Origin of the sequence: Citrobacter sp. wls706 (assembly GCF_005281305.1) — a bacterium.
GTDB lineage: Bacteria > Pseudomonadota > Gammaproteobacteria > Enterobacterales > Enterobacteriaceae > Citrobacter > Citrobacter werkmanii.
This window is the reverse complement of record NZ_SZXG01000042.1, coordinates 1-57,671: the sequence shown is the minus strand read 5'-3', so window position 1 is coordinate 57,671 and position 57,671 is coordinate 1. Positions and strand designations below refer to the sequence as shown.

The following is a 57,671-nucleotide window of genomic DNA, read 5'->3' as shown; positions in this document are numbered from 1 at the left end:
CGGACATTTTTCGTTGCCGATCTTCTTCCAGTACCACTCCCACGCTTCCGGGTTGATTGGCTCGCCAACGGAACCCAGGATGCGCAGCGACGAACGGTCAGTACCTTCAATCGCTTTATCGCCTTCGGCCATCAGAGCGCGGATGGCGGTCGGCGCGGTATACAGAATATTGACCTGGTGCTTGTCTACAACCTGCGACATACGTGCCGGGGTAGGCCAGTTGGGCACGCCTTCGAACATCAGCGTGGTTGCGCCGCAGGCCAGCGGACCGTACAGCAGGTAGCTGTGCCCGGTTACCCAACCCACGTCAGCGGTACACCAATAGATATCGCCCTGATGGTAGTCAAACACGTACTTAAAGGTGGTTGCGGCGTAGACCAGATATCCGCCGGTGGTGTGCAGCACGCCCTTCGGCTTGCCGGTTGACCCGGAGGTGTACAGGATAAACAGCGGATCTTCGGCATTCATCTCTTCCGGCTGATGTTCCGGGCTGGCTTTCTCGATAAGATCGGACCACCACAGGTCACGACCTTCCTGCCATTCTGTTTTTCCACCGGTACGTTTGAGAACGATAACGTGTTCGACGCTTTTCACGTTCGGGTTTTTCAACGCATCATCGACGTTCTTTTTCAACGGGATAGCGCGTCCGGCGCGTACGCCTTCATCGGCGGTGATCACCAAGCGAGAATTAGAGTCGATGATACGTCCGGCGACGGCTTCCGGTGAGAAACCACCGAAGATGACCGAATGCACCGCGCCAATACGGGCACAGGCCAGCATGGCGACCGCCGCTTCCGGCACCATCGGCATATATATGGCCACCACATCACCTTTTTTAATGCCTAAATCCAGTAACGTATTGGCAAAACGACAGACATCGCGATGCAGCTCGCGGTAGGTAATATGTTTGCTTTGGCTGGCGTCGTCGCCTTCCCAGATGATGGCGGTACGATCGCCATTTGCCTGCAGGTGACGGTCAAGGCAGTTCGCTGCCAGGTTTAACGTGCCATCTTCATACCATTTAATAGAGACGTTGCCTGGCGCAAACGAGGTGTTCTTCACCTGGCTGTACGGCTTGATCCAATCAAGAATTTTTCCCTGCTCGCCCCAAAATGTGTCGGGTTCGTTAACAGACTGCTGGTACTTCGCTTCGTACTGCTCCGGATTTATCAGGCAACGATCCGCAATGTTTGCGGGAATAGCGTGTTTATGTATTTGGCTCATGGCTTTTGTTCTCCTTGTAGGATGTTAATAATATGTCGCATAAACGTTAAATGTAGGGGCTTTGCGAGTTTTGTTTAGTATTTGGGCGGCAGATCACGCAATAAACGAATTGTGCAAATTAGCGACAAACTGAATTTTGAAGAGAACTAGCAAAAATTGATTAATTCTCGCGATAACATGAGGTTATCTGAGAATTGTTGAAAAGGTGATCTGCCTCAGAATTAAACAAAAGAGTGAGGGGTTTGAGGGGGTAACTAACTCTAAAGTGGTATTTTACATACACTTACAATTGATTAAAGACAACATTTTCAGTGTGGTTTCTTGTTACAAATTGGGGGGAGCAATGTCATGACAGTATTCGTGTGGTTGCTGTTATGGAAAACAATAAAAGAACCGCCATTGCAGATAATGGCGTCATCTGGATGAGACCCCTATGGCAAGGACAAAATCACGCGTACGCCGTTTCTTCAGCCTGTTATTACCTTTATTATTTATCTCTGCTGTTCACGCTGAACAAACTCCTGTACCCGCAAAGACCGTCACCGTTGAAGCGAAGAATGAAACCTTCGCCCCTCAGCATCCCGATCAATATCTCTCCTGGAAAGCCACGTCTGAGCAATCAGCCCGTGAAGATGCGCTGGCAGAAGATCCGCGTCTGGTGATCCTGTGGGCGGGATATCCATTCTCGCGCGATTACAACAAACCGCGCGGGCACGCGTATGCGGTGACCGATGTACGTGAAACTTTACGTACCGGCGCACCAAAAACGGCCGAAGACGGCCCGCTGCCGATGGCCTGCTGGAGCTGCAAAAGCCCGGATGTGGCGCGTCTGATCCAGAAAGACGGTGAAGATGGTTACTTCCACGGTAAATGGGCGCGCGGCGGTCCGGAAATTGTTAACAACCTCGGTTGTGCCGATTGCCATAACACCGCGTCGCCGGACTTCGCCAAAGGCAAGCCAGAACTGACACTGTCGCGTCCTTACGCTGAGCGCGCGATGGAAGCCATCGGCAAACCATTTGAGAAAGCTGGTCGCTTTGATCAGCAATCCATGGTCTGCGGCCAGTGCCACGTGGAGTACTACTTCGACGGTAAGAACAAAGCCGTTAAGTTCCCGTGGGATGAGGGCATGAAAGTCGAGAACATGGAGAAATACTACGACACCATCGCCTTCTCTGACTGGACTAACTCTCTGTCCAAAACCCCGATGCTGAAAGCGCAGCACCCGGAATATGAGACCTGGAGCGCGGGCATTCACGGTAAGAACAACGTGACCTGTATTGACTGCCACATGCCGAAAGTGCAAAACGCGGAAGGTAAGATCTATACCGATCACAAGATTGGCAACCCGTTCGATAACTTCGCCCAAACCTGTGCGAACTGCCACACCCAGGACAAAGCGTCCCTGCAAAAAGTGGTCGCCGAGCGTAAACAGGCCATTCATGACCTGAAAATCAAGGTTGAAGATCAACTGGTACATGCGCATTTCGAAGCGAAAGCCGCATGGGATGCGGGTGCGACCGAAGCGGAAATGAAGCCGATTCTGGAAGATATCCGTCACGCGCAATGGCGCTGGGATCTGTCTATCGCCTCACACGGCATCCATATGCACGCGCCGGAAGAAGGTCTGCGGATGCTGGGTAGCGCAATGGATAAAGCCGCCGACGCACGTACCAAACTGGTTCGTCTGCTGGCGACCAAAGGTATCACGCATGAAATCCCGTTACCGGATATCTCTACCAAAGAGAAAGCCCAGGCGGCGATTGGTCTGAACATGCAGCAAATTAATGCTGAGAAGCAGGACTTCATCAAAACGGTGATTCCGCAGTGGGAAGAGCAGGCGCGTAAAAACGGTCTGTTAAGCCAATAACCCCATTCCGCCCCGTAAGGGGCGGATAACTCAACGGAGTGAATATGAGCGTATTACGTTCGTTATTAACTGCTGGGGTGCTGGCGTCAGGCCTGTTCTGGAGCCTGAGTGGAATCACTGCCACGCCAACGCCGCAGGAGTCGGATCAACGCTGGACGGTTACTCAGCAGCGTAATCCGGATGCTGCCTGTCTGGATTGTCACAAGCCGGATACCGAAGGTATGCATGGTAAACATGCGGAAGTCATTAACCCGAACAACAAACTGCCGGTCACCTGCACTAACTGTCACGGCCAGCCGTCACCGAACCACCGCGAAGGGGTGAAGGATGTGATGCGCTTTAATGAGCCAATGTACAACGTGGAGCAGCAGAACAGCGTCTGTATGTCCTGTCACCTGCCTGAGCAGTTGCAAAAAGCGTTCTGGCCGCACGATGTCCACGTCACAAAAGTAGCGTGCGCCAGCTGTCACTCACTGCATCCGAAGCAAGACACGATGCAGACGCTAAGCGATAAAGGACGGATCAAGATTTGCGTCGATTGCCACAGCGATCAGCGTAACAATCCGAACTTTAACCCGGCGTCGGTTCCGTTGCTTAAGGAGCATCCATGAGTTGCTCTCGTCGCCAGTTTATCACCGGCGTCGGCGCGCTGGTGGCAGTGAGCGGGACGGCGGGACGCGTTGTGGCAAAGACGTTGAACATCAACGGCGTGCGTTACGGTATGGTACACGATGAGTCATTATGCATCGGCTGTACGGCCTGCATGGATGCTTGTCGGGAAGTCAACAGCGTGCCGGACGGCGTATCGCGCCTGACGATTATTCGCAGCGAGCCGCATGGGACGTTTCCTGATGTGAAGTATCGCTTTTTCCGCCACTCGTGCCAGCAGTGCGACCATGCCCCCTGCGTTGACGTCTGCCCGACAGGGGCATCGTATCGCGATGCCGCCAACGGTATTGTGGATGTGAACCCTGACCTTTGCGTTGGCTGTCAGTACTGCATCGCCGCGTGTCCTTATCGCGTGCGCTTTATCCATCCGGTGAGCAAAACGGCGGATAAATGCGATTTCTGCCGGAAAACTAACCTGAAAGCGGGCAAACAGCCCGCCTGCGTTGAGTCATGTCCGACGAAGGCGCTGACGTTTGGTAATCTGGACGATCCCAACAGCGATATCTCCCGTTTGTTGCAGCAGAAAACCACCTACCGTTACAAGCTGGCGCTGGGCACAAAGCCGAAGGTCTACCGCGTTCCCTTTAAATATGGGGAGGTGAGCCAATGACACCCGCTTCTGCATTTCATTTTGAATCACTGGTGTGGGACTGGCCCATCGCCATCTATCTGTTCCTGATTGGCATCTCCGCCGGACTGGTGACGTTGGCGATTCTGCTGCGCCGCTTCCATCCGGAGACGGGCGGTTCGGACAGCACGCTGCTGCGCACTACGCTGGTGTTAGGGCCGGGGGCGATTATCTTCGGTTTGCTGATTCTGGTATTCCACCTGACGCGGCCGTGGACCTTCTGGAAACTGATGTTCCACTACAGCTTCACTTCGGTGATGTCGATGGGGGTCATGCTGTTCCAGTTGTATATGGTGGTACTGGTGCTGTGGCTGGCAAAAATCTTTGAAAAAGAGGTGATTGCCCTGCAACAACGCTGGCTGCCGCGGTTAGGGATCGTGCAGAAAGCGCTGACGCTGATAACGCCGTTTCATCGTGCGCTGGAGACGTTAATGCTGGTGCTGGCGGTTCTGCTCGGGGCGTACACCGGGTTTCTGCTGTCGGCGCTGAAGTCCTACCCGTTCCTGAATAACCCGATTCTGCCGGTACTATTCCTGTTCTCCGGGATTTCCTCCGGCGCGGCGGTGGCGCTGATCGCCATGGCGTTACGCCATCGTAGCAACCCGCACAGCACTGAAGCGCACTTTGTGCATCGCGTGGAGGTCCCGGTGGTATGGCTGGAGATCTTCCTGCTGGCGGCGTTCTTCGTCGGCCTGGCGCTGGGCGATGACGGCAAAATGCGCGCGCTGGCGGCGGCGCTGGGCGGCGGATTCTGGACCTGGTGGTTCTGGCTTGGCGTGGCTGGGCTTGGGCTGATACTGCCGATGTTGCTAAAACCCTGGGCCAACCGCAGTTCGACGTTTCATGGCGTGCTGGCAGTATGCGGCGCCAGCCTGACCGGCGTACTGCTGCTGCGCTTTTTCATTCTCTATGCGGGTCAGCTAACCGTTGCGTAAGGTGATATCTGGACGTTCTCCTTCCTGAAGCCGGTTTTCTGGCACTGTTATTAAGCCTCGGGGTCAACGTGTTGACCCCACTTGCCGTGTTGGTGGGTGTCCGCCAGCGCTGGCAGGGCGTGATGCGCCTGGCAAGCGTCGGCGTATGGACGCAGTTTGCGCTGCTGCTGCTGGCTTTTGCCATTCTGGTATTCTGTTTTCTGACCAGCGACTTTTCGGTGGTCTATGTTGCTCAGCACAGCTACAGCCTGCTGCCGTGGGGATTAAAACTGGCGGCGGTGTGGGGCGGCCATGAAGGGTCGCTGCTGTTGTGGGTTCTGTTTCTTTCCGGCTGGAGCGCGCTGTTCGCTCTTTGCTATCGGCGTGATTCTGACCCACTGTTTCCGCTGACGCTCAGCGTCCTGTCAATGGTGACGGCGCTGTTGCTGCTGTTTGTGGTGGTCTGGTCCGATCCCTTCGTGCGTATTTTCCCGCCTGCTATAGAAGGACGGGACCTTAACCCGATGCTGCAACATCTTGGGTTAATCCTCCACCCGCCGCTGCTGTACCTGGGTTACGGTGGTTTGATGGTAGCCGCGGGCGTGGCGCTGGCCTCACTGCTGCGCGGTGACTTTAACGCGCAGAGCGCCTGGGTGTGTTGGCGCTGGGCGCTGCCCGGCTGGTGCGCGCTGACGCTGGGGATAATCCTCGGTTCCTGGTGGGCCTACTGCGAGCTGGGCTGGGGCGGCTGGTGGTTCTGGGACCCGGTCGAAAATGCCTCCTTATTACCCTGGCTCTCCGCCAGCGCGCTGCTGCATAGCCTGTATGTCACGCGCCAGCGGGGGATCTTCCGCCATTGGTCGCTGTTGCTGGCGATTGTCACGCTGATCTTATCGCTGCTGGGGACGCTGATTGTGCGTTCCGGCATTCTCGTTTCGGTGCATGCTTTCGCGCTGGATAACGTGCGTGCCGCGCCGCTGTTTGCGCTGTTTAGCGTATTGAGCCTGGCGTCGCTGGGGCTATACGCCTGGCGAGGCCAGCAAGTCCGCCAGAGTGCGCGTTTTGGCGGCTGGTCGCGCGAGATGCTGATTCTGGTCGCGCTATTACTTTTTTGCGCGGTGCTGCTGATTGTGCTTATTGGCACCCTCTATCCGATGATTTACGGGTTGTTTGGCTGGGGGAGGCTCTCCGTGGGCGCACCGTACTTTAACCGCGCCACGCTGCCCTTTGGCCTGCTGATGCTGTTGGTTATCGTACTGGCGACAATCAGAAGCCGCAAAGTCTCTTTGCGTTGTCAGCTTCCCGCACTGCTGGCGCATGCCGGGGTACTGGTGTTTGCGGCAGGGATCGTCTTTTCCAGCGGTAGTCGTCAGGAGATAAGCCTGAATCTGAGCCCCGGGCAGCAGGTGGATCTGGCGGGCTACATTTTCCGTTTTGAGCGTCTCGACCTGGAAGCCAAAGGTAACTACACCAGTGAAAAAGCGCTGATCACGTTGTGGCAAAATGAGCAGAGTATCGGTAGCCTGCAGCCTGAAAGGCGCTTCTATGCCGCGCGTCGTCAACAGATGATGGAGCCGGGTATCCGCTGGAATCTGATGCATGACTGGTACGCAGTGATGGGAGAAAAAACCGGACCGGACCGTTACGCCATGCGCTTATACGTGCAGACCGGCGTGCGCTGGATCTGGGGAGGGGGATTGTTGATGGTGTTTGGCGCGTTGCTGAGCGCATGGCGAGGGAGGAAGCATCCTGAGTTATTGCCTGATGGCGCTGCGCTTATCAGGCCTACGAGTGAAAAGCAGGGTAGGCCGGATAAGGCGTTCACGCCGCCATCCGGCAAAACGATGTTACTTGTGGCTTTACTGATTTTTCTGCCTTTTGCCACCCACGCCCAGGTTGTGGATACCTGGCGCTTTGACAATCCGCAGCAGCAGGAGAAAGCGCTGTCTATTGCCAGTCAGCTGCGCTGTCCGCAGTGTCAGAACCAGAACTTGCTGGAATCCAATGCGCCCGTGGCGGTCAGTATGCGCCATCAGGTTTACAGCATGGTTGCCGAAGGTAAAAGCGAAGCGGAAATCACCGCCTGGATGACCGACCGCTATGGTGATTTCGTGCGCTACAACCCGCCGCTGAATGAGCAAACGCTGCTATTGTGGGCGCTGCCGTGCCTGCTGTTATTGCTGTTGGGCGTGGTGGTCTGGCGGGTGAGAAAGCGTCAGCGTGCGCAGGAGGATGAACAATGAGCCAGGCCGAACATTCCACTGCGCCGTTACGTCCAATGCCCGTGAAGCGGCTGGCTGTTGCGGTGGGGCTGATGGTTGTGGCCTGCATCGGCGGTTACCTGTTAACGCCAAAATGGCAGGCGGCACGTCAGGAGCAGGCGCGTCTGGCAGACCCTTTACATGCTTTTTCTGATGAAAATATTCAGGAAAAACGGCTGCTATCTCTGCAATCGCAAATTCGCGCTAATCCACAGGACGCCGTGAAATGGGCGCAACTGGGTGAGTACTATCTGTGGCAAAACGCGTATCATAATGCGCTGCTGGCCTACGAACAGGCGCTGCGTGTCGGCGGTGAAAATGCTGAGATCTATTCAGCGATGGCAACGGTATTGTATTACCAGGCCGGACAACATATGACGCCGCCCACTCGCGAGATGATTGATAAGGCTCTGGCGCTTGACCCGGCAGAGGTCACTGCGCTGATGCTGTTAGCTTCCGATGCGTTTATGCAGGCAGACTACGCCCAGGCTATTTCAGTGTGGCAAAAGGTTATGGATTTAAACTCGCCGAGGGTGAACCGGGCACAGCTCATTGACTCTATTAATATGGCGAAGTTGTTGCAGAATCGGCAAAAATAAATTTGTTTTATTTGTGATTTGTATCATTTTTCCTGTTTAAAAAACAGGCGAACGAACAAGCGAGCAAAAAAAACTCATATCCTGACTTCTTCATTTTTGATCATATTAAAATTCTTTTATAACAAAAAGTTATTCATCATTACCCCGATAAAATTGCATTTTTATGCAAATAATCAGCGAAAGGCCCTGTTCTCAGAGGGTTGCGCTGAATGCCATGCAGATGATAATGATAATAAGCGTTAAAAAACTCCATAAACGAACGCAACACAAATCATACCCTTTCAGTATGTACTATTCCCACGCGCTGCATGTGGAATAGCGCTCCATCGAGGAAGTCCGTTGTTATGAAAAATTTGAAAGTCAGCCTGGCATGGCAGATTCTAATCGCTATGGTGCTGGGCATTCTGCTAGGGAGTTACCTGCATTACCATAGTGACAGCCGTGAATGGCTGATTGTAAACCTGCTGTCTCCGGCGGGCGATATCTTTATCCACCTGATCAAAATGATCGTCGTACCAATTGTTACCTCTACATTGATTGTCGGTATCGCCGGGGTAGGTGATGCCAAACAGTTGGGTCGTATTGGCGCCAAAACGATTATCTATTTCGAAGTGATCACCACCGTGGCGATTATCCTTGGTATCACGCTGGCGAACGTGTTCCAGCCCGGTACCGGGGTAGATATGTCGCAACTGGCAACCGTCGATATTTCGAAATATCAGAGCACCACCGCGGAAGTACAGAGCCACGCGCATGGACTGATGGGCACGATTTTGTCACTGGTGCCGACCAACATCGTCGCGTCGATGGCAAAAGGCGACATGCTGCCGATTATCTTCTTCTCGGTACTGTTCGGTTTAGGTCTGTCTTCTCTGCCGGCAACTCACCGCGAGCCGCTGGTAACGGTATTCCGCTCTATCTCCGAAACCATGTTTAAAGTGACGCACATGGTGATGCGTTACGCGCCAGTCGGCGTTTTTGCGCTGATCGCTGTTACCGTCGCGAACTTCGGTTTTGCCTCCCTGTGGCCGCTGGCGAAGCTGGTGCTGTTGGTGCATTTCGCCATCCTGTTCTTCGCGCTGGTGGTGTTGGGGATCGTGGCGCGTATCTGCGGCTTGAGCATCTGGATCCTGATCCGCATTCTGAAAGACGAGCTGATTCTGGCCTACTCGACCGCCAGTTCCGAGAGCGTGCTGCCGCGTATTATCGAGAAGATGGAAGCCTACGGCGCACCGGCGTCAATCACCAGCTTTGTGGTGCCGACCGGTTACTCATTCAACCTTGATGGTTCAACGCTGTACCAGAGTATCGCCGCTATCTTTATTGCTCAGTTGTACGGTATCGATCTGTCGCTGTGGCAGGAAATCGTGCTGGTGCTGACGCTGATGGTGACCTCGAAAGGGATTGCGGGCGTGCCGGGCGTATCTTTTGTGGTGCTGCTGGCAACGCTCGGCAGCGTTGGGATCCCGCTGGAAGGTCTGGCGTTTATTGCCGGTGTTGACCGTATCCTCGATATGGCGCGTACTGCGCTGAACGTGGTGGGTAATGCGCTGGCCGTGCTGGTTATCGCCAAGTGGGAACATAAATTTGACCGCAAGAAAGCGCTGGCCTATGAGCGCGATGTGCTGGGTAAATTTGATAAGACCGCTAATCAGTAATTAATGACAGATTGCCGGATGGCGCTTGCGCCGCCATCCGGCAATGCAAACTATTACCCGTTGGTTAACTTATCAAACTCTTCGCAGCCGGTATCGAATCCTTCCATACAGCTCAGATTCAACCAGTGCAGCGCTTTCTGTTTATTCTTCTCGATAAAACCCTGCTCGCCGTTTAAGAACATCATCCCGGCCCAGTATTCGGAATAACCGGTGCGGGAAATGGCTGAACTACGCTTGAAATACCACGTCGCTTTCTCATCGTCAGCAGGAATGCCTACGCCGTTGGCGTAAATCAGCCCGAGCAGCATTTGCGCGTCGACGGCGGAGTCATTCTCCAGATCCTCGGAGGCGTTTTGCAGCAAGGTAATGGCTTTGGGGTAATCGGTGCGGCCTGCCTGGGTGTTCACCAGAATACGCGCCAGCGTAATTTCCCCAGCCTTACTGCCCGCCTGCGTCGCTTTTTCCGCCAGCGTTTTGGCCTGAGGGTAATCCAGACTGACCGGGTTGGTTATCTTAATCTGCGCCAACAAAGCATATGCATCCGCATCACCGTTGTCGGCGGCTTTTTGCGCCCAGTATTCGGCTTTACTCAAATCGCCTGAACTGAACCAGGTATCGGCGAGGAAATACTGTGCGCGTCGGTCACCTGCCTCTGCTGCCTGTAAATACTGGCTTCCTGGCTCAGTATCACTGGCATGGGCAAAGAATGTCACGAGGAACATCAATGCAAAAAGTTGTTTCATTTTGAGTTTTATTTAGGGTACGGAATGAACAGTATAAAGAGATCGTATGGATAAAAAAACAGCCTCCGGGCGGAGGCTGTTGCAGAACAGGTACGTAAACGGACTAACCCATCGCGCTTTCGCGCAGGCTGGCTTTCAGCTTGGTGTACTCATCAATAACATACTGCTCGGCAGCGCGCTGATCGGCAATGCGTTCAACGTTAACGGCACAGTATTTGTACTCCGGCGTTTTGGTAATCGGGCTTAAGTTCTCGGTTACCAGTTCATTACATGCCCCAATCCACCACTGGTAGGTCATGTAAATCGCACCTTTGTTTGGACGATCGCTGACTGCCGCGCGGGTAATAACCCGGCCTTTACGTGAGTTAACCCACACCAGATCTTCATCCTGAATACCCAGACGCTCTGCGTCAGCGGTGTTGATCTGGGCATAACCAGGCTCATCCGCCAGCGCGGCCAGCGCCGCACAGTTACCGGTCATCGAACGGCAAGAGTAGTGGCCGACTTCACGCACCGTCGACAGTACCATCGGGTACTCTGGGGTGAGTTTGTCGATTGGCGCTACCCAGTCGCAGGTGAAGAACTGCGCCAGGCCGTTCGGGGTGTCAAACTTCTCTTTGAAGAGGTAAGACGTACCCTGGTCGGCATCTGAGGTGTCGCGGCAAGGCCACTGGATATAGCCCAGTTCGCCCATTTTCTCGTAAGTGGCGCCGTAGAAATCCGGGCACAGATGACGCAACTCGTCCCAGATTTCCTGGGTGTTGTTGTAGTGCATCGGGTAGCCCATACGGGTGGCGATTTCACTGATAATCTGCCAGTCCGTTTTCAGATCCCACTTCGGCTCAACGGCTTTAAAGAAGCGCTGGAAGCCACGGTCAGCCGCAGAGAAGACGCCTTCATGCTCGCCCCATGACGTAGACGGTAAAATAACGTCTGCGGCAGCGGCGGTTTTGGTCATGAAGATATCCTGCACGATGACCAGTTCCAGATCCTCAAAGCCTTTGCGCACTGCGGAGAGCTCAGCATCGGTCTGTAATGGATCTTCACCCATAATGTACGCCGCGCGCACTTCGCCATGCGCCGCACGGTGCGGCAGTTCGCTGATGCGATAGCCGGTATGTGCAGGCAGGCTTTCCACGCCCCAGGCTTTAGCGAACTTCTCGCGGTTTTCCGGGAATTTAACGTACTGATAGCCCGGATAGGTATCCGGCAGCGCGCCCATGTCGCAGGCACCCTGAACGTTGTTCTGGCCACGAACCGGGTTAACGCCCACGCTTGGCTTACCGAGGTTACCGGTCAGCATCGCGAGGCTGGTCAGTGAACGCACGGTTTCCACACCCTGATAGAACTGGGTCACACCCATGCCCCACAGAATCGCCGCGCTTTTCGCCGTGGCGTACATACGCGCAGCCTGACGAATATCGTGCGCGCTAACGCCCGTGATATCTTCGACAGACTCCGGCGTATAGCCTTCGACAATCTTGCTGTACTCTTCGAATCCTTCCGTACGGGAGGCGACGAACGCCTGGTCGTACAGTTTTTCTTCGATGATGACATGCCCCATGGCGTTGAGCAGCGCGATATTCGAGCCGTTTTTCAACGCGATGTGCATGTCGGCAATACGCGCGGTTTCAATTTTGCGCGGATCGCAGACGATAATTTTCGCCCCGTTACGTTTAGCGTTAATCACGTGATTCGCCACGATCGGGTGGGAATCCGCCGGGTTATACCCGAAGATGAACACTAAATCCGTGTTATCAATTTCATTGATAGCATTACTCATTGCGCCGTTACCGACCGATTGGTGCAGACCTGCAACCGATGGGCCGTGTCAGACGCGAGCGCAGCAGTCAACGTTATTGGTACCAATAACGGCGCGCGCGAATTTTTGCATTACATAGTTGGTTTCGTTACCTGTACCGCGAGATGACCCGGTCGTCTGAATAGCGTCCGGGCCGTATTTCGCTTTGATGGCGCTCAGGCGATCGGCGACGTAATTCAGCGCTTCATCCCAGGAAACAGATTCCAGTTTGCCGCCACGCTGGCGACGGATCATTGGGGTTTTCAGGCGAGGGGTCAGGATCTGGGTATCATTAATAAAATCCCAGCCATAGTAGCCCTTCAGACACAGGGTACCCTGGTTGGTTTTCCCCTGCGCCGCCTCAGCCCGGACGATTTTGCCGTTATCGACCACCAGGTTGATTTTGCAACCTGATGCGCAATATGGGCAAACCGTGACGACTTTTTTCATCGGTCTCGCTCCAGTTAATCAAATCGCGCATACGCGCTTGTCGCTTTGCTTATGCATCTTTTATGCCATGTTTTTTTCAGGGGCATTAGTCAATATTACGGGCGATTTTTGGTCAAAACTCTGACGAAAAACAGGCTGTCGTCATATTTGACGTGACGAATCTCCAATACGTGACGGTCCGGCAGTGTGACCGAGGTTATGTTTCCCGCACAACCTTGTGCCTTATCGCTGTCACTCTGTGCAGAATCAATCACACTCATTTAAGTTGGCCTGAAATGGGGAAAAACAATGAAGCCAGCCATACTGGTTGTGGATGATGACGAGGCTGTTTGCACGCTATTACAGGACGTGCTGAGCGAGCACGTCTTTGCAGTGAGCGCGTGCCATAGCGGACAGGAGGCGCTGCGCTGCATTGAGACTCAGCCGGATATCGCTCTGGTATTGCTGGACATGATGTTGCCCGATATCAACGGTCTGATGGTGTTGCAGCAGGTGCAAAAGATGAGGCCCGGATTACCGGTAGTCATGCTGACGGGCTTAGGCAGCGAGTCGGATGTGGTGGTCGGACTGGAAATGGGCGCTGACGACTATATCGGGAAACCGTTCAATGCGCGGGTGCTGGTGGCGCGGGTAAAGGCGGTGCTCAGACGCGTTGGCGTGTTGACGCCTGAAAGCGGCAGCCCGCAAACCACGGGACTTTCCTTTAATGGCTGGCATCTGGATACCGCCGGTTGCCAGTTACATAACCCTCAACAACTGAAGGTGGAGCTGACGCAGGGCGAATACAGCCTGCTGCTGGCGCTGGCGCAAAACGCTCGTCGGGTGCTCAGCCGTGAGCAATTGCTGGAACTGACGCGCAGCGACAGCGTTGAGGTGTTTGACCGCACTATTGACGTGTTAATCATGCGGCTGCGGCGCAAAATAGAGAACAACCCGCACCAGCCAATGCTGATCAAAACCCTGCGCGGGCTGGGCTATGTGTTTGCCGCCGATGTGCAGCATCACGATAAAGCGGCGTGATCGTCAGGCATCAGCCATAGTCGCTTTTAACTCTGCCAGCGTTTTCGCGCCATCTATCGCGTTAGCGCACAGCAAGCTTGCCCGCGCACAGGCGTGCGCCAGTCTGATGCTGTCTGCCAGCGACCAGCGCTCATGACAGCCATACAGAAATCCGGCGCAAAACGCATCTCCTGCGCCGACGCTACCGACAATCTCTTCTTGCGCCAGTAACTGTGACGGTATCCAGACGCCCGGCAGATCCGGCGTTTCACCCCAGGCACCTTCCGGGCAGTGGATCACCACCCGCTGGCGCACGCCTGCATCCAGCAGTTCGCGCGCGGCGGTAGCGATATGGGGAATATGCAGCTCGCCGTTGGGCTGGCGAATCTCCAGCCCGCTGAACTCCCCGGCCTCCAGCTCGTTAATCACCAGATAGTCGAGATGGCGCAGGGCCGGCATCACCAGTAGTTGGTAGCGCGGATCGCCCTTACGCGAGACCAGATCCAACGACGTTTCAAAGCCGTTGTCGCGCATTTGCGCCAGCAGCCGTGCGCTACGCGTCCCGTACTCCTCATCCGGCATGTCCAGACTGTCGAGCAGCAGCAGATAGCCAAGATGGAAGATTTTCATCGAGGTATCCAGTTGCTCAAAGGCGGGTAAATCCAGTAGTCGATTGGCACCGGGCGAATGAAAAAAAGTGCGCTGACCGCTGGGATCGGTCATCACCTGCGACATCGATGTGGGGGCGAATGTGGTGCGCTGCACATGTTGGCGATTAACGTGATACTGCTCCAGCATCGCCATGATGTAGTCGCCGTCGCTGTCCTGACCGATTAACCCCACCGCCTGCAACGGCAGCCCAGTGTGCATTTTTGCCAGCGTCAGCAGCACGTTCAGCGGCGCACCGCCCGTGGCGCGTTCGCTACGAGTGATTTCTGCCAGCCAGCCGCGTTCCGGCCACTGCACAATTTGATGGACATGATCGACCAGCATGTTGCCTGCGGCGATAACGCCTTTGCGTTCCATCAGACCTGCCCCGCACTGCCAAAAATGCGCATTTGTTCAGAAACGGTATCGGTAATGGCCTCTTCAATGGCCAGCAGCAGTTCGGCAAACTCGTCGTACAGCGACTGGCGATTGGCCATCCGCGACTCTACCGCTGTCAGCGCCGCCTGCGACATGCCGGTATAGAAGTTGATTTTGTGAATACCGAGTTCAATTACGCGCTTGAAATCGTTATCGCTGATGCCTGAACCGCCGTGCAGTACCAGCGGGATCGCCGCCTGCTGGCGAATAGCGTCCAGACGCGGGAAGTCGAGTTCCGGTTCGCCTTTATATTTGCCGTGCGCATTGCCAATGGCGACCGCCAGCGCGTCAATCCCGGTTCTGTCGACGAAATCACGCGCCATCATCGGGTCGGTAAACAACGACTCGTCAGCATGACCGTACAGCGCGCCGCCCTCATCACCGCCCACCGCACCCAGTTCGGCTTCCACCGAGACGCCGACGGCATGACACATCTTCACCACTTCGCGGGTCTGGCGGATATTTTCTTCATACTCCAGCGTGGAGCCATCGAACATCACTGAACTGAAACCTAAGCGTAGCGCCCGCACCACTGACTCAAAGTGCAGGCCGTGGTCAAGGTTCAGCACCACCGGAATGTCGTGCCTGGCGGCTTCGAATTTGACCGCTTCGACCAGAGAATCCAGCGAGATATATTTAAAATGCACCTCGGCGATGTTGATGATAAACGGCGAACGTTCCTGTTTAGCCGCGGCAAACAGGGCGCGCAGGAAATGCGAGTCCAGAACGTTAAATGCGCCTAATGCATAGCGGTGCTCACGGGCATGGGCGAGGCCATCGGCGAGAGATATCAACGGCATAATGCGCTCCTTGGTTAGCGGAACAGGCGATATTCGTTACACAGCACCAGCTGCGCCGGTTCATCTTCTTCAATGTCGTTATAGCGGGTGATAGGTTGCAGAAAATGGTTATCGTGGTCGTCGTCATTAATAGATGAGACCTCGCCAACCAGCACGTCGCCAAAACCTTTTTCCGCCCAGAAGCTGTGATACAGGCCCGGCGGCAGGCAGATGCTCTCACCCGGCGTCAGGCGCAGTTGGCTGCCCGCGGCATGGGTTTGCCGACAGCCGTCAATCACCACGTTCACGTCGCTGTCCTCCGTTTGCTCCCGCAGCCCCGCATTCCACAGTTCCACTATTAAATTACCGCCGCCACGATTGATAATGTCTTCGCGTTTGCGCCAGTGAAAATGCATCGGCGTGACCTGCGCCTCGCGAACATGCATGATTTTCTCGGCGTAGCATTTCTCGTAAGGCATACCTTTCGGCGAGCCATTACGCAGGGTGAACAGCGTTAACCCTTGCGCGGCGAAATTGTTGCCGCCAAAGGCGGTGACATCCCAACCGAGCTTAAGGTCGAAAACTTCGCTCCAGGCAGAAGCATCAAGCTTGCGCCATTGGGTCGGCGGGAAACTGGCGAAAGGGGGGAGGTGCACGTCGTGCAGAGAAAAAAACTGGCGCGTGTGGCCAAGGATTTCGTTTATTGCGGAGCGTTTCATCGCAGAATTCTCCTTAGAATAATGCCGGATGGCGCTGCGCTTCTCCGGCCTACAAATTCATACCGATCTTGTAGGCCGGAGAAGGCATTTTTGCCGCTATCCGACGTTGCTGTGGCGGGTTATTTCACCGTCCAACCTTTATAATTGGCAACGTTGTTTTTATCGATCATTGTCACCGGGATCAGCACGGGCTCTTTTGGGGCGGGTTTCCCCTGCAGTATGTCATAGCCGATTTCGACCGCTTTGGCAGCCATCACCTGCGGATCTTGTGCCGGCGTCGCCACAAATAATGAGTTTTCGCGCTTCAGCGCCTCTTCACCGTCTGGCGATCCGTCGACGCCGACAATAAAGAATTCGTTACGCTGCGCCTGTTTTGCCGCCAGATCGGCACCGATCGCCGTGGGATCGTTAATGGCGAATACACCGTCGATCTTCGGATTTGCCGCCAGCAGCGCGGTCATGATCTCCAGCCCGCCCTCGCGGCTGCCTTTGGCGTTTTGGTTATACGACAGCACCTTGATGTCCGGATGGCGTTTGAACTCGGTCTGGCAGCCTTCCACACGGTTCTGGACGGCGGAAACCGGCGGTCCGTTGATGATGACGACGTTGCCTTTCCCTTTCAGACGGTCGGTAATGTATTTGCAGGCCATTTCACCCGCCTGAGTGTTATCGGAGGTGATGGTCGCGTCTGCGCCTTCCGCCGCCACGTCAACGGCCACCACCACAATCCCGGCGTCTTTCGCGCGTTTTACCGCCGGACCGATGCCTTTGGAGTCCGCGGCGTTAAGGATAATCATGTCGACTTTGGCGGCAATAAAGTTGTCGATTTGCGACACCTGTTGCCCCAGATCGTAGCCGCTGGAGACCAGCGTCACTTTGACGCTATCACCCGCCAGTTTACGTGCCTCCAGCTCCGCGCCTTTGGTTATTTGCACGAAGAATGGGTTCGCCAGGTCGCCCACCGTAACGCCGATCGATTTCAGTTCTTTTGCCTGCACAAACGGAGCTGCAGCAAGCAGTGCGCCAGCACAGAGCGCGGTCACTAATGGCTTCAAACGCATACTCGTTTCCTCACGTAGGGTATTGTTGTTATCGGCCGGACAAAGCGATTACGCCGCCATCCGGCAAGCTTGTCTATGCACTTTGATGGTGTCGGGTACGGTATTTGTCGATCAGCACCGCTATGATGATCACCGCCCCTTTGATCACCAGTTGCCAGAAATAGGAGACGCCCATTAGCGTCATGCCGTTATTGAGCGTGGCGATGATCAGCGCCCCCACCAGCGTGCCGGTGATGGTGCCGATCCCGCCGACAAAGCTGGTGCCGCCGAGGATCACCGCCGCGATGGCGTCCAGCTCGTAACCCATACCTAAGTTACCGTTGGCGCTGTATAGCCGCGAGGCGCTCATCACCCCGCCCAGACCTGAAAGCAAACCGCTGATGCCGTAAACGAACAGCAGCACCAGCCACACTTTGATCCCGGTTAAGCGTGCGGCCTGCATGTTGCCGCCGACCGCGTAGATATGAACGCCGAGCGTAGTGCGGCGCAGAATAAACCAGCACACCACCACCACCGCCAGCGCAATGACTACCAGCCACGGAACCGGGCCGAGATAGTTGTTGCCGATCCACTCAAAGCTGATGTTGGAGTTAATCACCGTGGTGCCATCGGCCAACAGATAGGCCGCGCCGCGCAGAGCTGTATAGGTTCCAAGCGTGACGATAAACGGCGGCAGCCCGGCAAAAGCCACCAGCGCACCGTTAAACAGCCCCAGCACCAGGCCGAGCATCAGCGCCGCCGGAATTGACAGCATGGCAAACTCAGGAATAAGAGAAACGACCATCGCCGCTACGGCGGTGGTGCCGAGAATCGAGCCAACTGAGAGATCGATCCCGCCGGTCAAAATGATAAAGGTCATGCCAGCCGCCAGCACGATATTGATCGAGGCCTGGCGGGTAATATTCAGCAGGTTGCTCTCGGTGAAAAAATTGGGCGCAATAAAGCCAAACACCGCCACAATCAGGATCAAAATCGGTAAGATGCCGACCGTTTGCATCAGATCGCTCATCAGCATCTTTTTTGCGGTGGTGGATTTCGCCACCTGCTGGGGAGTGGTTGGATTATTCATGGGGCACCGCCTGATGATGGGAGTCGTTCACGCCGGTCGCCAGCGTCATAATATTTTCCTGGGTAATACTTTGTCCGTTCAGCTCGCCGGCAATGCTGCCTTCGCGCATGACGTACACGCGATCGCTCATGCCAACGACTTCCGGCAATTCGCTGGAGATCATCAGGATCGCCACGCCTTTGCGCGCCATGTCGTTCATGATCCGGTAGATCTCGCTTTTCGCGCCAACGTCTACTCCGCGCGTGGGTTCATCGAGGATCAAAATGCGTGGGCCGATCGCCACCCAGCGCGAGATCAACAATTTTTGCTGATTGCCGCCGGACAGCCCACCTGCGCGTACCTGCGCGTGCGGCACGCGAATGTTGAGCAGTTTGATTGCGTCATCGGAAATGGCCTGCGCCTTTTTGCGATCGAGCATGCCCCAGTTGGCATCGCGTTCCAGCGTCGCCATGGTGATGTTCTCTGCTGCCGCCAGTTCTAAAAACAGCCCCTGTTCTTTGCGGTTCTCGGTCAGAAAGCCGATGCCGTGATCAATCGCTTCGCGCGGGGAGTGGATCACCACCGGTTCACCGTCTACTTCAATCATGCCGCCGATGGCTTTACGCACGCCAAAAATCAGCTGCGCCAGTTCAGAACGCCCGGCGCCAACTAACCCGGCGAGGCCGACGATCTCCCCGGAGCGCACCAACAAGCTGCACGGCTGGACTTTATGGCCGTCGGTCAGGTGGTGGACGTTGAGGCGTGCTTTACCTAAGGGAATATCGCGCTCTTTGTTGAACAGATCGCTTAGCGGACGGCCCACCATCATGCGCACCAGCTCCGCGGCGTTGAGCTTGTCGCGGGTCAGGCTGCCGACGTATTGCCCGTCGCGCAGGACGCTGACGCGATCGGAAAGTTCGTACACTTCCGCCATGCGGTGGCTGATGTAAATAATCGCCATCCCTTCATCGCGCAGGCGCATGATCAGTTCGAACAGGCGGTGGGTTTCACGTGAGGAGAGGGCGGCGGTGGGCTCATCCATCACCAGAATGCGGCTGTTACGGTGCAGAGCGCGGGCGATTTCCACCTGCTGCTGTTCGGCGATGGTCAACGTCATCACGCGATCGCTGGCCTTAAACTGGGCGCCGAGTCGGTCGATGACTTTCTGCGACTGCAGCACCATCTCTTTACGCTGGACCAGACCGCCGCGCGACAGCTCGCTGCCAAGAAAGATATTTTCCGCCACCGTCAGGTTGGGCGCCAGCTGCATCTCCTGGTAAATCAGCGTGATGCCCGCGCTGAGCGCATCTTTTGGCCCACGAATGTGGAACGGCTGGCCATCAATCAGGATCTCGCCGCTGGTGGCGGTGTAGGCGCCCGCGAGGATTTTCATCAGCGTGCTTTTCCCCGCGCCATTCTCGCCCATCAGGGCATGAATCTCACCCGGCCAGACGGTTAAATCGACCCCTTTCAGCGCATAAAATTTGCCAAACGCTTTGGCAATGTTGCGCATCTCCAGAACCGGTGTCCTGCTCATAGCGGATCTCCTGTGGGGTGGCCGATATCAGCAGTCCATCACAGGAATGTAAATGCAAAATGTCAGAAGCCGTTCATATTTGTCATATTGCGATTTTTCTTCACGGAGCGTGATATGCCGCAATCGGGACGTCACTTTTTCGCCAGTGCGCGCGGACGATTACTGTTCTTCAATCTGCTGGTGGTGGCGGTCACGCTGATGGTGAGCGGCGTGGCGGTGCTGGGGTTTCAGCATGCCAGTCAAATTCAGGAGCAGGTACAGCAGCAAACTGTCGATGACATGACCGGCAGCATGAACCTGGCGCGCGATACGGCCAATGTGGCGACGGCGGCGGTGCGGCTCTCGCAGGTGGTCGGTGCGCTGGAATACAAAGGTGAAGCGGAGCGGTTGCAGGAGACCCAGCGGGCGCTGAAGCATTCGCTGCAACAACTGGCTACCGCGCCGCTGGCTCAGCAGGAGCCGGTGCTGGTCGAGCGTATTATCCAGCGCAGCAATGAGTTACAAAGTAGCGTAGAAGGGATGTTGCAGCGCGGACAGCTGCGGCATCTGGAACGTAACGCGCTGCTCAGTTCGCTGTATCAGAATCAAAGCTATTTGCGCCATCTGCAAACGCTTACCGGCGCGCAGGATGACATGCTGCTGGGGCAAATAGACCGCTTGATCGTTGCCGCCATTGAGACTCCCACGCCGCGATCGGTAGTGAAACAACTCGACAGCGTGATGACCGCGCTGCCTTTACATCACTCCAGCCCGTTGATAAGCAGAATCCTCAACGATTTCAATCAGGAACTGCATAAGCTGGAGCCGCTTTCTTCCGCGCTGGAGCAGAGCGATCTGGCGATCAACTGGTATATGTTTCATATCAAAGCGCTGGTGGCGATCCTTAATAGCGATATCAATCAATATGCCTCGCAGGTGGCGCTGATTTCTGAGCAGCGGGTGGCGCAAAGCCATCAGGAACTGCAATCCGGCGCGTTGTTTATTATGGTGTTTGCGTTGCTGGCCGTAGTGATTACCGGTTTTGCCGGTTGGTATATCTATCGTAATCTCGGCTCTAACCTGACGGCAATTTCGCAGGCGATGACCCGGCTGGCGCACGGTGAATCGGACGTCAGCGTTCCTGCCCTGCAGCGGCGCGATGAGCTGGGCGAACTGGCCCGCGCTTTTAGTGTCTTTGCCCGTAACACCGCTTCGCTGGAGCACACCACCCGATTACTTAAAGAAAAAACCAGCCAAATGGAAATCGACCGCACCGAGCGCCAGGAACTGGAAGAGGCGCTGCTGCACAGCCAAAAGCTGAAGGCGGTGGGGCAACTGACGGGTGGATTAGCGCATGATTTCAATAACCTGCTGGCGGTGATTATTGGCAGTCTGGATCTGGTGAACCCAGACTCACCCGATGCGCCGCGGGTCAATCGGGCGCTAAAAGCCGCCGAGCGCGGGGCGCTGCTTACCCAGCGGCTGCTGGCCTTTTCGCGCAAACAGTCGTTGCACCCTCATGCGGTGGAGCTGAAAACGCTGCTGGAAAATCTGGGCGAACTGATGCGCCACTCTCTTCCGGCCACGCTGACGCTGGAAATTGAAGCCCAGTCTCCCGCCTGGCCTGCGTGGATTGACGTCAGCCAACTGGAAAACGCCATTATCAATCTGGTGATGAACGCCCGTGACGCCATGGACGGGCAGGCGGGCACGATTAAAATCCGTACCTGGAACCAGCGGGTCACGCGCAGCGATGGGCGTAAGCAGGATATGGTGATGCTGGAGGTCGCCGACCAGGGCTGCGGGATGTCGCAGGAGGTGAAAGCTCAGGTCTTTGAGCCGTTTTTCACCACCAAACAGACCGGCAGCGGCAGCGGGCTGGGGTTATCAATGGTCTACGGCTTTGTACGCCAGTCCGGCGGGCGCGTGGAGATTGAAAGCGCGCCGGGGCAGGGAACGACGGTCAGGTTGCAGCTTCCTCGCGCCGTAGTGCCGGTGCAGGCTCAGGCAGAACCGGTGGCGGTACATGCGGCGAACAGCGGTGAAAAACTGGTGTTGGTGCTCGAGGATGAGGACGATGTACGCCAGACGTTGTGCGAGCAATTACACCTGCTGGGCTACCTGACGTTAGAGGCCGCCAACGGGGAACAGGCGATGCATATGCTGGCGGCTTCATCCGAGATTGATATTTTTATCAGCGACGTCATGCTGCCCGGTAGTTTAAGCGGCGTGGATGTGGTTAATCATGCTCAGGTACATTATCCGCAGCTGAACATCCTGCTGATGAGCGGTCAGGATTTACGTCCGGCCCATAACCCAGCGCTGCCGGATGTGGCGTTATTGCGTAAACCCTTTACCCGCACAGAACTGGCGCAAGCGCTGCGACATTCGCGTAATTGAGATTCCTCCGCTACCCGCGCAAATTCGCTTTGATTACCGTGGGGCGAGTTTCTTGATGAGGCTGGTTTTATGCAACGCTCCACGACATTCTTACTTTTCACTCTGCTGATGATGACCACCGTTTCGGCGCAGGCGGATATTATCGATGACGCCATCGGCAATATTCAGCAGGCGATTAACGACGCATACAAACCGGACAACGGGCGGGATTATGATGACTCTCGTGATGAAAGCTGGCAGCGTCAGATGAGTGACGATCGACGCAGACAGTATGATAATCGCCGCCGTCAGTTTGAAGACCGACGTCGCCAACTGGATGACCGCCAGCGCCAGCTCGATCAGGAACGGCGTCAGTTAGAAGACGAAGAACGCAGAATGGAAGAGGATTATGATCGTTAGCTGTTACTCCAGCACAATCTCCATCCCATCATATCCTGCTTCGATGCCTGCCGGCAGCGGATTTTCCATTAACCACTGGTCGAACTGGTGGCTGATATGCGTCAGGATCACCCTTGGACAGCGCATAACCTCGTTCAGCGCGATGACGGTATTGAGATCGCAATGATTGCGCGGCGGCTCGGCTCGCGGGGCATGGCTGCAGTCGATGATAATCACCTGCGGTGGGTTATTGTGGAGAAACTTCAGCGTCTTATCGGGAAGCCCGGCGGTGTCGGAGAGCCACGCCACGCGGCTGTGCGCGGTCTCGAACAGATAGCCAAACGTTAGCTTTGAATGGTTGAGCGGCAGCGGCGTCACCTGCAACCCTTGCAGGTCAAATACCACGAACGGCGCAACGGTATGGCTAAAATCGAGAATACCGGGATGCTTAAACAGATCGTCGCAACCCTGTTCATCCGGCGGACCGTACACCGGGATATTCGCCCCTACGCCCCAGCGCAACGGGAACAACCCCTGCACATGATCCATATGATAGTGGGTCAGCAGAAACTGCTGAAAGCTGCCTGCTGGCCAGTCGTCCATCAGATGCGGGATCCCCGCATCCAGCAGGGTCACCGCATGATTGAATTTGACCACCCCGCTACAGGGGCGTCGACGGTATTGCGCCTGTAAGCGCGCCCGCTGACAGGCCGCGCAGTCGCAGCCAAATGCCGGCACCAGCTGCGCGCCGCCGGTTCCCGTCAGCGTAATGGTCAGACTCATGGCTCCTCCTACAACGGTTTGGTGAAGCGAAAATGGCTCTGGGTATAGCCTTCGCGCTGGTAAAAACGATGCGCGTTAAGGCGTTGGGTGCTGGTGGAAAGCTCGGTCATTTCTGCGCCTGCTTCGCGCGCGGTGGCTTCGGCCCAGGCCAGTAGCTGGCTGCCTACCGTTAATCCTCGCGCCTGTGGCATCACCACCAGTTCCTGAATCTCGCCAATCCAGTTGGCGTGGTGCAGATGAAACTGCAGGTGCAGACCGATCAAGCCGACGACCTGCCCGTCGAGCAGCGCCAGCTGGTAGTGCATATTAGGATCTTGCAGATTCGCGGCGTATCCGGCGTTAAAGGCCTGGTGATCGAATTGTCCCTGCTTGAGTTCACAGATAAGCGCGTAAACCACATCGGTATCGTAGAGCGTGGCGCGGCGTAATTCACAGACAGACATGTTTCTTCTCCTTGCGTCCCATCAGTGCGAGCAGTGTATCGACAGACTGTAGCAAACTGCCATCATTGTTGAGGACGTGGCAGTCATACGGCGCGTAGCGGGCCGCGCGTTCAAGGCGGGCGGCGATTTCCGTTTCACTCTCCCGCCCACGCGCCTGCAGACGCTGCCGTAGAATCGCTGGGGAGACCTGTAAGCAAATAGGAAGTAACGACGCGCCGTAACGAGCCTGCGCCTGGGGCAGATGGGCGCGCGATCCGTTGACCACCACATCAAAACCGGCGTGCAGCCAGAGGTCAATCTCCACGCCCACGCCGTAGTAGAAGCCGTTCGCGTGCCAGCTCAGCGCCAGCAGATTCTGCCCGGCGCGGGTAAAAAATTCTTGTTCACTCAGCGCAATATGATTTTCATTCCCGGCGTTAGCGGCACGGGTGATGTATCGATGCGCCACCAGCAGTTGCGCGGGTTCCTGCAGGCGGAGTTCTGCCAGCAGACTGTCCTTACCAGAGCCGGATGGGCCCATCAGCCAGATCAGTTTCCCCATAGTCAGAATACCCTTTTGCCCTGACGCCAGACGTGGTCGATATGGATGTTGCCGCCTTTGCGATGTGCCAGCACCAGATCCGCCCGTTTACCTTCGGCAACAACGCCGCGATCGTCGAGATTCAATGCCCGCGCCGGATTGCGGGTCACCAGACGAATCGCCTGCGGCAGCGTAAAGCGGTTGGTGTCGTCATCCGCTACGCGAAATGCCGCGTCGAGCAGGCTGGCGGGGTAGTAGTCGGAAGAGAGAATATCCAGCAGCCCCAGTTCAGCCAGCTTATGCGCCGCCACGTTGCCGGAGTGAGAACCGCCGCGCACGATGTTGGGCGCCCCCATCAGTACGTTCATACCATGCTGACGCGAGGCTTCAGCCGCTTCGAAGGTGGTGGGAAATTCGGCGATCACGCTGCCAAGCTGGTGCGATTCCAGCACATGATCATGGGTGGCATCATCATGGCTCGCCAGCGCAATCTGGCGCTCACGACACATCTGGGCAATCGCCGTGCGATTGGGCTGTGACCAACGCGCCGCCAGCGCTAACTGTTCTTCTTCATAGCGGGCCATCTGCTCGTCGGTGAGCGAATATTTGCCCTGATAATACTCGCGGTACTTTTCTCGATTGGCGAACTGGCGCTGGCCCGGCGAATGATCCATCAGTGAAACCAGCGTCACCGGCTCGCGCCCGACCAGTTTTTCAAACAGCGGCAGTGTAGTGTGGTGCGGCAATTCGCAGCGCAGATGCAGGCGGTGTTCGGCGCGATTGACCCCGCGTTTTTGCGTCTCTTCCACGGCGTTGATCATCTTCTCCAGATTTTCCAGCCGATCGCCGCCGTCGCGCACGTCGCCAATCGCCACCGCATCCAGCACGGTAGTAATACCGCTGGCGACCATTAGCGCGTCATGGCTACTCATCGCCGAGTGGGCAGGCCAGTCGACCTTCGGACGCGGGGTGAAGAATTTATCCAGATTATCGGTATGCAGCTCAATTAATCCTGGCAGCAGCCAGCCGCCTTCGCCGTCTAAAGCCTCCGGCAGACGGCTCTGGGTTTCGGCAAAGGCGCGAATAAACCCGCCCGCAATTTCCAGCGATCCTTGCACCACTTCATCTTCCAGAACCAGCTTTACATTGTTGATAATCATGCGGTTGTTCCCATCAGGTGCAGGCGGTCCGCTACGCGGTCGCGCACGGTTTGATCGTGAAAAATACCGACAATGGCCGCGCCGCGGGCTTTCGCTTCTTCAATTAAAGCGACGACGGCGGCGCTGTTTTTGGCGTCCAGTGAGGCGGTCGGCTCATCGAGCAGCAGAATAGGGTAATCGACGATAAACCCACGGGCGATGTTGACGCGCTGCTGTTCGCCGCCGGAAAAGGTCGATGGCGCAAGGTGCCACAGGCGTTCCGGCACGTTGAGACGCGTTAACAGGCTGGCGGCTTTCGCGGCGCATTCTTCACGGGATACGCCGAGATCCAGCAGCGGCTGCATCACCACATCCAGCGCGGAAATCCTTGGGATCACGCGTAGAAACTGGCTCACCCAGCCGATGGTTGAACGGCGAACTTCCAGCACTTTGCGCGCCGGGGCCTGCACCAGATCGACCCATTCATCGCTGTGGCGAATGTGGATGTGTCCTTCATCTGGCAGGTAGTTGGCGTACAGCGAACGTAGCAGCGTGGATTTTCCGCTGCCGGAGTGGCCGTGCAGCACCACGCATTCGCCGCTTTTCACTGCCAGAGTGGCGTTTTGCAGCACCGGCAGACGTACGCCGTTTTGCTGGTGGAGCACGAAGGTTTTACTGACGTTTTCAACGCGAATCATTTTTGCCTCGAGATTTTTTGCCGGATGGCGGCTGCGCCTTATCCGGCCTACAAAAGTGCGATCCAGGTAGGCCCGATCAGCGCAGCGCCATCGGGCACAACAAAAAATCAGTTCTGCAATACGGACGACACCAGCAGCTGGGTATACGGATGATGCGGGTCGTCGAGCACGCGGTCGGTTAACCCACTTTCCACCACCTGACCCTGTTTCATCACCAGCAAACGGTCCGCCAGCAGACGCGCCACGCCCAGATCGTGGGTGACAATCACCACCGCCAGATCCAGTTCCACCACCAGGCCGCGCAGCAGATCCAGCAGTTTGGCCTGTACCGATACGTCCAGCCCGCCGGTGGGTTCATCCATAAACACTAGCTTTGGGTGGGTGACGAGGTTGCGGGCGATCTGCAGGCGTTGCTGCATCCCGCCGGAGAAGGTGGTCGGCAGGTCGTCGATACGTGAGGCAGGGATCTCCACCTCCTCCAGCCAACGCTGTGCGGTGGCACGGATGTCGCCATAGTGGCGCGCGCCGGTGGCCATCAGGCGTTCGCCGATATTGCCGCCTGCGGAAACCTGACGGCGCAGGCCATCCAGCGGATGCTGATGCACCACGCCCCACTCGGTGCGCAGCAGACGGCGGCGGTCGGCCTCGTTCATACCGTACAACGAACGGTTCTGATACAAAATGTCACCGTTCTGCGGCGTCAGCCGTGAAGAGATTGATTTCAGCAGGGTGGTTTTGCCGGAACCGGACTCGCCGACGATACCCAGCACTTCGCCAGGCCACAGGTCAAACGAGACGTCGCTGAAGCCTTTGCCCGGCGCGTAGAGGTGAGTCAGGTTGTTGACTGAAAGCAGCGGTTGCGTCATTTGCTGAGAGCCTCGCTCTGTTGGCGGCAGTAGTCGGTGTCGGAGCAGACAAACATGCGTTTGCCGGTGTCATCGAGCACTACTTCATCGAGATAGCTGTGGGTAGAGCCGCAGATGGCGCAAGGCTCATCCCAGCTCTGCACGGTAAACGGGTGATCGTCGAAATCGAGGCTCTCCACGCGGGTATAAGGAGGAACGGCATAGATGCGCTTTTCGCGACCAGCGCCAAACAGTTGCAGGGCCGGCATCATGTCCATCTTCGGATTATCGAATTTCGGGATGGGCGACGGGTCCATGACGTAGCGGTTATTGACCTTCACCGGATAGGCGTAGGTAGTGGCGATATGGCCGAAGCGGGCAATATCTTCATACAGTTTCACCTGCATGATGCCGTACTCTTCCAGCGCGTGCATGGTGCGGGTTTCCGTTTCGCGCGGTTCAATAAAGCGCAGCGGCTCAGGGATTGGCACCTGGAAGATGATTATCTGATCTTCCACCAAGGGGGTTTCCGGGATGCGATGGCGGGTCTGGATCAGCGTGGCGTCTTCGGTACACTCCGTCGTCACCACGCCCGTCACGCATTTGAAGAAGTTGCGGATCGACACCGCGTTGGTGGTGTCGTCCGCGCCCTGGTCAATCACCTTCAGCACGTCCGGTTCGCCAATCACGCTGGCGGTAAGTTGAATGCCGCCTGTGCCCCAGCCGTAGGGCATCGGCATTTCGCGTCCGCCGAACGGCACCTGATAGCCGGGGATGGCTACCGCTTTTAAAATGGCGCGGCGGATCATGCGTTTGGTCTGTTCATCAAGATACGCAAAGTTGTAGCCGGAGAGGTTAGCGGTCACGGGCGGCCTCCTGTTGCAGGCGTTTGAGCAGTTCCAGTTCGGCCTGGAAATCGACGTAATGGGGGAGCTTGAGGTGCGATACAAAACCCGCCGCCTCGACGTTATCCGCATGCGCCAGCACGAACTCTTCGTCCTGCGCCGGTCCTGTGACCGTTTCATCGTATTCGGCTGCCTGTAGGGCGCGGTCCACCAGCGCCATCGCCATTGCTTTACGTTCGCTCATGCCGAACACCAGCCCGTAGCCGCGGGTAAAATGGGGAGATTCGTTCTCTGGCGCGACAAAGCCGTTGACCATTTCACACTCAGTCATCAGCAGTTCGCCGACGTTTACCGCGAATCCCAGCTCTTCCGGTACGGTTTCCAGTGCTACGTAACCGCTGCGGATCTCGGCGGCAAACGGGTGGTTGCGTCCGTAACCGCGCTGGGTGGAGTAGGCCAACGCCAGCAGATAGCCTTCGTCGCCGCGCATCAGCTGTTGCAGACGTGAAGCACGTGAGCACGGGTAAACCGGCGGCGTGCGGGTGATGTCGTCGGGTGCGTCGCCGTTGTCTTCTTCGCGTTTTGCCAGCCCCTGCTTTGCCAGCAGGGAAAAGACGTGCGGGGAGGCATCCTGCGTGCTATCCGCGCAGCGCAGCGGCGGCGTTTCACCATTGGCCAGCAGGGTAAAATCCAGCAGGCGATGGGTGTAGTCGTAGGTAGGACCTAACAACTGCCCGCCGGGGATGTCCTTGTAGACCGCCGAGATTCGGCGCTCAAGGCGCATTTCTGCACTGTTAAGCGGCTCGCTGACCGCCACTTTTGCCAGCGTCGTGCGGTAGGCACGCAGCAAAAAGATGGCTTCGACGTTATCGCCGCTGGCCTGCTTTAGCGCCAGCGCCGCCAGTTCACGGTCGGCGATGCCGCCTTCGGTCATCACCCGGTCGACAGCCAGGTTCATCTGCTGTTCGATTTGTGCGACGCTCAGTTCGGCAATGGTCTCCTCGCCCCGGCGTCGGTTTTCCTGTAGGGCGTGGGCGTTGGCTATCGCCTTTTCGCCCCCTTTGACGGCGACGTACATCAGCACACCTCCACATGAGTCGTTCGCGGAATAGCCAGCAGGCGTTCGCCGCAGGTGAGGATCAGATCGACTCCCAGCGGGAACGGATGCGGGCGTTCGGTGAGTTCGTGAATCAGGCATTCCGGCAGCTGCGGCGCGATCATGCGTTCCTCGGCGATACCGGCGCCGGTCAGACGCAGCATGCGTCCGCCGCTTAAGCCAGAGACCTGAACAATCAGCGTGGCGCTGGTCTCTGGCGCGACGGCGGAACCGGCGGAGAGGGCGTTTAGCTGTTCGCTGCTAATGTGTTCGTCGGCGACGGCAAATGCCGCCAGCTGCGGCTGATCCACCAGCGGCGCGTTGGTATGAAAACGCAGATTCTGCCGGGCAATATCGTTATCCATCGACGGCGCCAGCCAGACCGGCGTGTCGCCATCAACCAGAGTCAGCAGCACGCTGGTGGTTGCCAGACCCAGCGGCTGCCAGCCGTGTTTCAGTTGATGCAGGGCGACGATCACGCCCGGCTCGCTCATGGCCTTCAACAGGCGACGAAAGCTCTGCTGCGCATCCTGAACGGGTAAATTAAAAGCGGTTTGTAAGGTCATGCGTTATCTCCGCGTACCAGCGTGAAGAAGTCGACCCGGCTGGCGTTGATTTCGGCACGGCGTGCGCTAATCAGCGCATCGCGTTCCGCTTCCAGCGGGGCAATCAAGGTTTCCATTAAGCTTTGGAAATGCGTTTGTTCCTGCAGCAGTGCGTCAATTACCGCGCACTGCTCGGCATGGTGTTTGTTACGTCCCAGCAGGTAGCTGTAACCCAGCGTGCCGCTCTTCAGGCGCACCACCGCGCGGGTGAGCGTGGTGTCGCCAGCAAAGAAGCGATTGCCGGTGCCGCCCATGCGGGCCTGGATTTGCAGCAGTCCGCATTCCGGTGCGCGGATAAGTTCATAGTCCGGCGTCAGTTTGAGCGCGTTGATGCGGGCACTCAGGGCATCGGCATTGCTATAAGCCAGCGCGCGCATCCAGCGCTGGCGGGTGGCGGTATCGAAATGCATTCAGTGCTCCATAGTGAATTCGATCATGTCGGCGCGGGTCAGGCTGACGGAGTATTCCGCTGCCTGCTTTTCGCCTTCACGGTGGTTCAGGGTGCGCACGCACAGCAGCGGCGCCATATTGGGGATTTCCAACACCTTGCTCTCTTTGGCCTGGGCCCGGCGGGCGCTGATGCGCGTTTGCGTGCGCAGGAGTGTCAGACCGGACTCTTCGCGTAAGTAGTCATGCAGCGAACCGCTGTTAAAGCCCTGCATAAGCGGCCACAGCGTGAGGTCGGAAAAATAGTGGTCGATTTGGCACAAGGCGATGCCGTTGACCCGGCGCAGAGTACGCAGGTGAATAACGTTGTCGCCTTCATTAATGCTGAGCGCGTCGGCAATATGGCTGGAGGCCGGGCGCAGCACCGCCAGCAGTTTTTCACTGGTGGGGTGGCTACCCTGGTCCAGCAGGTTCTGACTAAAACGCGCCTGGGCATTGAGCGGGTAATCAAACGGGCGCATCAGCACCAGCACGCCGACGCCCTGGCGACGTTGAACCCAACCACGCTCAACCAACTGGTCAATAGCGCGGCGTAGGGTATGGCGATTCACCTCGTAGCGTGCGGCAAGCTGCTGCTCGGCGGGGAGATAGTCCCCACAGCGATAATGTTGACGAAGCTCCTGCTCAAGTCTTGCGGCAATTTCCTGATAACGCGTTGGATAACTGGTCGGATGTGTAGACAAGTGCATAGCAATCAATGCCTCGCTAATCAGATAAAGTGCTTACGCAAACGCTGGGAAAGGAAATCCAGTAGACTGACGGTGACGATGATTAACACCATCAGGGCGCAGGTTTGCTGGAACTGGAAGCCGCGAATCGCCTCCCATAAGGTCACGCCGATACCGCCCGCGCCCACCATGCCGACCACCGTGGCCGAGCGAACGTTGGACTCAAAACGGTACAGCGAGTAGGAGATCAGCAACGGCATCACCTGCGGCAAAACGCCGTAGAGGATCTCTTCAATTTTGTTGGCCCCGGTGGCGCGAATGCCTTCTACCGGACCTGGCTCAATGGCTTCTACCGCTTCGGAAAGCAGTTTGGAGAGCACCCCGGTAGTGTGGATAAACAGCGCCATCACCCCGGCGAATGGACCTAAGCCGACGGCGACCACGAACAGCATCGCGAAGACCATTTCGTTGATGGCGCGGCAGGCGTCCATCGCTCTGCGCATCGGCTGGTAAATCCACCATGGCACGAGGTTATCGGCGCACATCAGGCCGAAGGGGATCGACAGTACAACGGCGAGGGCGGTCCCCCAGACGGCGATTTGCAGGGTGACGGCCATTTCACCGAGATAGTCCTGCCACTGGCTGAAGTCCGGCGGGAAGAAGTCGGCGGCGAAGGTCGCCATATTGCCAGAATCCTGGATCAGCGTGAGCGGCGCCATTTCGGCACCTTTCCACGAGACCACCAGCACGGCGAGAAGAATGGCCCAGCTCAGCAGCGAGAACCAGCTACGTTTGGGCGGGGCGACGGTGATGGTTTGCATGTTTAGCTCCGTTGGTACGTGTGTTTGCGTTGTAGGCCGGATGGCGCTGTGCTTATCCGGCCTACAAATCACTGCACAGCTTTAGTGACGCTGGTCATAGCACCCAGTGCGGCGGTCAGACGGTCAAGGTCGTCGAGCTGCGCTTTCAGCACCGAGGTTTTGCTGGCTTTCTCTTCCTCGTTCAGCCCTTTGTTGTCCTTCACGCCCTGCATCTCTTTAAACAGCGCCAGTTGACGAATCGGCACCAGTTGCAGGTCGCTGGAGGCACGGAACGGCGCCCAGCCCAGACGCTCCAGTACGGTTTTCTGCTCCGGCGTTTTGCCGTAATTCATAAAGAAGTCGTACACCTTGTCCTTGGTGGTTTCGGAGAGGTTTTTACGCCAGACGATCGGATCGCCCGGGATCAGCGGTGACTTCCAGATCACCTTCAGCTCTTTCAGTTTTTCCGGTGCGGAAGTTTTCAGTTTGTCGAGGTTTTCGGTGTTGTTGGTGGCGACATCGACCTGCTTGTTGGCGACGGCCAGCGCATTGGTTTCGTGTCCGGCGTTAACGGTGCGTTTGAAGTCGCTGGCGGAGATGTTGTTTTTGGCGAAGACGTAGTAGCCGGGGACGAGGAAGCCTGACGTGGAGTTGGGATCGCCGTTGCCGAAGGTCAGATCCTTACGTTTGGCGATCAGATCGTTCAGGTTGTTGATCGGACTGTCTTTGTTAACGATCAACACGCTCCAGTAACCCGGGGATCCGTCGGCGGCGACGGTCTGGGCAAACACTTGTCCGTTAGCGCGATCCACCGCTTCCATTGCCGAGAGGTTGCCGTACCAGGCGATATCGACTTTGTTAAAGCGCATTCCCTGGATGATCCCGGCGTAGTCCGGGGCGAAGAAGGCGTTCACCTTCACGCCCAGTGACTTTTCCATGTCCTTCAGGAACGGTTCCCACTGCGGCTTCAGGTTTTGCTGTGATTCGGTCGAAATAATGCCGAAGTTCAGCGCTTTTTCCTGCTCTTCGGCATGGGCCGGGCTGAGCAGGGTGCTGAGACTAAACATGCTGGTGAAAGCCAGCGCGGCAATTGTTCTATAACTCATTTCCATTCCTCATTGTGGGGATGTCAGGCAGCCTGCGCGTTCTGTTCGACGCGGTTCATGCTGCGGTAGAGATGGTCAAAACGATCGTTATCAAAATGCTGGCTGCTGCCATCAAAGAAGACGTTGCCCTGGCGCAGCGCGACGATGCGTTCGCAATAGCGCAGGGCGTAATCCACCTGGTGCAGCGTGACGACCACGGTGATGCCGTCGGTCTGGTTAATGTCGCGCAGGGTATCCATTACGATGCGTGCGGATTCCGGGTCCAGCGAGGCAATTGGCTCATCGGCCAGGATCACTTTGGCCTGCTGCATCAGCGCCCGGGCGATAGCGACGCGTTGCTGTTGCCCGCCCGAAAGCGTAGAAACGCGCTGATACGCAAAGTGCGCCATGCCAACGCGGGTCAGCGCCTGGAGCGCGCGTTGTTTCTGCTCCTGACTGAACCAGCTAAAACAGGTGCGCCAGAATGGCGTGCTGCCGAGAGCGCCAATCAGCACGTTCTCCAGCACCGTCAGACGGTTCACCAGATTGAACTGCTGGAAGATGTAGCCGGTGTGGGCGCGGCTTTGGCGGATATCGCGCGCCAGCCGACCTTCGTGTTGAACGGTGCGACCCAGCAGCTCGACGTGGCTACCGGGCGATTTATCACCTGTGATCAAACCGCTTAAATGACGTAAAAGGGTGGATTTGCCGGAGCCAGACGGCCCAAGCAGAGCCACCATCTCACCGGAACAGATGCTTAGATCAACCGCATTGAGCGCCTGATGCTGGTTGAAAGATTTGGAGAGTTTCTCGACGCGGATAATCGTTTGCATGATGCGGCCTCCCTAAAAAAGTGGCCCCATCGTGGCGGATCAATGTGACGCTTTCGTTAAGGGATCGTTACTTGACGATGAAGAGTTGAGCGATTTTTAATGACAGTACGGGAGGGCAAGCCTCCCGTCGGATTACTCGGTAGGTTGCTGCTGTTTGACGACGTTGATCATCCACGGCACGCCATACTGGTCGCTCACTTTACCAAAACCGTGGGCCCAGAAGGTTTCCTGCCAGTCCATTTCGATTTTTCCGTTTGCCGCGAGGTTATCAAACCAGCGCTTTCCTTCGTCGACATTTTGCGTGTCGAGCACCAGCGTGAAGCCAGAGTAGTGGGCATTTCCATCGGGGGCGCTATCGCTCATCATGATGTCGCTGCCCGCAACGCGTAGGTTGGCGTGGGCGATGGCGGTATCGGGGAATTTCATTCCTGAAGGGCAACCTTCTTCACTGTCCTGCGCCGATTTGGGCATTTCACCGAAGTTGATTTTGTAGAGCAGCTCGGCGCCTAATGTTTGTTGGTAGTAGGCGATGGCGTCTGCGCAGTTGCCTGCAAATGAGATATAGGGACTTAACGGCATGATCTTTACCTCAGGTAAAAGAAACCAGTTAAGTGTAGTTAGCGTCTGCACAAATAAACCAGGCGGGAAGTATGAGCTTCCCGCCTGGCAGATGAGCTGGCGCAGGCCTGATTAGCGCAGCGCCATCAGGCAATTTGCATCAGTTCTTTTTCACAAACTCTGATTTCAGTTTCATTGGGCCAAAGCCATCGATTTTGCAATCGATGTTGTGGTCGCCTTCCACCAGACGAATGTTTTTTACTTTGGTACCGATCTTCAGCATTGAAGAGCTACCTTTTACCTTCAGGTCTTTCACTACGGTAACGCTGTCGCCGTCGGCCAGCAGGTTGCCGTTAGCATCTTTAACGATGAGCTCGTCGCTGTCCTGAGCCGGTTCAGCATCGTTCCATTCGTGAGCGCATTCCGGGCAGATGAACATGCCGTTATCTTCGTAAGTGTATTCGGAGTTGCATTGTGGGCAGTGTGGTAATGACATGTCGATTTCCTCAAAAGTCAGCAGGGGCAAATGCGCCCAAAAAATGGCAGATTGCCGAAAAAGGCCGCAATTATACATAAAATCCCTGCTTTTGTCGGGACTACTGCGCGATAAAGCAAAATGATCTGCTGTAAAGATCCTTTGCTTTCACATCAATGAAGTATGGCGCAATATTTTTTAAGGGAAATTGCTACCCCAGGTTATTTAAGATAAGGTGAGGCGAAATAACTGATATTCATAGGTAACACCGCTTACGGGTGTCTACGTCCTGATGATTGAATATCTCCTGCCCCCTTAATTTTAGTAGGGGAATTCAGCGGGGATTTTATAAAACTGAACTACGCTGTTTATCTTTCTTACTTATTACATAAGTGAGAGGCATCAGGCCAGCGGTTATATGCCAAATTTATTTTAATAATATCAATTGGTTGTTTCGATTTTAATTATTTCTACACGTAATTATAAAAGCCGAAAATCTATAAATAAAACGATTAGGCTAAATAAAAGCAATGCCATTTGCGTTAAGGAAAAATTTTCCATGCACACACAGACAATATATGAATTAAGTCAGGAAGCTGAACGCTTGCTGATGCTCTCTCTTGAACATCTCCGGCAATTACAAAAATTGCCCATCACGTCGTTGGATGATGTCGCGCTGCAACATGGGGAGCATAGCAGACAGGTTGTTCAGCCCCTGCATTTCAGCGTGCGTGGCATGGATGTCCAGCAAGCAACGCTCAATAATGAACTGCGCAAGATTACGCGTCTGGAAATGGTGCTGGCCATCGTTGGCACTATGAAAGCGGGAAAATCGACGACGATTAACGCGATTGTCGGCACAGAAGTTTTACCTAATCGCAATCGCCCGATGACCGCGTTACCGACGCTTATTCGCCATACGCCGGGGCAGAAAGAGCCGGTGTTGCATTTTTCACATGTCGCGCCGATCGACGCCTTAATGAAGGTTTTACAGCAGCGTATGCGGGCATGCGATCGCCAGCGTCTTACGCAGACGCTGGAAATTGATAAGGATATGAACGTCCTGCTGCAGCATATTGAAAACGGCGTGGCATTTGAACGGTATTATCTTGGCGCCCAGCCTATTTTCCATTGTCTTAAAAGCCTGAATGACCTGGTGCGTTTGTCAAAAGCGCTGGAGGCTGATTTTCCTTTTGCCGCCTATGCCGCGATTGAGCATATTCCGGTTATCGAGGTCGAATTTGTCCATTTGGCCGGACAGGCAAGCTATCCGGGGCAATTAACGCTGCTGGATACGCCGGGGCCAAACGAGGCCGGGCAACCGCACTTACAAAAAATGCTGAATGAACAGCTGGCGCGGGCTTCTGCGGTCCTGGCGGTGATGGATTACACCCAACTGAAGTCGATTTCCGATGAAGAAGTCCGGCGGTCGATTATGGCGGTCGGGAAATCAGTGCCGCTGTACGCGCTGGTCAACAAATTCGATCAGAAAGACCGCAACAGTGATGATGAAGAGCAGGTGCGGGCCTTGATATCTGGCACGCTAATGCAAGGCGGAATCACCCCTGAGCGGATCTATCCGGTTTCTTCGATGTGGGGCTATCTGGCGAACAGAGCGCGTCATGAGCTAACCACCCGTGGGCGGTTGCCGGATCATCAGGTGCAACGCTGGGTACAGGATTTTGCCGAAGCGGCGCTTGGCAGACGCTGGCGTACCACCGATCTTGAGGATACGGAGCATATCCGTCATGCCGCCGATTTACTGTGGGAAGATTCGCTGTTTGAGCAGCCGATCCAGAAAGTGATTCATGCCGCTCACGCCAATGCCTCGCTATATGCGCTACGTTCCGCGTCGCATAAGTTATTAAACTATGCGCAAAGCGCGCACGAATATCTGGAGTTTCGCGCCCATGGATTAACGGTGGCCTATGAAAAACTGCGGCTGAACATTACGCATATTGAAGAGGATATGCAGCAGTTACAGGTGAGCCAGGGGCGAGTGAGCGATGAAGTTAACCATGAGGTAGAACTGGCGTTGGCGTCTGCCGCGGCCTATCTCAATGAGCAACAGACTGAGATTCTGTGTGGCATCAATACGTTTTTTGTCAAAGAAAACGTCCTGATGATGTCACCGCACGGTCAGGGAGCAGGCGCTATAACGGCTGAAATGGCGGGTGAAATGCTGGTGCTGCATGATGAAGGGCAGGCAAAAATTGTCTTAGATAAAATGCGCTCGTCCTGTGAAGGGGTATTGCTGGCAGCGCAGGAGAGTATTAGCCGGGATTTAGCGCTACGTTTTGAGCAGCTTGAGTCGACCCTGTCCCGGGCTCTCAATGACGCTATGCACCCCATTGAATTGCGGGTGAAAGAGGAGCTGAATCACGCCGGATTTCGTGCGCGGATCCGTTTTCCTGCGTTTCATGCGGCGATGTTTAACTTCAATACCCGCCAGTTGTTCAATGAGGCCATTGAGCAGGATATTCCGGCGGAAAATGCGTCGACTACTGGCGGTGTGGTGCGTGACACTTTCTCCCGTTGGCTGAACCAACCCAACTGGGGGTGGAATGATTACGTCGAAACAAAAACGCGTTATCTCATTGATATGGGCGCGCTGCACAAGAGTCTTGTGCATTACGTTACCCAGTTTTGCCAACAAATTCGTAAAGCTTTAGTTGCTCAGGTCGATATTTCCGTTACGGCAGGCATGGCCACGTTTTTTGCTGATTTTTCACTGTGTCTGGCGCAATTACAGGCGAGCCTGCGTGAGAGCCTGACTCTGCGCCAGCAAAATGAGTCTGCGGTGAATGCGTTGAATGAACAATTGCAGCATCGCATTACGATGGCGGCATGGCTTTATGAAGATTCCCGCTTGCTGCGCGACGATATCAACACCCTTTTTGCAACTGAGCACACATGACTAACGTGTTACTGGAAGGCCCCGGGCGGACGCTGGAGTGTGTCTACCCGAAGTTTATGGTCGATCTGGTTCAGGGAGATGAAACCAAACGTTCCGGCGGTTTTCTGCAACAGCAGCAGCGGCTGCGTGCGCGCCTGACGCAGGAGGTGCTATCCCAGACGCAACTCCGAGCGTGGGTGATGGCGGGAGTGTCCAGCGAGCACCTGGTGATGCGTCTGAAGCTGGTGGAGAAGCTGGCGGGCATGATCGATCCGGGCCACCTGGCGCTGGTGCGCATTGCCGAACGGCTACTGTTTTTGCAACAGACCGAACATCCGCGGGGGCTGTCCACCCCCGGTCTCATACAGCAGATAAATTCGCTTACGGACTGGTTCACTCAACGCGGCGCGTATAAAGAGAAGGCGTTGACGCAACGTGGCCTGACGGTTCAGGCGGGCGAACACAGCGAGCAAATTTTTACCCGTTGGCGGGCTGGGGCGTATGACGGTTGGTCGTTACCCGGTCGCTGCTTTGTTGCGCTGGAAGAACTACGCTGGGGAGCGTTCGGTGACGCCTGCCGGTTAGCGAATGCCGATGTGGTCTCAATGCTTAAAGACAACCTGCGCATCATGGCTGCGCAGACGCTGGCAGACAGCGTAAATGCGGCGCCCGCTACGCGTCATTATTATCATCATTGGCTCAGCGCGCCGACGGTCGGCGGCTCGGGCGAGCACAACGATATGTTGAGTTGGTTAGGCGACTGGTGTGATGCGCAGCGCCATCCGGTGAGCTGGTCTGTGACGCAGCGTTGGCAAAATGTGGCGTTGGGAATGCCGCGATTATGTTCGGCAAAACGTCTGGTTGATGCGATGGTTGAGGAGATTTTTGCACCGCCCCCACTCATCAATTGAGCAGGGACGGTCAGTAAGGCTAAGGCAGAGTTAGTGGTGCAGAGTGTCTGCCGGGGTTGCCGCCGTCTCGTTGGCGACCAGGTTTTTATTAAAGCGTTTGGCATACAGCGCGGTGATAATCGGCACCAAAATGGCGGTGACAATCACGCTGGCAGCAACCAGCGCCGTGGCGGAGGCGGCAACCGGTTCAAATGCCGGGTTAATCTGGGCGATAATCACCGGGTTTGCCACCGCAGCGCCTGCCGCAGAAGAGGCTGCCACACCTGCCGTACCGTTCCCGCCACCGATAACGCGGTCAGCAATAATCAGCGGGATACCGGTGATAACGATTACCGCGACGCCCAGCAGAATACCCAACAGACCGGTATCAACGATGACGCTCAGGTTAATGGTATTGCCCAGCGCAAAGCCGAAGAACGGGATTAGTACCGGCGTGGCTTTGCTGAAGAAAGAACGTAGATCGTGATCCAGGTTACCCAGCGTAAAGCCAATCAGGAACGGTAATACCGCGCCGATAAAATGGTGTGGCTCGAAGGAGGCCAGGCCCGCTGAACCAAGGATCACCATCGTCATCAACGGACCGGATTCCAGAGACATTAATACAAATGCGCCGGACTCTTCTTTCGTTCCGTACTGGTTCATCAGGCTGGCGTACAGACCACCGTTGGTCATATCCATCGCAGAAACAATTGCCAGCACCGAAAGTCCCGCAAAGAACCCGGTTTGAATTCCGGTATCAGGAATAAATGACGCGGCTATCATTGCCACTACCCACGCCACGGCTATTTTGGTGATGACCAACGTACCGGACTTACGTAATACTGTACCGGTTGCCCGTAAATCAATAGATGCGCCAATACAAAAAAACCACACCGCCAGGATAGGCACCGTTCCGCTGATCATGCCTTTGGTAAACGATCCGAAATACGCGCCAGTATCGGGAGCCAAGGTATTTAACACTGCGCCTAATAACAGGGGAATCAACATCATTCCGCCGGGGATGCGTTCAATCGTGGCTTTAATTTTCATAAACGTCCTCATATCTTGTCGCAGGCACTATATGCGCAAGGAGTTAAAAATTAATAAAATCAAATGGTTACTAAAATTTCTTAACAAAGGTAATCGCTATCTCTTTGTTTTATAGAATCTAACGCGGCATACGTTGAGCGTGTTACTGCTCCCAGGGATATTGCGTCTGGAATTAGTTTGCATTCATGGGAACATTGATTCAATCAAAATAAAACGATGTTTTAGTTATCTTCATCACATATTCCGCGCAAAAGTTCTCAAGCGCTCTGATTATTAAAAAAGCTGTGATCTTTTTGTGAAGTGATTAGGTGGTTTTTTTGCTAGCAGAATAATAGTGACCGCTGTGATTGTTGGTGCAATAAAGCGATTTATTCTTGTATTTAATTGTCAGTAAATCGCAAGCATGACATGTAAAAAAGTTGACTCAGAATGACCTTATTTACGCAGGTTGACGAAATGAAATACCATGTGTGAAGTTGATCACAAATTTAAACACTGTTAGGGTAAAGAGGTCATTAACCGCCCAATCAGGCGTCAACAGGTTCGGTTGTACTGCTCGTTTCCAGCCAGTGTAAGTAAACCTGCTACGCTTGTTACAGGGATTGCGTCTGTGCATTCCCCGCTCGGCGATGACCTTAGCGCATGTTGCGTTAGGAGCGTCGAACTGTGCGCGACAGGGCTAAGTCTAAGAGGACTGGTATGCTAAAAAGGAAAAAAATAAAACCCATTACGCTGCGCGACGTCACCATCATTGATGACGGAAAGTTGCGAAAAGCCATTACCGCGGCGTCGTTAGGTAATGCGATGGAGTGGTTCGATTTTGGTGTTTATGGGTTTGTTGCTTACGCATTAGGTAAAGTGTTCTTCCCGGGGGCTGACCCCAGCGTGCAGATGGTTGCCGCGCTCGCCACCTTCTCTGTTCCCTTTCTGATTCGACCGCTTGGCGGATTGTTCTTCGGTATGCTCGGCGATAAATACGGTCGTCAGAAGATCCTCGCTATCACCATTGTGATTATGTCGATCAGTACCTTCTGTATCGGTCTTATTCCCTCGTATGCCTCGATTGGTATCTGGGCGCCGATTCTGCTGCTTGTATGTAAGATGGCACAGGGATTCTCGGTCGGCGGAGAGTACACCGGGGCGTCGATTTTTGTCGCGGAATATTCGCCTGACCGTAAGCGTGGATTTATGGGGAGCTGGCTGGACTTCGGCTCGATCGCCGGGTTTGTGTTGGGCGCGGGCGTGGTGGTTCTGATTTCAACCATTGTCGGCGAGGAAAATTTCCTTGAGTGGGGCTGGCGTATTCCGTTCTTCCTGGCGCTGCCGTTAGGGCTGATTGGTCTGTACCTGCGTCATGCGCTGGAAGAGACGCCGGCGTTCCAGCAGCACGTTGATAAACTGGAACAGGGCGACCGTGAGGGTCTGCAGGAAGGTCCGAAGGTTTCCTTTAAAGAGATTGCTACCAAACACTGGCGCAGCCTGTTGGCATGTATCGGCCTGGTGATTGCCACCAACGTTACCTATTACATGCTGCTCACCTATATGCCGAGCTACCTGTCGCATAACCTGCATTACTCTGAAGATCACGGCGTGCTGATTATTATCGCCATTATGATTGGTATGTTGTTTGTGCAGCCGGTGATGGGTCTGCTCAGCGACCGCTTCGGTCGTCGCCCGTTTGTGATTATGGGCAGTATTGCGCTATTTGTGCTGGCCATTCCGGCATTTATTCTGATTAACAGTAATGTCATCGGCCTGATTTTTGCCGGGCTGCTGATGCTGGCGGTGATCCTCAACTGCTTTACCGGGGTGATGGCTTCAACGTTACCGGCGATGTTCCCGACGCATATTCGTTATAGCGCGTTGGCGGCGGCGTTTAATATCTCGGTCCTGGTTGCGGGTCTGACGCCAACCCTGGCTGCCTGGCTGGTGGAAAGTTCGCAGAATCTGATGATGCCTGCTTATTACCTGATGGTGATTGCGGTGGTTGGTTTAATTACCGGTATCACCATGAAAGAGACCGCGAATAAGCCACTGAAAGGAGCGACGCCTGCCGCTTCGGATATTCAGGAAGCGAAAGAGATCCTCGGTGAGCACTACGATAACATCGAGCATAAAATCGAAGATATTGATCAGGAAATTGCGGAATTGCAGCTTAAGCGTTCGCGCCTGGTGCAGCAGCATCCGCGTATTGATGAGTAATCAGCTCTCAGGCCTACAGGTAGCGTTGTACTCAGTAGGCCGGATAAGGCGTCAACTGCCGTCCGGCGCATTATGGTGATCTATCACAGCGACTTAAGGTTGGCTTAATATCTTTCAGGCAAACTCTCCTTCATAGTTTCGGAGGAGAGTGTCATGAAAACCCGCATTTATGAAAGTTTGACTGCCCTGTGTAGCGTACTGATCGTCAGCAGCTTTTTGTACGTATGGGTGAGTTCTTACTGAGCTTTCGCTAATTCCACCCATGCGCGAGTGCCGCTCGTTCCCTGACGATTCTGCAAATAGAAATGCCCGTGATGTAGCTGGGTGATCCGACTGACAATGCTCAGCCCCAGCCCAATTCCGCCAAAACGGCTGTCCATCCGCACAAACGCTTTGCTTAACTCCCCGCATTTACTTTCATCAATGCCTGGACCTTCATCTTCGACGGCCATGACGGCGTCATGCTCGGTATTCAGGCCGATCGTAATAGTAGTGCCTTCCGGGCTGTAACGGTGCGCGTTCTCTACCAGATTGCGCAGCAGCATGCGTAATAGCGTTGCGTCGCCACGTACGACAACGTCCGCCGCGCTTTGCGGGAGGAGCAGCGTCTGCTGGCGCTGGTCCAGCATGGTGCTGAGTTCGTCATAGGAAGGCAGAATCACGTCCTCCAGCAGTTTGACATGTTGGTAGCTTCCGGCCGAAAACGACTGCCCGACGCGGGCGAGTTGCAACAGTTGCGACACGCTGTCCATCATTTGGTCAAGGCGCGCAATTAACGGCGAAACATCGACTTTATGGGTTTTGGATAATAATTCCAGATGCAGGCGAACGCCTGACAGCGGTGTGCGCAGTTCGTGGGCGACATCGGCGGTAAATAAGCGTTCGTTTTCGATAGTGGTGGTCAGCCGCGTCACCAGCTCGTTGAGCGCTGAGACGACCGCCTGTATCTCAACGGTTGAACTGTGAATTTCAATGGGGGCCAGGTTATCGGCTGCCCGCGCTTCTAACTCTTTTTGCAGATCGGCAAGGGGACGGGTAATACGTCGCACCGCCTGGTAGCAAATCAGCAGCGTCAGGCTGACCATAAAGATGCCGGGGACGATCAGGCTGGCGATAGCCTCGCGGATCTCATGCATGATGTGGCGATCGTTGTTACGGTTATCGCGCAGCGCCTGTTCGAATAACTGTATTTGCTCGGTACTTTCGTGCCACAACCAGAAGGTGCTAATGAGCTGAAAGACCAGCAGAATTAGACCGATCGTCAGTATTAACCGTTGGCGAAGAGGGAGAGGTCGTTTTAGATATTGCAGCAGCTTCACTTAGCTTTCCTCAGTGGCGACCAGCATATAGCCAAATCCCCTGACCGTGCGGATACGTGATTTCCCCACTTTATCGCGCAGATTATGGATGTGGACTTCCAGCGTATTGGTCGACGGTTCGTTATCCCAACTGTAGATGTCGTTATACAGAATTTCCCGGTGAACCGGACTGCCTGCCTTGAGCATCAGACGCGACAGGAGCGCGTATTCTTTCGGCGTTAAGATAATCTCTTGCCCGTCCATCCACACCTGGCGACGACCGATATTCAGCGTCAGGTTACTGACAATTAATTCGCTTTCACCCTGATTGTTATGACGACGCAGCAGCGCCCGGATGCGGGCGTGCAGTTCTTCCAGCGCGAACGGTTTGACCAGATAGTCATCGGCGCCCACGTCCAGCCCGCTGACCCGGTCTTTTACCGTATCGCGGGCGGTGAGGATAAGCACCGGTACGGTGTATTTTTTCTGCCTGATCCTGTTCAGGAAGTGCAGACCGTCTTCATCCGGTAAACCCAGATCCAGAACCACCAGACTGTAATGTCCGGTCTCCAGACATTGCTCCGCTGCCCGGGCCGTTGATACACCGTCGCAGGCATAGCCTTCCGTTTGCGCGGCGAGTATCAGTCCCTGTAATAACAACGTATCGTCTTCAACAATCAGAATTTTCATTCGCTTAGCCTCCCCGGCAGGGTTGCAGAATATCATCTGCCGCCTGATATTTCTGTGTTTGCACGCCCGTTAATCCCAGCAGGGTCGAGAACAGATTATCCTGTGAGAAGTTCTCTGAGCTTGCTCGTTTTTGCAAACATGTCTGAGAGACCTGATAGCGTTGCTGATAATCTTCTGAGAGCCACAGCAGCATCGGCACATGTTTTTGTGTATCTGGTGCAATCGAATACGGCAGGCCGTGCAAATAGACGCCATTTTCCCCTAAGGATTCGCCGTGATCGGAAAGATAGACCAGGCTGGTGGTAAAATTATCCTGATGCTCTTTCAGTATATTGATTGCTTTATCAACAATATAGTCAACATATAGAATCGTGTTGTCGTACGTATTGACCAGCTGTTGCTGGGAACAGGTCTGGATCTCGTTGGTGTCGCAGGTTGGCGTAAATTTCTTGAACTGCGCAGGATAGCGGTTGTAATAGGTCGGACCGTGGCTGCCGATGGTGTGCAGCACAATCACGCCGTCGCTTTGCAGATTATTAATGTACTCTTCCAGCCCGTGGAACAGGACGTCATCATAGCATTCACCATCAATACACTGTCCTGGCAGGTTCAGCTTAGTCATATTCTGGTGCGGCACCCGATCGCAGGCTCCTTTACATCCACCGTCGTTATCATTCCACAGCACGTTAATTCCCGCCCGCTGGATGATGTCGAGTACGCCTTCCTGATGCTGAGCCAGTTCTTCATCGTAATGCGCGCGCGGCATATCGGAGAACATGCAGGGCACAGATACCGCTGTGGCCGTACCGCAGGACGTCGTGCGCGGGAAATAGACCACATTATCTTTTTCCAGTAGCGGGTTGGTCTGGCGCGCATAGCCGGACAGGGAGAAGTTGTCGCCGCGGGAGGTCTCGCCGAGAACCACAATTGTCAGGTTTTTACGCTTTTCTTTTACCATCAACGGATTGCGATGCGCATCTTCGCCAATGCGTACCAATGGCAGGTGGGCCAGCCTCTGGTGCGAATACCATGATGACGTCGCCACAATGCTGTTGGATGGGCTGAGGGATTTCACCAGTTCTTTGTTGTTGCGAAACAGTGAGGCGTAATCTTTATAGAAGAACGCGGCGACCAGTACGATCAGCAGCGCGGAAATCAGAATGTTCGCGCCACGGAACAACACGCTACGCAGCGCTGGAGTAATAGGCTTGATTCTTACCCAGCAGGCAATGAGCGCGGCCAGAATACCGCTCACCCCGAGCGTAATTACCATTCGTGGCGTCATCAGGGCGAAGGTTTCGGCGGGCGTGGTGTCCATCATATTGGCGATCATCGAGCGGTCGATGATGATGCCGTAGGTCATGATGAAATATTGAGCCGATGCGCCAACCAGAATGAAAATGCACGCCACCAGACGGTTAAGCCACAGGAAGGAGGCCAGCGTCAGCACGATATTCATAACGCTGAAAGCGACGACCGGCATCGATAAAAACACCAACACGTTGCGCACAGAATCCAGAGGCAGGTCTTGCAGCACTTGTTTATAGAACGCAATGTTCAGAAAGGTCGCAAGATAAAATGAGAGCAGCAGAAGCCAGCTGATTAACCCGAGAGCGGGCCTTTTAAACAGGTGCTTTAACATGAAAGGGATTCCATCGACTAAGTGGGGCAGATCCTCTCAAAGTAAAATTAAGCCAACCTTAAGTTCTTAAGATTGGCTTTTTGTTGGATGTCGGCTATTCACCAGTGCCGCTTGCGTTAACTATTTTTTACCGGGGCATCCAATGGATAGGGGTTTTTATGGATCCGGTTGTAGTTAAGTGCGTACAGCGCGGTAATAATCATCAGCGTGACGAACGACCACATCACCTCTTTGGCGCCAGAACCGATAACTGCCCAGATGCAGTAGACAAAGGCGATAAAGGTTACCGCCAGATACAGCGGGCGCGCTTTGCCGAAGTGACCATGACCGAGCAGCAGCAGCGCAGCGCAGGTGTACAGATATGGCACCAGCGTGAAGATGACCGATACTGAAGAGACCAGACCAAACTCTTTTGCGGCGTTCGGCGACATGCTGCTGAACTGGAAAATGGTCATCAGGATGCCGACGATAATTAACCCGGCCACCGGGGTACCGGCTTTGTTAACGCGGGCAAAAATCGGCGGGAACAGACCGTCATCGGCCGCCGCTTTGGCGGTTTGTCCGGCCAGCAGCGTCCATCCGCCCAGTGAACCAAGACACCCGGCAGCAGCGCAGAAGGAGACGATAGCGCCTGCGGTGTCGCCCAGCGCCATTCTTGCGGCATCACCGAACGGCGAGGCCGAAACACGTAGCGCAGCGTTAGGGATCATCCCCATAATCGCCGTTGTGGAGAGCACGTAGCAAACGGCAGCAATCAGCACCCCGCCAATGGTGGCGATAGGCACATTACGTTTAGGATTTTTAACCACGCCTGCCGCGACGGAGGCACTTTCCACCCCGATAAATGACCATAAGGTCACGTTCAGGGTGCTTTGAATTGCACCGAAGGTATTCATACCGCTGACGTTCCAGGCCGCCATATAGGTTTCACCGCGGAACCAGAACCAGCCGAAGACGGCAATCCCAACAATCGGCACCAGCGCCAGCACCGTTGCGACGGCCTGTACACGGGTGATCATTTTCGGGCCGACAATGTTCAGCAATACGAAGATCCACAGTACCACGACACAGGTCAGCGTCAGGACCAGCGGATCTTTTAAGATGGGGAAGAAGTAGCTCAGGTAACCGACGCCAATGACCACCATGGCGATGTTACCAATCCAGCAGGCCAGCCAGTACAGGACGTTAGTCTGGTAGCCTAAAAATGGACCGAAGCAGCGGCGGGCATAAGCATAAGAACCACCGGGACTGGAGTCTAAGGACGACATTTTTGCGTACACCATCGACAGTGCCAGAGCACCGATAATCGTGACCAACCATCCGTAGATTGCAATCCCGCCAGTTGACGCAAGGTTTGCGGGCAGCAGGAATACACCGGAACCCATAATATTCCCCGACACCATAAGGGTGACGGGGATTAAGCCCACTTTGTGAGCATCAGCATCCGTCGACATATTTTTTAACTCCTGATAAGGATAAATGACGTACTTATCATACCTCTTCAAAAGACTATTTTATGATGACGGAGCTGGGGTATCGCTAATGCTGATATTATTATGGCTTATCGCTAACTGATTAAAACTCAGGCAGCGGATGGCTCCCGATATTGACTAACATAATGCAGTGGCGTCATCCCATAAAACTCTTTGAATACGGAAATAAAGTATGAGGTACTGTTATATCCACACAGTTGAGAGACCTGGGAAATGTTTTTCTCGTCCATCAGGAGTTGATTGACGGCATAACGCATGCGACATGTGGTAATTATTTGGCTATAACTTGTATTTTCACTTTTGAGTTTTTTCTTTAACAAACTGGGACTCAGGCATAAGCAACTGGCGACCATGCTTAAATTCCAGTCTTTGTGTATGTCGCTCTCAATAATGTGATAAACGCTGTCGCTGATACGACTACGCAGCATATGCATGAGCAAAGAGATAAATTTTTTGCTGTCAAGAAAGCGGGATAGCACCGTGAATAGTAGTGAGCGTGTGCGCTCTCTTTCACCTTCGTCCCCTGTTTCCATTACGCTATGTTGAGCGGCCACCCGGAAGACATCCGGCGTCAGGCAGGTAGCGGTGATCACTGGGTTAGCACTCCGCTGCCAGAATGGGATCTGTGAAAGGTCCTTATTTAAAAAACGCAGATAGTCTTTAATGATATCTCGGCTGATATGTACGACCTGTGCGTTATTAAGTGATGAGAAATCGATAATATTGTTATCACATGCCACTAATGCCATATGATTAGCTTTTAAACTGATGGCTTCTTTACCGTTAATCCTTAACCAAACATCCTTCTCTGTTAATACCACAACACACGCTTCTTTGCTGCAAAGTCTCATACCCAAACTCCAGGAATATGACATAAACTACCGTAACTCACCATTGGGCAAGAAATAACCGGCAAATGAAATTGTGTGATGAATCAAGACAAGCGATAAAATAGCGACATTTTGATTAATTACAATATCTGTAGGGATTATTGCCGTGTACATAAATTTTTACGCAAGTGGCAACGTACAATTTTCGTATAAAAAAAGCGCGGGGTGGTCCCGCGCAAAAAGGTATGACAATGTTATTGTTTTGCAGCAATACTCAGGAATTACTCAAGCATGACATGTCATCCTTCAAATCGGACTATCTAAAAAAGACATTATGCTTTCACGCACATGACGTGATACACACCGTCAATAATTTCCGTTCCTTCGGTTTCATGTTCAAATCCAGGGAAGTGGTGGTCCCAGGACTGCAACGAACGTAGATAACTAATCTGCGGGCTGTTAGCATCGCCAAAGTTTTCCCCGGACAACAGCATCGGAATTCCCGGTGGGTAAGGAATCACGGAGTTCGCTGCTATACGGCCCTGCAGATTTTCAATGGCCACCATCTCAACGTTATCGCTGACTATCGCGTTATAGGCTTCACGCGGTGTAATTTCAGCAACAGGCAGGCCGGAGTAGGCTGCATTGAGACGGCTGCCAGGGTTGTTCTCTTTCAGCCAGGCAAACATGGTGTCGCCAAGATCGTGAATGCCCATGTTTGCGTAAGTGTCTGGATGTTCCTCCACCAGTTCAGGCATTACCTGTGCAAGCGGAGTATTCGCATCGTAGTGATGTTTGAAAGAGCACAACGTGTTGATCAGTGTGCCCCATTTCCCACGGGTAATCCCCATTGAGAACAGGAACATAATCTGGAAGTCGGTGGTACGCGTCGGCACGATACCGTGACGGCCAAGCCAGGCGGTGACCAGAGCAGCAGGAACACCAGTCTCTTCCAGTTCGCCATCGTCGCCCATACCCGGCGCCAGAATGCTGACTTTAATCGGGTCCAGCATGCTCCAGTTATCCGGCAGATCTTTAAACCCGTGCCAGGATTCGCCCGGACGCATTACCCAGCAGTTCTGGTCAGTGGTCAGGAGTTGGGTTGGCGCATCGGCAAAGTCATAGGTTTTGCCGGTCTGCGGATCGGTTACCACCTCTTTGTTCCATGGTTTGAAGAACCAGTCGCCTTCGGCGGTGAATTCTTTGTACAGCCGCGCCATGGCCTGGCGGAAATCGACCGCTTCGTCGATCACTTCCTGGGTGAGCGACAGGCCGCTGTTACCGTCCATCATCGATACCGCCACATCGTTTGAGGCGCAGATGGCATATAACGGAGAGGTGGTGGCATGCATCATATATGCCTGGTTGAAGCGGGAGAAATTCACCGCGCCACGGCCTTCACGGACGTGAATGTAGGAAGCTTGTGAAAGCGCATTCAGCAGTTTGTGAGTCGAGTGGGTGGCAAAAACGGTAGGGCCGTTATGATCGCCCGGCGCGCCACGCATGGCGTAGTGATCGGCATAAATTGGGTTAAAGCGGGCATAGCCGTACCAGGCTTCATCGAAGTGGATGCGATCGCTGGTTTGCGCGAGCAGATCCTGCGCCTCTTTTGCGTTGTAGCAAACGCCGTCATAGGTACAGTTAGTCACGACGCTGTATGACGGTTTTTGTCCGGCTTTGCCTTTTGTCAGTGGGCTTTCACTGATTTTTTTCTGCAATGTTTCAGGCTGCATTTCCTGCGGGTAGATAGGCCCGATAATGCCGTAGCGGTTGCGACTAGGCACCATGTATACCGGTTTTGCCCCGGTAAGGATCAGCCCCTGTTCAATCGATTTATGGCAGTTGCGATCCAGCACCACGACGTCGTTGTCGGTCATACAGGCTTGCATGATGGTGCGGTTAGAGCCGGAAGTCCCGACCACCACGGACCAGGAGCGGTCAGCCCCAAACACCCGGGCGGCATATTTTTCGCTCTCGCCAAATGCGCCAGTATGATCCAGCAGTGAACCCAGGGAGGTGCGTTCGATACCCATGTCGGTACGGAATAAGTTTTCACCGTAGTAGTCATGATAGAAACGACCGGCTGGGGTTTTGGTAAAACCGACGCCGCCCTGGTGGCCAGGCGCTGCCCAGGAATATTCATGGATGTCGCCGTATTTCATCAGCGCGCTGAACAGCGGCGGCAGAAGCTGCTGGCGGTAACGGGTCATTGCCGCCACGGCGCGCCCGGCGATAAAGTCTGCGGTATCTTCCAGAATCCAGGCGAATTCATCGACAAGCTCCAGCAGGTCGCGATCCAACGATGCAGTGGCTTTTTCGCGATCGCCCAACAGGAAAACGGGAACGTTTTGCTGGCGCTCGTGGAGCTTGCCGATCAATTGCCTGACATTCAGGTGCTCATCTTGTTGTTCCATTTGATAGCTGAACATCAGGCAATCAATGGCTTCATTTGCGGCGAGGATGGCGTAACCATCGTCGAATGAGGTGGACTTAATGACGGTAACATTCTGGCGGCTTAATGCGTCAGCCAGGCGTTCGACAGCGCTACCGACCCAGGTGTCCTGATGCAGAAACTCACTTTCAACAATTAATACTTTCATCATCTTTTACCCGGTTGTGGAAAGGTTGCAATTTATGGATTGCAGACACACCGTATGAATGTGACGCAGGCAAGTATTATCCTGAGAAAATGGGCTGTAAAGCGGGTGAAAAACAGACTGATTTGTATTTTATATGTTTTTAAACAATGAGTTATTCTATATTGATGGCGGATTTTAACCGCCGTTTATCGACAGGGGGACTATTTTTTTGGCTGATACTGATATTGCTGAATGGCAAGCGCGCAGGCCGGATGCGCATCAGCGACATCCGGTAATGATTTCATTCAGTTGGCGGTGACTAACCCATAATGGCGCAGTTGCTTGCAATGCGTCCTCGCCAGTAAAATCACGGTGGTTAAGGCCCCAAGCAGGGCGCAAAACATATCGGATTGGGTATCCCATGGGTCGCCCTGCGTGCCGAGAAAATCATCAGCTCCTTGACCCATTGCCAGCGCCGCCCACCATTCGATCAGCTCATAGGTCGCGCTAATCGCCAATGCCACGCAGCAGACTAAAAATGCCAGCATTTTTCGGCCACGGACAATATTACCGCGCACTAAAATCTCTCTTGCCGTCAGTGCTGGCACCAGCCCCTGAAAGAAATGACCCAGCTTGTCATAGGGATTGCGACTAAGATCCAGCCATTCCTGAACCTGAAAACCGACGGGGACTTTGGCATAGGTATACATACCGCCGACCATCAGAATGATGGCGTGAAAGAAAATTAGCGTGTAGAGCAGAGGCGTCAACGGGTAGCGCTTTACGGTAGTCAACAACAACGGTACGACGATAATGACCGGCGTGACTTCCATCAGCCAGGTGATTTTCTCAGTGGCACAGATGCCGGTGTAGATAAGGATCAGCGCCAGAATCAGCGCGCCAGACTGCAAAATCATGGGGTTCAGTGTGCGGAGCATTATGAATTCACACGTAATGGAAAAGATTACTATTCCCTGTGAGCAGGAAAAATTCAACGCCAGTAAATGGGGGGATTAAGGTGGCCCGGGGGGATCGCTGGACTGACGCCAAAAGTTTTAGTGTCAGTCCAGTGCCGGGCCGAATAGGTTACTTCGCGCAGTTAGCGCATTGTTTGCTGACGATTTGCTGGAAGAAATCGTTGCCTTTATCATCGACCAGGATGAACGCCGGGAAATCTTCTACTTCGATTTTCCAGATAGCTTCCATACCCAGCTCCGGGTATTCCACGCATTCCAGATGCTTAATGCTCTGCTGCGCCAGTACCGCTGCCGGTCCACCGATGCTGCCTAAGTAGAAACCGCCGTGTTTGTGGCAAGCGTCTGTCACCTGCTGGCTACGGTTACCTTTTGCCAGCATGATCATGCTGCCGCCGTGTGACTGCAACAGGTCAACATAGGAGTCCATACGACCTGCGGTAGTCGGGCCTAAAGAGCCGGACGGATAACCTGCTGGCGTTTTTGCCGGGCCCGCGTAGTAGATCGGATGATCTTTCACGTACTGCGGTAGACCTTCGCCGGACTCAATACGCTCTTTTAGCTTCGCGTGGGCGATGTCACGACCAACAATAATCGTGCCGCTCAGTGACAGACGGGTAGAAACCGGATACTGCGAAAGCTGGGCGAGGATTTCTTTCATCGGGCGGTTAAGGTCGACTTTAACCACTTCGCCTTCGCCAGCCTGGCGCAGAGATTCTGGGATGTATTGGCCTGGATTATGTTCCAGTTTTTCAATCCAGATCCCTTCGCGGTTAATTTTGGCTTTAATGTTACGGTCCGCGGAGCAGGAAACGCCCATACCTACCGGGCAGGACGCGCCGTGGCGAGGCAGGCGGATCACGCGGATGTCGTGCGCGAAGTATTTCCCGCCAAACTGAGCGCCGAGGCCGAGTTTCTGTGCCTCGATCAGCAGTTCCTGTTCCAGTTGCAGATCGCGGAACGCCTGGCCGTGGGCATTGCCTTCAGTCGGCAGTGCATCATAGTAGTGTGTGCTGGCCAGCTTCACCGTTTTAAGGGTGCTTTCCGCTGACGTGCCGCCAATGACGAATGCAATATGGTACGGCGGGCAAGCTGCGGTACCCAGCGTGCGCATTTTTTCCACCAGGAAGTTTTTCAGTTTTCCGGGAGTCAGCAGCGCTTTAGTTTCCTGATACAGATAGGTTTTGTTGGCTGAGCCACCGCCTTTGGCCACGCACAGGAATTTGTATTCGTCACCGTCCACGCTGTACAGATCGATTTGCGCAGGCAGGTTGGTGCCGGTATTCACTTCTTTGTACATATCCAGCGCCGCGTTTTGCGAGTAGCGCAGGTTATCTTCAATATAGGTATTAAATACGCCTTTGGAGAGCGCTGCTTCATCGCCGCCGCCGGTCCATACGCGTTGGCCTTTTTTACCCATGATAATGGCCGTACCGGTGTCCTGGCAGGTTGGCAATACGCCTTTGGCGGCGATTTCAGAGTTTCTCAGGAACTGCAGCGCTACGTACTTATCGTTTTCGCTGGCTTCGGGATCATGGAGAATTGAGGCGACTTGCTGTTGGTGTTCTGGGCGGAGCATGAAGGAGGCATCGTGGAAGGCTTGCTGGGCCAGTAGCGTAAGTGCTTCAGGGGCTACTTTCAGGATTGTCTCGCCTTCAAACTCGCCGACGCTGACGTGATCGGATGTCAGCAGGTAGTACTCAGTTTTGTCTTCCCCCAGTGGGAAAGCCGCCTGGTAAGTGAATTCAACTTTTGACATTTGCTTCCAGCCTTTTCATTTTTCTCAGGAATTTTAAAATTCTCTGTGTCTTAACGGTGGCGTGCCGTACCAACGTGGACGGCACGCGAACTGTAATTACAAGAAACCGTACATTGCGGCGAAGATCCAACCAAAGACACAGGATACGCTTACGCCGATCAAACCAGGCAGAATGAAGCTGTGGTTGATAACGAAGCGGCCGATGTGGGTGGTACCGGAACGGTCAAACTGAATAGCAGCCAGATCGCTCGGGTAGGTCGGCAGAATGTAGTAACCGTAACATGCCGGCGCCGAAGCAACGATGTACGCTGGATCAACCCCGATTGCCAGCGCGACTGGAACAATCGCCGCCAGCGCCGCTGCCTGGGAGTTTACAAACTTGGATACCAGCAGCAGAACAATTGCATAGGCCCACGGGTACTCTTTCACCATATTGCCCAGCACACCTTCGATTTCCGTCATATGCGCGCCGAACATTGTTTCGGCCATCCAGGCAATACCGTACACCGCCACAATCGCGATCATACCGGAACGGAAGACTTCGTTTTTAGATATTGAAGCGGGATTGGTCTTCGTCAGGATAATAATCAGCGCACCGGTCAGCAGCATGAACATCTGGATAACCAGCACCATGGACAGCGGTTTGCCGCTGAAGGTAGGGCGCAGCTCAGAGAATGCGCCGAGCACGGCAACAACGGCGATAGCGGCAAGGAAGATCCACATAGCCAGCCAGTTGCTTTTCGGCAGTTTTTTGTCTAACAGCGTGGCGGTGTCGCCATAAACATAGTTGTGGTTTTCAGGTACGGAAATAAACTTCTGGAATTCTTCATCTTTATCCAGATCTTTACCACGGAACCAACTGAAAATACCGATAGCCAGTATACCCAGCAGGGTAGATGGGATGGTGATGCTGAGCAGGTCGAGGAATTCGAGATGTTTGCCTTCAAACGTCACGTTACCCAGCATGGCGACCAGTGACACAACGGCAACGGAAACCGGGCTGGCGATAATACCCATCTGCGCACCGATAGAACTCGCCGCCATCGGACGTTCCGGGCGAATATTGTTCTTAATGGCAACGTCATAAATGATTGGCAGGATGGTGTATACCACGTGGCCTGTACCACAGAGAATTGTCAGAGTGCAGGTAACAAACGGCGCGACGATGGAAACGTATTTTGGGTTACGGCGCAACAGCTTTTCAGCAATTTGCAGCATAACGTCAAGGCCGCCGGATGCTTGCAAAGTTGCCGATGCGGCCACCACGGCAATAATAACCAGCATAACGTCTACAGGTGGTTTACCCGGCTGGAGATGGAAAACGAAAACCAGAATGACCAGGCCGATACCGCCTAATAAGCCCAGTGCGATACCACCTTTTCTGGCACCATAGAACAAACATATTAATATTATGAGAAGTTGTATACTAAATAACATTTTATTTACCCTCGCGAAAAACCCAGTCAATTTTTTGAAAAATGGATCTGTGCCACATTCTTTTTTGCCAGAATAGGCATCAAAAAATGGTCAGTATTCGATATGTCCGTATTTGCGATTAATGTTCAAATGTCTTGCTAGAATGTTTTTTTAAAGTTATGGCGATATTTAGCTTTTTTCTGTGGCGTTGAACAGAGGAGAGAATCCTCAGGCGATGGGAAGCATAACTGGGCATAGAGAGCTGCGGTTGACGCTGTAATTTATCTGTTTTGCGTTTTCCGCTATGGTATGAACCACCGACAGAATGAGTGAGTGGGTTATTTATGTGATCACGGTCACGCCATTTCATGATGTAATGAGATTGGCATGCGGATGCTTTTATTTGCTCACAAAAATGTACGGTGTCCATGGTACGTAGCATGGTCTCCATTGCTACCAGTCTAGATTTTGTATGTCTGGTTAATTGCAGACTAATCCTTTATGGGTAAAAATACACACTCTGCGAGTTAGATAATACTTAATTAACTTTTGTTAGCGATTTTGAAATTAAAAACAGTGTGATGTTTATCAATATTGAAATATAGCGTTTGACATGTTGTGTACAAATATATTTGATCTAACGCAAATTAATAAAGCGTCTGCTTCAGCCAGTAAAATAGGGATTTTTCATTATTTTAATAATTGTTACTTTCAAATAACAAATAATCCCAAAAATGTATTTATTGGCAATATTGTTTAAGCAATGAGTATTGCTCAGCCTGAACGCGGTAACGATAAACAGGTCTACCGGTCACGCCATAGTGGATGCTGGTAAATAAGATGTGACAATTAACCAGCCAGATAAGGTATTTTCGGCAAGAAACACGAGAGATATTGACCTCATTGGCCAACTCATCCGTAGAGAACTCCTGATCCTGGTGCTCATCAATCCACTGGCACAGCGTGCGTAATGTTTGTGGCGTTAATCCTTTCGGTAAGCGACGTACTTCCTGTTCACTGGAGGAGCTGCCGTGAATCAGTTGGTCAAGCTCAGACTGTTCATAGTACTGATGCTTTTCCATCTCTGTTTTCTTATGTAGCCAGCCGGTTAGCGCTTCTTCAAAACGGGAGGCCTGGAAAGGTTTGATCAGGTAGTCAACGACACCATAGTGAAGCGAGTCTTTGATGGTGGTGGCGTCAGCGGCGGAAGAGATGACAATAACATCACACTTGCAGCCTTCGCTGTGCAGAACGGGTAGCAGATCCAGACCATTTTCTTTTTGCATATAAATATCCAGCAAAATCAAATCGATATGATGACCGCTATGAAAGATGATCTCTTTGGCTTTCTCCAGCGTAGAGGCTGTTCCGCAGCAATGAAAACCGGAGAGTTGTGCGACATAACGACGATTTAATTCCGCTACCATTGCATCGTCATCGACAATTAAGACATTGATCATCTGCTGGCCCTCTCACCATTCCACGGTAACTGTACAAAAAATTGGGTGAAGACCCCAGGTTCAGACTCGACGGAAATATTGCCGCCAACACTTTCAACCTGCTGTTTCACAAGTGCTAAACCGACGCCTCGTTCGGTTCCTTTTGACGAGACGCCCTTTTCAAAGATGTGCTCAATGTGTTCAGGGACGATCCCTGGACCATCGTCATTCACTTCGCAATGCAACCAGCCGTGTCGATAGTGCAAGGATACGCTGATCTCGCCACCCGGTTCTTGACCTAGCGCCTCCAGGGCGTTTTCAATCAAATTCCCCAAAACGGTAATCAGCACCGCTACCTGATCTTCATTGCTGTTCTCCGGCAATTGGCTTTCATTGCTAATGACCAGACTATGGCCTAAATCAGATGTGCGATTAATCTTGCTGAGTAAAAATCCAGCGATCACCGGAGATTTTATTTTTCCTAACAGTGAGCCAATCTCTTCCTGATAATTGTTCGCGGTCTTCAGGATGTAATTTTCAAGCTGCTTATAACTTTTCAGGTGCAATAATCCCAGAATCACGTGCAATTTGTTCATGAATTCGTGGGATCGTTCACGAAGTGCGTCGGCATAGTTAACCATGCCGTCCAGGCGTTGCATCAATTTCCGAACTTCAGTTTTATCGCGGAACGTTGAAATGGCCCCGATGATTTTTCCGTTGCTGAGTACCGGAACAGTATTAATTAAGAGTAGCCGATCTTTCACCGTGATCTCTTCATCGCGGCGTGGCGTTCCATCGCGTAGCACCTGCGAAAAATCGACCACCTGTGACCACGCGTGGCTGAGCGTTGAGAGTTGAGCATCGTCTTGTGATTTGTGGTAATCAAGCAGTTCCTGCGCCGCCTGGTTTATCAGCGTGACTTCACCACACTCGTCAACAGCAATGACACCTTCCTTTATAGAGTGCAGCATCGCCTGGCGTTGTTCGAACAGATTGGAGATTTCATACGGCTCCAGGCCAAACAGAATGCGCTTAAGGACTTTGACGAATACCCATGTGCCGAGTAACCCAACCAGAACGCCAAACAAGATGGACCAGAAGATGCTGCCGCGACTGTTATTGATCTGCTCAGTCACTCTGCTTAGCTCAAGGCCGATCGCCACCACGCCAATCTGTCGGTGATGCTCATCATAGATAGGAGTAAACACGCGCAGAGCTTTAGCCAGAAACCCGCGATTAATGGCAACATTCTCTTTGCCCTGCAAAGCCAGCAAAATGTCATCGCCTTTAAATGGCTGACCGATTCGTTGCGCTTCGGGATGGGAGTAACGAATGCTTTGCATATCGGTGACGACAATGAACAAAAAATCGTTGCTCTTATTCACCGCCTGGGCAATAGCCTGAATGCCGCTTTCCTCAGGTTTTTTCATTAATCCCTGACGGATCTCCGGCGAGTTTGCCAGCGTCCGCGCGACCGCAAGCGCTTTATCCGCTAACGCATCGCGCGTCATGTTGCTGATTTGCGAAAAGTAAATCAGATGAACAACAAGCAGCACTGAGAAGAGTACTGCACTGACCATGAGGATCACGGTAGTGCCGAGCTTCATCGGGCGTTTGCGTATAGCTGTACGTTGCAGTGAGTATCTCATCACGGTCCTGGAATCACGGTTTGTGCGGGTATTATTGCCTGATGGGATGCGTAATTCAAAGGTGGTAGGGATTATGGGGCTTAAGTTGTCAGTCCTTCTTCTATATATGTAGTGTGAATTGCTTTCTATATAGAGATCTCTGTACCGGTTCTCTCCACTTTTCAGCAATGCGCATCAGTAATTTTTCGACGATTGTGGATAACTCTGTGTGTAAATGGGTA

General features: G+C 54.1%; 51 protein-coding genes (1 of these 51 running past the window's edge). 14 read left to right on the top strand and 37 right to left on the bottom strand.

Annotated elements, in window-relative coordinates; translation table 11 throughout:
- On the bottom strand, positions 1-1,224 hold the 5' portion of the coding sequence (acs, locus tag FDW92_RS22570; RefSeq protein ID WP_042312967.1) for an acetate--CoA ligase. The gene continues 735 nt to the left of window position 1, outside the view; 1,224 of the gene's 1,959 nt are visible here — the first part of the coding sequence; the start codon lies at positions 1,222-1,224; its stop codon lies off the left edge, out of view.
- Positions 1,225-1,657: 433 nt separating this feature from the next.
- On the opposite strand from acs, the gene nrfA reads away from it, so the two are divergent.
- The 7 genes from nrfA (at position 1,658) to gltP (ending at position 9,823) form a co-directional block, all read left to right on the top strand.
- Entirely contained in the window at positions 1,658-3,094 is a 1,437-nt protein-coding gene (nrfA, locus tag FDW92_RS22565) for an ammonia-forming nitrite reductase cytochrome c552 subunit (protein WP_038636304.1), read from the top strand.
- Between the two features lie 44 nt (positions 3,095-3,138).
- Complete coding sequence (nrfB, locus tag FDW92_RS22560; RefSeq protein ID WP_005132587.1) at positions 3,139-3,705, top strand: cytochrome c nitrite reductase pentaheme subunit; 567 nt, start codon at positions 3,139-3,141, stop codon at positions 3,703-3,705.
- Positions 3,702-4,373, top strand: coding sequence for a cytochrome c nitrite reductase Fe-S protein (gene nrfC, locus FDW92_RS22555; protein WP_137400710.1), 672 nt, complete (start codon positions 3,702-3,704; stop codon positions 4,371-4,373). The genes nrfB and nrfC overlap by 4 nt, the downstream gene beginning before the upstream one ends.
- Positions 4,370-5,326: a cytochrome c nitrite reductase subunit NrfD gene (gene nrfD, locus FDW92_RS22550; RefSeq protein WP_137400709.1), complete on the top strand. Its 957-nt coding sequence runs from the start codon at positions 4,370-4,372 to the stop codon at positions 5,324-5,326. Before nrfC ends, nrfD begins: the two co-directional genes overlap by 4 nt.
- An 8-nt stretch (positions 5,327-5,334) precedes the next feature.
- Positions 5,335-7,548, top strand: coding sequence for a heme lyase NrfEFG subunit NrfF (nrfF, locus tag FDW92_RS22545; RefSeq protein WP_052511205.1), 2,214 nt, complete (start codon positions 5,335-5,337; stop codon positions 7,546-7,548).
- Positions 7,545-8,165 carry a heme lyase NrfEFG subunit NrfG gene (gene nrfG, locus FDW92_RS22540; RefSeq protein ID WP_042312961.1) on the top strand — a complete coding sequence of 207 codons (621 nt, stop codon included), beginning with the start codon at positions 7,545-7,547 and terminating at the stop codon, positions 8,163-8,165. Before nrfF ends, nrfG begins: the two co-directional genes overlap by 4 nt.
- 344 nt (positions 8,166-8,509) lie before the next feature.
- Positions 8,510-9,823: a glutamate/aspartate:proton symporter GltP gene (gltP, locus tag FDW92_RS22535; RefSeq protein WP_137400708.1), complete on the top strand. Its 1,314-nt coding sequence runs from the start codon at positions 8,510-8,512 to the stop codon at positions 9,821-9,823.
- A 53-nt stretch (positions 9,824-9,876) separates the two neighbouring features.
- On the opposite strand, the gene yjcO is transcribed toward gltP, so the two are convergent.
- The gene (gene yjcO / locus FDW92_RS22530) at positions 9,877-10,566 is read right to left on the bottom strand and encodes a Sel1 family TPR-like repeat protein YjcO (protein ID WP_042312956.1); all 690 of its coding nucleotides are present in this window, start codon (positions 10,564-10,566) and stop codon (positions 9,877-9,879) included.
- A 103-nt stretch (positions 10,567-10,669) separates the two neighbouring features.
- Positions 10,670-12,817, bottom strand: coding sequence for a formate dehydrogenase subunit alpha (gene fdhF, locus FDW92_RS22525; protein ID WP_079225655.1), 2,148 nt, complete (start codon positions 12,815-12,817; stop codon positions 10,670-10,672).
- A 288-nt stretch (positions 12,818-13,105) separates the two neighbouring features.
- Between fdhF and FDW92_RS22520 the strand changes: the two genes are divergently transcribed.
- Positions 13,106-13,837, top strand: a complete 732-nt coding sequence (locus FDW92_RS22520) for a response regulator transcription factor (protein WP_042312951.1) — start codon at positions 13,106-13,108, stop codon at positions 13,835-13,837.
- A gap of 3 nt (positions 13,838-13,840) precedes the next feature.
- Here the strand turns inward: FDW92_RS22520 and FDW92_RS22515 are convergent, their stop codons facing one another.
- From FDW92_RS22515 to FDW92_RS22490, 6 genes are all read right to left on the bottom strand, one after another.
- The gene (locus FDW92_RS22515; RefSeq protein WP_137400707.1) at positions 13,841-14,845 is read right to left on the bottom strand and encodes a carbohydrate kinase family protein; all 1,005 of its coding nucleotides are present in this window, start codon (positions 14,843-14,845) and stop codon (positions 13,841-13,843) included.
- The gene (locus tag FDW92_RS22510; protein ID WP_042312948.1) at positions 14,842-15,702 is read right to left on the bottom strand and encodes a ketose 1,6-bisphosphate aldolase; all 861 of its coding nucleotides are present in this window, start codon (positions 15,700-15,702) and stop codon (positions 14,842-14,844) included. Before FDW92_RS22510 ends, FDW92_RS22515 begins: the two co-directional genes overlap by 4 nt.
- Before the next feature lie 14 nt (positions 15,703-15,716).
- Positions 15,717-16,400, bottom strand: coding sequence for a D-lyxose/D-mannose family sugar isomerase (locus tag FDW92_RS22505; protein WP_042312945.1), 684 nt, complete (start codon positions 16,398-16,400; stop codon positions 15,717-15,719).
- A 119-nt stretch (positions 16,401-16,519) separates the two neighbouring features.
- Positions 16,520-17,461: an ABC transporter substrate-binding protein gene (locus FDW92_RS22500; protein WP_042312943.1), complete on the bottom strand. Its 942-nt coding sequence runs from the start codon at positions 17,459-17,461 to the stop codon at positions 16,520-16,522.
- Positions 17,462-17,534: 73 nt separating this feature from the next.
- On the bottom strand, positions 17,535-18,530 hold the full coding sequence (locus FDW92_RS22495) for a ribose ABC transporter permease (RefSeq protein ID WP_038636347.1): 996 nt from the start codon (positions 18,528-18,530) through the stop codon (positions 17,535-17,537).
- Positions 18,523-20,046: a sugar ABC transporter ATP-binding protein gene (locus tag FDW92_RS22490; RefSeq protein WP_042312939.1), complete on the bottom strand. Its 1,524-nt coding sequence runs from the start codon at positions 20,044-20,046 to the stop codon at positions 18,523-18,525. Before FDW92_RS22490 ends, FDW92_RS22495 begins: the two co-directional genes overlap by 8 nt.
- A gap of 114 nt (positions 20,047-20,160) precedes the next feature.
- Here FDW92_RS22490 and FDW92_RS22480 point away from each other — a divergent pair, with 114 nt between their 5' ends.
- The gene (locus tag FDW92_RS22480) at positions 20,161-22,425 is read left to right on the top strand and encodes a hybrid sensor histidine kinase/response regulator (protein WP_042312936.1); all 2,265 of its coding nucleotides are present in this window, start codon (positions 20,161-20,163) and stop codon (positions 22,423-22,425) included.
- A gap of 69 nt (positions 22,426-22,494) precedes the next feature.
- Entirely contained in the window at positions 22,495-22,824 is a 330-nt protein-coding gene (yjdP, locus tag FDW92_RS22475) for a DDRRRQL repeat protein YjdP (RefSeq protein ID WP_042312933.1), read from the top strand.
- Positions 22,825-22,827: 3 nt separating this feature from the next.
- Here yjdP and phnP read toward each other — a convergent pair whose 3' ends face one another.
- The 16 genes from phnP to FDW92_RS22395 form a co-directional block, all read right to left on the bottom strand.
- Positions 22,828-23,586, bottom strand: a complete 759-nt coding sequence (gene phnP / locus FDW92_RS22470; RefSeq protein WP_042312931.1) for a phosphonate metabolism protein PhnP — start codon at positions 23,584-23,586, stop codon at positions 22,828-22,830.
- A gap of 8 nt (positions 23,587-23,594) precedes the next feature.
- On the bottom strand, positions 23,595-24,029 hold the full coding sequence (phnO, locus tag FDW92_RS22465) for an aminoalkylphosphonate N-acetyltransferase (RefSeq protein WP_042312929.1): 435 nt from the start codon (positions 24,027-24,029) through the stop codon (positions 23,595-23,597).
- Positions 24,016-24,570 (bottom strand): ribose 1,5-bisphosphokinase, encoded by a 555-nt coding sequence (gene phnN, locus FDW92_RS22460; protein WP_038636371.1) that lies wholly within the window; start codon positions 24,568-24,570, stop codon positions 24,016-24,018. Before phnN ends, phnO begins: the two co-directional genes overlap by 14 nt.
- A gap of 2 nt (positions 24,571-24,572) precedes the next feature.
- A complete protein-coding gene (gene phnM, locus FDW92_RS22455) occupies positions 24,573-25,709 on the bottom strand; it encodes an alpha-D-ribose 1-methylphosphonate 5-triphosphate diphosphatase (RefSeq protein WP_042312927.1) in 1,137 nt (378 codons plus the stop codon).
- Positions 25,706-26,386 (bottom strand): phosphonate C-P lyase system protein PhnL, encoded by a 681-nt coding sequence (gene phnL / locus FDW92_RS22450; protein WP_042312926.1) that lies wholly within the window; start codon positions 26,384-26,386, stop codon positions 25,706-25,708. Before phnL ends, phnM begins: the two co-directional genes overlap by 4 nt.
- A 107-nt stretch (positions 26,387-26,493) precedes the next feature.
- The gene (gene phnK, locus FDW92_RS22445; protein WP_042312925.1) at positions 26,494-27,252 is read right to left on the bottom strand and encodes a phosphonate C-P lyase system protein PhnK; all 759 of its coding nucleotides are present in this window, start codon (positions 27,250-27,252) and stop codon (positions 26,494-26,496) included.
- Positions 27,249-28,040, bottom strand: coding sequence for an alpha-D-ribose 1-methylphosphonate 5-phosphate C-P-lyase PhnJ (gene phnJ / locus FDW92_RS22440; protein ID WP_249357216.1), 792 nt, complete (start codon positions 28,038-28,040; stop codon positions 27,249-27,251). The genes phnK and phnJ overlap by 4 nt, the downstream gene beginning before the upstream one ends.
- Positions 28,041-28,086: 46 nt before the next feature.
- Positions 28,087-29,154, bottom strand: coding sequence for a carbon-phosphorus lyase complex subunit PhnI (locus FDW92_RS22435; protein ID WP_042312922.1), 1,068 nt, complete (start codon positions 29,152-29,154; stop codon positions 28,087-28,089).
- A complete protein-coding gene (gene phnH / locus FDW92_RS22430) occupies positions 29,154-29,738 on the bottom strand; it encodes a phosphonate C-P lyase system protein PhnH (protein ID WP_042312920.1) in 585 nt (194 codons plus the stop codon). Before phnH ends, FDW92_RS22435 begins: the two co-directional genes overlap by 1 nt.
- The gene (gene phnG, locus FDW92_RS22425) at positions 29,735-30,187 is read right to left on the bottom strand and encodes a phosphonate C-P lyase system protein PhnG (RefSeq protein ID WP_042312918.1); all 453 of its coding nucleotides are present in this window, start codon (positions 30,185-30,187) and stop codon (positions 29,735-29,737) included. Before phnG ends, phnH begins: the two co-directional genes overlap by 4 nt.
- Positions 30,188-30,913, bottom strand: a complete 726-nt coding sequence (phnF, locus tag FDW92_RS22420) for a phosphonate metabolism transcriptional regulator PhnF (RefSeq protein WP_042312915.1) — start codon at positions 30,911-30,913, stop codon at positions 30,188-30,190. It abuts the gene before it with no gap.
- A gap of 20 nt (positions 30,914-30,933) precedes the next feature.
- Entirely contained in the window at positions 30,934-31,713 is a 780-nt protein-coding gene (gene phnE, locus FDW92_RS22415; RefSeq protein ID WP_038636402.1) for a phosphonate ABC transporter, permease protein PhnE, read from the bottom strand.
- A gap of 68 nt (positions 31,714-31,781) precedes the next feature.
- Entirely contained in the window at positions 31,782-32,798 is a 1,017-nt protein-coding gene (gene phnD / locus FDW92_RS22410) for a phosphonate ABC transporter substrate-binding protein (RefSeq protein ID WP_042312913.1), read from the bottom strand.
- Positions 32,799-32,821: 23 nt separating this feature from the next.
- On the bottom strand, positions 32,822-33,610 hold the full coding sequence (gene phnC, locus FDW92_RS22405) for a phosphonate ABC transporter ATP-binding protein (protein WP_038636408.1): 789 nt from the start codon (positions 33,608-33,610) through the stop codon (positions 32,822-32,824).
- Positions 33,611-33,742: 132 nt separating this feature from the next.
- Positions 33,743-34,189, bottom strand: coding sequence for a VOC family metalloprotein YjdN (gene yjdN, locus FDW92_RS22400; protein WP_042312911.1), 447 nt, complete (start codon positions 34,187-34,189; stop codon positions 33,743-33,745).
- Between the two features lie 139 nt (positions 34,190-34,328).
- Positions 34,329-34,664 carry a zinc ribbon domain-containing protein YjdM gene (locus FDW92_RS22395; RefSeq protein WP_003031835.1) on the bottom strand — a complete coding sequence of 112 codons (336 nt, stop codon included), beginning with the start codon at positions 34,662-34,664 and terminating at the stop codon, positions 34,329-34,331.
- Between the two features lie 538 nt (positions 34,665-35,202).
- On the opposite strand from FDW92_RS22395, the gene crfC reads away from it, so the two are divergent.
- Positions 35,203-37,560, top strand: a complete 2,358-nt coding sequence (crfC, locus tag FDW92_RS22390; RefSeq protein ID WP_042312908.1) for a clamp-binding protein CrfC — start codon at positions 35,203-35,205, stop codon at positions 37,558-37,560.
- Positions 37,557-38,450, top strand: coding sequence for a diguanylate cyclase regulator RdcB family protein (locus FDW92_RS22385; protein WP_042312906.1), 894 nt, complete (start codon positions 37,557-37,559; stop codon positions 38,448-38,450). Before crfC ends, FDW92_RS22385 begins: the two co-directional genes overlap by 4 nt.
- Before the next feature lie 30 nt (positions 38,451-38,480).
- On the opposite strand, the gene kdgT is transcribed toward FDW92_RS22385, so the two are convergent.
- The gene (kdgT, locus tag FDW92_RS22380) at positions 38,481-39,479 is read right to left on the bottom strand and encodes a 2-keto-3-deoxygluconate transporter (protein ID WP_042312904.1); all 999 of its coding nucleotides are present in this window, start codon (positions 39,477-39,479) and stop codon (positions 38,481-38,483) included.
- Positions 39,480-40,178: 699 nt separating this feature from the next.
- Here kdgT and proP point away from each other — a divergent pair.
- Both proP and pmrR read left to right on the top strand, forming a co-directional pair.
- A complete protein-coding gene (proP, locus tag FDW92_RS22375) occupies positions 40,179-41,681 on the top strand; it encodes a glycine betaine/L-proline transporter ProP (protein WP_042312901.1) in 1,503 nt (500 codons plus the stop codon).
- 153 nt (positions 41,682-41,834) lie between these two features.
- A complete protein-coding gene (gene pmrR, locus FDW92_RS22370) occupies positions 41,835-41,924 on the top strand; it encodes an LpxT activity modulator PmrR (protein ID WP_038636421.1) in 90 nt (29 codons plus the stop codon).
- On the opposite strand, the gene pmrB is transcribed toward pmrR, so the two are convergent.
- The 11 genes from pmrB to FDW92_RS22315 form a co-directional block, all read right to left on the bottom strand.
- Positions 41,918-43,000 carry a two-component system sensor histidine kinase PmrB gene (pmrB, locus tag FDW92_RS22365; protein ID WP_038636424.1) on the bottom strand — a complete coding sequence of 361 codons (1,083 nt, stop codon included), beginning with the start codon at positions 42,998-43,000 and terminating at the stop codon, positions 41,918-41,920. The genes pmrR and pmrB overlap by 7 nt on opposite strands.
- A complete protein-coding gene (gene pmrA, locus FDW92_RS22360; protein WP_038636427.1) occupies positions 43,001-43,669 on the bottom strand; it encodes a two-component system response regulator PmrA in 669 nt (222 codons plus the stop codon).
- Between the two features lie 4 nt (positions 43,670-43,673).
- The gene (gene eptA / locus FDW92_RS22355) at positions 43,674-45,311 is read right to left on the bottom strand and encodes a phosphoethanolamine transferase EptA (protein ID WP_042312898.1); all 1,638 of its coding nucleotides are present in this window, start codon (positions 45,309-45,311) and stop codon (positions 43,674-43,676) included.
- 116 nt (positions 45,312-45,427) lie between these two features.
- Positions 45,428-46,765, bottom strand: a complete 1,338-nt coding sequence (gene adiC, locus FDW92_RS22350; protein WP_038636433.1) for an arginine/agmatine antiporter — start codon at positions 46,763-46,765, stop codon at positions 45,428-45,430.
- Positions 46,766-46,893: 128 nt separating this feature from the next.
- Positions 46,894-47,655 carry an AraC family transcriptional regulator gene (locus FDW92_RS22345; RefSeq protein WP_042312895.1) on the bottom strand — a complete coding sequence of 254 codons (762 nt, stop codon included), beginning with the start codon at positions 47,653-47,655 and terminating at the stop codon, positions 46,894-46,896.
- Between the two features lie 311 nt (positions 47,656-47,966).
- The gene (adiA, locus tag FDW92_RS22340; RefSeq protein ID WP_137361365.1) at positions 47,967-50,234 is read right to left on the bottom strand and encodes an arginine decarboxylase; all 2,268 of its coding nucleotides are present in this window, start codon (positions 50,232-50,234) and stop codon (positions 47,967-47,969) included.
- A 284-nt stretch (positions 50,235-50,518) separates the two neighbouring features.
- Entirely contained in the window at positions 50,519-51,151 is a 633-nt protein-coding gene (locus tag FDW92_RS22335) for a DUF2238 domain-containing protein (protein WP_042312891.1), read from the bottom strand.
- A 148-nt stretch (positions 51,152-51,299) separates the two neighbouring features.
- Positions 51,300-52,946: a class I fumarate hydratase FumA gene (gene fumA, locus FDW92_RS22330; protein ID WP_003031871.1), complete on the bottom strand. Its 1,647-nt coding sequence runs from the start codon at positions 52,944-52,946 to the stop codon at positions 51,300-51,302.
- Positions 52,947-53,042: 96 nt separating this feature from the next.
- Positions 53,043-54,383: an anaerobic C4-dicarboxylate transporter DcuB gene (gene dcuB, locus FDW92_RS22325; RefSeq protein ID WP_003031873.1), complete on the bottom strand. Its 1,341-nt coding sequence runs from the start codon at positions 54,381-54,383 to the stop codon at positions 53,043-53,045.
- A 719-nt stretch (positions 54,384-55,102) separates the two neighbouring features.
- The gene (gene dcuR, locus FDW92_RS22320; RefSeq protein WP_042312889.1) at positions 55,103-55,822 is read right to left on the bottom strand and encodes a two-component system response regulator DcuR; all 720 of its coding nucleotides are present in this window, start codon (positions 55,820-55,822) and stop codon (positions 55,103-55,105) included.
- A complete protein-coding gene (locus tag FDW92_RS22315) occupies positions 55,819-57,450 on the bottom strand; it encodes a sensor histidine kinase (RefSeq protein WP_042312887.1) in 1,632 nt (543 codons plus the stop codon). The genes dcuR and FDW92_RS22315 overlap by 4 nt, the downstream gene beginning before the upstream one ends.
- Between the last annotated feature and the right edge of the window lie 221 nt (positions 57,451-57,671).

Bases quoted from the DNA above. Each gene is read 5' to 3' on its own strand.
- eptA (WP_042312898.1), bottom strand. From the start codon at position 45,311: ATGTTAAAGCACCTGTTTAAAAGGCCCGCTCTCGGGTTAATCAGCTGG.
- nrfB (WP_005132587.1), top strand. From the start codon at position 3,139: ATGAGCGTATTACGTTCGTTATTAACTGCTGGGGTGCTGGCGTCAGGC.
- phnO (WP_042312929.1), bottom strand. From the start codon at position 24,029: ATGTCTGTCTGTGAATTACGCCGCGCCACGCTCTACGATACCGATGTG.
- phnP (WP_042312931.1), bottom strand. From the start codon at position 23,586: ATGAGTCTGACCATTACGCTGACGGGAACCGGCGGCGCGCAGCTGGTG.
- phnG (WP_042312918.1), bottom strand. From the start codon at position 30,187: ATGCATTTCGATACCGCCACCCGCCAGCGCTGGATGCGCGCGCTGGCT.
- phnN (WP_038636371.1), bottom strand. From the start codon at position 24,570: ATGGGGAAACTGATCTGGCTGATGGGCCCATCCGGCTCTGGTAAGGAC.
- yjdN (WP_042312911.1), bottom strand. From the start codon at position 34,189: ATGCCGTTAAGTCCCTATATCTCATTTGCAGGCAACTGCGCAGACGCC.
- dcuR (WP_042312889.1), bottom strand. From the start codon at position 55,822: ATGATCAATGTCTTAATTGTCGATGACGATGCAATGGTAGCGGAATTA.
- FDW92_RS22315 (WP_042312887.1), bottom strand. From the start codon at position 57,450: ATGAGATACTCACTGCAACGTACAGCTATACGCAAACGCCCGATGAAG.
- phnD (WP_042312913.1), bottom strand. From the start codon at position 32,798: ATGAGTTATAGAACAATTGCCGCGCTGGCTTTCACCAGCATGTTTAGT.
- adiA (WP_137361365.1), bottom strand. From the start codon at position 50,234: ATGAAAGTATTAATTGTTGAAAGTGAGTTTCTGCATCAGGACACCTGG.
- phnJ (WP_249357216.1), bottom strand. From the start codon at position 28,040: ATGATCCGCCGCGCCATTTTAAAAGCGGTAGCCATCCCCGGCTATCAG.
- phnL (WP_042312926.1), bottom strand. From the start codon at position 26,386: ATGATTCGCGTTGAAAACGTCAGTAAAACCTTCGTGCTCCACCAGCAA.
- adiC (WP_038636433.1), bottom strand. From the start codon at position 46,765: ATGTCGACGGATGCTGATGCTCACAAAGTGGGCTTAATCCCCGTCACC.
- nrfA (WP_038636304.1), top strand. From the start codon at position 1,658: ATGGCAAGGACAAAATCACGCGTACGCCGTTTCTTCAGCCTGTTATTA.
- pmrA (WP_038636427.1), bottom strand. From the start codon at position 43,669: ATGAAAATTCTGATTGTTGAAGACGATACGTTGTTATTACAGGGACTG.
- yjcO (WP_042312956.1), bottom strand. From the start codon at position 10,566: ATGAAACAACTTTTTGCATTGATGTTCCTCGTGACATTCTTTGCCCAT.
- fumA (WP_003031871.1), bottom strand. From the start codon at position 52,946: ATGTCAAAAGTTGAATTCACTTACCAGGCGGCTTTCCCACTGGGGGAA.
- nrfC (WP_137400710.1), top strand. From the start codon at position 3,702: ATGAGTTGCTCTCGTCGCCAGTTTATCACCGGCGTCGGCGCGCTGGTG.
- FDW92_RS22385 (WP_042312906.1), top strand. From the start codon at position 37,557: ATGACTAACGTGTTACTGGAAGGCCCCGGGCGGACGCTGGAGTGTGTC.
- FDW92_RS22500 (WP_042312943.1), bottom strand. From the start codon at position 17,461: ATGCGTTTGAAGCCATTAGTGACCGCGCTCTGTGCTGGCGCACTGCTT.
- proP (WP_042312901.1), top strand. From the start codon at position 40,179: ATGCTAAAAAGGAAAAAAATAAAACCCATTACGCTGCGCGACGTCACC.
- phnK (WP_042312925.1), bottom strand. From the start codon at position 27,252: ATGACGCAACCGCTGCTTTCAGTCAACAACCTGACTCACCTCTACGCG.
- yjdP (WP_042312933.1), top strand. From the start codon at position 22,495: ATGCAACGCTCCACGACATTCTTACTTTTCACTCTGCTGATGATGACC.
- gltP (WP_137400708.1), top strand. From the start codon at position 8,510: ATGAAAAATTTGAAAGTCAGCCTGGCATGGCAGATTCTAATCGCTATG.
- phnF (WP_042312915.1), bottom strand. From the start codon at position 30,913: ATGCACTTGTCTACACATCCGACCAGTTATCCAACGCGTTATCAGGAA.
- FDW92_RS22495 (WP_038636347.1), bottom strand. From the start codon at position 18,530: ATGAATAATCCAACCACTCCCCAGCAGGTGGCGAAATCCACCACCGCA.
- nrfD (WP_137400709.1), top strand. From the start codon at position 4,370: ATGACACCCGCTTCTGCATTTCATTTTGAATCACTGGTGTGGGACTGG.
- FDW92_RS22510 (WP_042312948.1), bottom strand. From the start codon at position 15,702: ATGCCGTTGATATCTCTCGCCGATGGCCTCGCCCATGCCCGTGAGCAC.
- phnC (WP_038636408.1), bottom strand. From the start codon at position 33,610: ATGCAAACGATTATCCGCGTCGAGAAACTCTCCAAATCTTTCAACCAG.
- phnH (WP_042312920.1), bottom strand. From the start codon at position 29,738: ATGACCTTACAAACCGCTTTTAATTTACCCGTTCAGGATGCGCAGCAG.
- dcuB (WP_003031873.1), bottom strand. From the start codon at position 54,383: ATGTTATTTAGTATACAACTTCTCATAATATTAATATGTTTGTTCTAT.
- FDW92_RS22480 (WP_042312936.1), top strand. From the start codon at position 20,161: ATGCCGCAATCGGGACGTCACTTTTTCGCCAGTGCGCGCGGACGATTA.
- FDW92_RS22435 (WP_042312922.1), bottom strand. From the start codon at position 29,154: ATGTACGTCGCCGTCAAAGGGGGCGAAAAGGCGATAGCCAACGCCCAC.
- nrfG (WP_042312961.1), top strand. From the start codon at position 7,545: ATGAGCCAGGCCGAACATTCCACTGCGCCGTTACGTCCAATGCCCGTG.
- FDW92_RS22395 (WP_003031835.1), bottom strand. From the start codon at position 34,664: ATGTCATTACCACACTGCCCACAATGCAACTCCGAATACACTTACGAA.
- FDW92_RS22345 (WP_042312895.1), bottom strand. From the start codon at position 47,655: ATGAGACTTTGCAGCAAAGAAGCGTGTGTTGTGGTATTAACAGAGAAG.
- FDW92_RS22490 (WP_042312939.1), bottom strand. From the start codon at position 20,046: ATGAGCAGGACACCGGTTCTGGAGATGCGCAACATTGCCAAAGCGTTT.
- FDW92_RS22505 (WP_042312945.1), bottom strand. From the start codon at position 16,400: ATGAAACGCTCCGCAATAAACGAAATCCTTGGCCACACGCGCCAGTTT.
- pmrR (WP_038636421.1), top strand. From the start codon at position 41,835: ATGAAAACCCGCATTTATGAAAGTTTGACTGCCCTGTGTAGCGTACTG.
- phnE (WP_038636402.1), bottom strand. From the start codon at position 31,713: ATGCAAACCATCACCGTCGCCCCGCCCAAACGTAGCTGGTTCTCGCTG.
- phnM (WP_042312927.1), bottom strand. From the start codon at position 25,709: ATGATTATCAACAATGTAAAGCTGGTTCTGGAAGATGAAGTGGTGCAA.
- FDW92_RS22520 (WP_042312951.1), top strand. From the start codon at position 13,106: ATGAAGCCAGCCATACTGGTTGTGGATGATGACGAGGCTGTTTGCACG.
- kdgT (WP_042312904.1), bottom strand. From the start codon at position 39,479: ATGAAAATTAAAGCCACGATTGAACGCATCCCCGGCGGAATGATGTTG.
- crfC (WP_042312908.1), top strand. From the start codon at position 35,203: ATGCACACACAGACAATATATGAATTAAGTCAGGAAGCTGAACGCTTG.
- FDW92_RS22335 (WP_042312891.1), bottom strand. From the start codon at position 51,151: ATGCTCCGCACACTGAACCCCATGATTTTGCAGTCTGGCGCGCTGATT.